Source organism: Nitrosomonas marina, assembly GCF_900110145.1.
GTDB classification, from domain to species: Bacteria; Pseudomonadota; Gammaproteobacteria; order Burkholderiales; family Nitrosomonadaceae; genus Nitrosomonas; species Nitrosomonas marina.
Genome location: NZ_FOCP01000009.1, coordinates 1 through 57,671 on the forward strand (window position 1 = coordinate 1; position 57,671 = coordinate 57,671).

At 44.4% G+C, this 57,671-nt stretch carries 55 protein-coding genes, 1 tRNA gene and 1 pseudogene (1 of these 57 running past the window's edge); 35 read left to right on the forward strand and 22 right to left on the reverse strand.

Annotated features, from left to right (window positions below; translation table 11 throughout):
* From BMX44_RS16795 to BMX44_RS07775, 3 genes are all read left to right on the forward strand, one after another.
* The coding region (locus tag BMX44_RS16795) for a phage major tropism determinant (protein WP_218143933.1) at positions 1 to 633 on the forward strand (633 nt) is incomplete at its 5' end.
* Positions 634 to 637: 4 nt separating this feature from the next.
* Positions 638 to 1,099 carry a DUF4376 domain-containing protein gene (locus tag BMX44_RS07770; protein WP_090630818.1) on the forward strand — a complete coding sequence of 154 codons (462 nt, stop codon included), beginning with the start codon at positions 638 to 640 and terminating at the stop codon, positions 1,097 to 1,099.
* Positions 1,100 to 1,133: 34 nt separating this feature from the next.
* Positions 1,134 to 1,325 (forward strand): hypothetical protein, encoded by a 192-nt coding sequence (locus BMX44_RS07775; RefSeq protein ID WP_090630821.1) that lies wholly within the window; start codon positions 1,134 to 1,136, stop codon positions 1,323 to 1,325.
* 80 nt (positions 1,326 to 1,405) lie between these two features.
* On the opposite strand, the gene BMX44_RS07780 is transcribed toward BMX44_RS07775, so the two are convergent.
* Positions 1,406 to 1,481 (reverse strand) — tRNA-Thr (locus tag BMX44_RS07780).
* Positions 1,482 to 1,657: 176 nt separating this feature from the next.
* Between BMX44_RS07780 and BMX44_RS07785 the strand changes: the two genes are divergently transcribed.
* Positions 1,658 to 2,674, forward strand: a complete 1,017-nt coding sequence (locus BMX44_RS07785) for a metal-dependent hydrolase (protein WP_090630824.1) — start codon at positions 1,658 to 1,660, stop codon at positions 2,672 to 2,674.
* 23 nt (positions 2,675 to 2,697) lie between these two features.
* On the opposite strand, the gene BMX44_RS07790 is transcribed toward BMX44_RS07785, so the two are convergent.
* A complete protein-coding gene (locus BMX44_RS07790) occupies positions 2,698 to 3,399 on the reverse strand; it encodes a type 1 glutamine amidotransferase (RefSeq protein WP_090630827.1) in 702 nt (233 codons plus the stop codon).
* A 193-nt stretch (positions 3,400 to 3,592) separates the two neighbouring features.
* Between BMX44_RS07790 and BMX44_RS07795 the strand changes: the two genes are divergently transcribed.
* From BMX44_RS07795 to BMX44_RS07835, 9 genes are all read left to right on the forward strand, one after another.
* Entirely contained in the window at positions 3,593 to 4,981 is a 1,389-nt protein-coding gene (locus tag BMX44_RS07795; protein ID WP_090630830.1) for a DUF2868 domain-containing protein, read from the forward strand.
* 6 nt (positions 4,982 to 4,987) lie between these two features.
* Positions 4,988 to 6,397 carry a GTPase/DUF3482 domain-containing protein gene (locus BMX44_RS07800; protein ID WP_245738868.1) on the forward strand — a complete coding sequence of 470 codons (1,410 nt, stop codon included), beginning with the start codon at positions 4,988 to 4,990 and terminating at the stop codon, positions 6,395 to 6,397.
* 194 nt (positions 6,398 to 6,591) lie between these two features.
* Positions 6,592 to 7,818 carry a type II secretion system F family protein gene (locus BMX44_RS07805; RefSeq protein ID WP_090630835.1) on the forward strand — a complete coding sequence of 409 codons (1,227 nt, stop codon included), beginning with the start codon at positions 6,592 to 6,594 and terminating at the stop codon, positions 7,816 to 7,818.
* A 118-nt stretch (positions 7,819 to 7,936) separates the two neighbouring features.
* Positions 7,937 to 8,791, forward strand: coding sequence for a prepilin peptidase (locus tag BMX44_RS07810; protein ID WP_090630838.1), 855 nt, complete (start codon positions 7,937 to 7,939; stop codon positions 8,789 to 8,791).
* Positions 8,792 to 8,797: 6 nt separating this feature from the next.
* Positions 8,798 to 9,394: a dephospho-CoA kinase gene (coaE, locus tag BMX44_RS07815; RefSeq protein WP_090630841.1), complete on the forward strand. Its 597-nt coding sequence runs from the start codon at positions 8,798 to 8,800 to the stop codon at positions 9,392 to 9,394.
* A gap of 247 nt (positions 9,395 to 9,641) precedes the next feature.
* Positions 9,642 to 10,055: a septal ring lytic transglycosylase RlpA family protein gene (locus tag BMX44_RS07820; RefSeq protein ID WP_245738869.1), complete on the forward strand. Its 414-nt coding sequence runs from the start codon at positions 9,642 to 9,644 to the stop codon at positions 10,053 to 10,055.
* Between the two features lie 99 nt (positions 10,056 to 10,154).
* Positions 10,155 to 11,318, forward strand: a complete 1,164-nt coding sequence (gene argE / locus BMX44_RS07825) for an acetylornithine deacetylase (RefSeq protein ID WP_090630847.1) — start codon at positions 10,155 to 10,157, stop codon at positions 11,316 to 11,318.
* Between the two features lie 135 nt (positions 11,319 to 11,453).
* Positions 11,454 to 12,998: an AbgT family transporter gene (locus BMX44_RS07830; protein WP_218143934.1), complete on the forward strand. Its 1,545-nt coding sequence runs from the start codon at positions 11,454 to 11,456 to the stop codon at positions 12,996 to 12,998.
* Positions 12,999 to 13,410: 412 nt separating this feature from the next.
* Entirely contained in the window at positions 13,411 to 13,737 is a 327-nt protein-coding gene (locus tag BMX44_RS07835; protein ID WP_090630850.1) for a frataxin family protein, read from the forward strand.
* A gap of 191 nt (positions 13,738 to 13,928) precedes the next feature.
* Here the strand turns inward: BMX44_RS07835 and BMX44_RS07840 are convergent, their stop codons facing one another.
* The 5 genes from BMX44_RS07840 to BMX44_RS07860 all read right to left on the reverse strand — a co-directional run bounded on the left by BMX44_RS07840 (position 13,929) and on the right by BMX44_RS07860 (position 20,072).
* Positions 13,929 to 14,906: a tetratricopeptide repeat protein gene (locus BMX44_RS07840; protein ID WP_090630853.1), complete on the reverse strand. Its 978-nt coding sequence runs from the start codon at positions 14,904 to 14,906 to the stop codon at positions 13,929 to 13,931.
* An 88-nt stretch (positions 14,907 to 14,994) separates the two neighbouring features.
* A complete protein-coding gene (locus BMX44_RS07845; RefSeq protein WP_090630856.1) occupies positions 14,995 to 15,618 on the reverse strand; it encodes a phage tail protein in 624 nt (207 codons plus the stop codon).
* Positions 15,619 to 15,687: 69 nt separating this feature from the next.
* Complete coding sequence (locus BMX44_RS07850) at positions 15,688 to 16,629, reverse strand: hypothetical protein (protein ID WP_090630859.1); 942 nt, start codon at positions 16,627 to 16,629, stop codon at positions 15,688 to 15,690.
* 252 nt (positions 16,630 to 16,881) lie between these two features.
* Entirely contained in the window at positions 16,882 to 19,314 is a 2,433-nt protein-coding gene (locus tag BMX44_RS07855; protein ID WP_090630862.1) for a spermine/spermidine synthase domain-containing protein, read from the reverse strand.
* An 8-nt stretch (positions 19,315 to 19,322) separates the two neighbouring features.
* Positions 19,323 to 20,072, reverse strand: coding sequence for a protein-L-isoaspartate(D-aspartate) O-methyltransferase (locus tag BMX44_RS07860; protein ID WP_090630865.1), 750 nt, complete (start codon positions 20,070 to 20,072; stop codon positions 19,323 to 19,325).
* 407 nt (positions 20,073 to 20,479) lie between these two features.
* On the opposite strand from BMX44_RS07860, the gene BMX44_RS07865 reads away from it, so the two are divergent.
* Together BMX44_RS07865 and BMX44_RS07870 are read left to right on the forward strand one after the other, a co-directional pair.
* A complete protein-coding gene (locus BMX44_RS07865) occupies positions 20,480 to 20,875 on the forward strand; it encodes a surface-adhesin E family protein (protein WP_090630868.1) in 396 nt (131 codons plus the stop codon).
* Between the two features lie 616 nt (positions 20,876 to 21,491).
* Positions 21,492 to 22,355, forward strand: a complete 864-nt coding sequence (locus BMX44_RS07870; protein WP_177167706.1) for an HDOD domain-containing protein — start codon at positions 21,492 to 21,494, stop codon at positions 22,353 to 22,355.
* A gap of 165 nt (positions 22,356 to 22,520) precedes the next feature.
* On the opposite strand, the gene BMX44_RS07875 is transcribed toward BMX44_RS07870, so the two are convergent.
* Positions 22,521 to 23,003, reverse strand: coding sequence for a hypothetical protein (locus tag BMX44_RS07875; protein WP_090630871.1), 483 nt, complete (start codon positions 23,001 to 23,003; stop codon positions 22,521 to 22,523).
* A 333-nt stretch (positions 23,004 to 23,336) separates the two neighbouring features.
* Here BMX44_RS07875 and ggt point away from each other — a divergent pair, with 333 nt between their 5' ends.
* The 5 genes from ggt to folE2 all read left to right on the forward strand — a co-directional run bounded on the left by ggt (position 23,337) and on the right by folE2 (position 29,175).
* On the forward strand, positions 23,337 to 25,019 hold the full coding sequence (gene ggt / locus BMX44_RS07880) for a gamma-glutamyltransferase (protein ID WP_090631096.1): 1,683 nt from the start codon (positions 23,337 to 23,339) through the stop codon (positions 25,017 to 25,019).
* 199 nt (positions 25,020 to 25,218) lie between these two features.
* Entirely contained in the window at positions 25,219 to 25,491 is a 273-nt protein-coding gene (locus tag BMX44_RS07885) for an exodeoxyribonuclease VII small subunit (protein WP_090630873.1), read from the forward strand.
* The gene (locus BMX44_RS07890) at positions 25,481 to 26,374 is read left to right on the forward strand and encodes a polyprenyl synthetase family protein (RefSeq protein ID WP_090630876.1); all 894 of its coding nucleotides are present in this window, start codon (positions 25,481 to 25,483) and stop codon (positions 26,372 to 26,374) included. The genes BMX44_RS07885 and BMX44_RS07890 overlap by 11 nt, the downstream gene beginning before the upstream one ends.
* A gap of 41 nt (positions 26,375 to 26,415) precedes the next feature.
* Positions 26,416 to 28,260 carry a 1-deoxy-D-xylulose-5-phosphate synthase gene (gene dxs, locus BMX44_RS07895; RefSeq protein ID WP_090630879.1) on the forward strand — a complete coding sequence of 615 codons (1,845 nt, stop codon included), beginning with the start codon at positions 26,416 to 26,418 and terminating at the stop codon, positions 28,258 to 28,260.
* 102 nt (positions 28,261 to 28,362) lie between these two features.
* Positions 28,363 to 29,175 (forward strand): GTP cyclohydrolase FolE2, encoded by an 813-nt coding sequence (gene folE2 / locus BMX44_RS07900; RefSeq protein WP_090630882.1) that lies wholly within the window; start codon positions 28,363 to 28,365, stop codon positions 29,173 to 29,175.
* A gap of 4 nt (positions 29,176 to 29,179) precedes the next feature.
* Here folE2 and murJ read toward each other — a convergent pair whose 3' ends face one another.
* A complete protein-coding gene (murJ, locus tag BMX44_RS07905) occupies positions 29,180 to 30,736 on the reverse strand; it encodes a murein biosynthesis integral membrane protein MurJ (protein ID WP_090630885.1) in 1,557 nt (518 codons plus the stop codon).
* A gap of 369 nt (positions 30,737 to 31,105) precedes the next feature.
* On the opposite strand from murJ, the gene BMX44_RS16800 reads away from it, so the two are divergent.
* On the forward strand, positions 31,106 to 31,264 hold the full coding sequence (locus BMX44_RS16800; RefSeq protein WP_177167707.1) for a hypothetical protein: 159 nt from the start codon (positions 31,106 to 31,108) through the stop codon (positions 31,262 to 31,264).
* A 79-nt stretch (positions 31,265 to 31,343) separates the two neighbouring features.
* On the opposite strand, the gene BMX44_RS07910 is transcribed toward BMX44_RS16800, so the two are convergent.
* Positions 31,344 to 32,072, reverse strand: coding sequence for a hypothetical protein (locus tag BMX44_RS07910; protein ID WP_090630887.1), 729 nt, complete (start codon positions 32,070 to 32,072; stop codon positions 31,344 to 31,346).
* A gap of 454 nt (positions 32,073 to 32,526) precedes the next feature.
* Between BMX44_RS07910 and BMX44_RS07915 the strand changes: the two genes are divergently transcribed.
* From BMX44_RS07915 to BMX44_RS07925, 3 genes are read left to right on the forward strand one after another with little or no spacing between them, the layout of a single operon-like run.
* Positions 32,527 to 32,880 (forward strand): HvfA family oxazolone/thioamide-modified RiPP metallophore, encoded by a 354-nt coding sequence (locus BMX44_RS07915; RefSeq protein ID WP_177167708.1) that lies wholly within the window; start codon positions 32,527 to 32,529, stop codon positions 32,878 to 32,880.
* A 23-nt stretch (positions 32,881 to 32,903) separates the two neighbouring features.
* Positions 32,904 to 33,764 (forward strand): HvfB family MNIO-type RiPP peptide maturase, encoded by an 861-nt coding sequence (locus tag BMX44_RS07920; protein WP_090630891.1) that lies wholly within the window; start codon positions 32,904 to 32,906, stop codon positions 33,762 to 33,764.
* The gene (locus BMX44_RS07925; RefSeq protein ID WP_090630898.1) at positions 33,757 to 34,521 is read left to right on the forward strand and encodes an HvfC family RiPP maturation protein; all 765 of its coding nucleotides are present in this window, start codon (positions 33,757 to 33,759) and stop codon (positions 34,519 to 34,521) included. The genes BMX44_RS07920 and BMX44_RS07925 overlap by 8 nt, the downstream gene beginning before the upstream one ends.
* Before the next feature lie 78 nt (positions 34,522 to 34,599).
* On the opposite strand, the gene BMX44_RS07930 is transcribed toward BMX44_RS07925, so the two are convergent.
* Positions 34,600 to 34,944 carry a putative signal transducing protein gene (locus tag BMX44_RS07930; protein ID WP_090631100.1) on the reverse strand — a complete coding sequence of 115 codons (345 nt, stop codon included), beginning with the start codon at positions 34,942 to 34,944 and terminating at the stop codon, positions 34,600 to 34,602.
* Positions 34,945 to 35,136: 192 nt separating this feature from the next.
* Between BMX44_RS07930 and BMX44_RS07935 the strand changes: the two genes are divergently transcribed.
* Positions 35,137 to 36,033 (forward strand): recombination-associated protein RdgC, encoded by an 897-nt coding sequence (locus BMX44_RS07935; RefSeq protein WP_090630901.1) that lies wholly within the window; start codon positions 35,137 to 35,139, stop codon positions 36,031 to 36,033.
* 122 nt (positions 36,034 to 36,155) lie between these two features.
* Here BMX44_RS07935 and BMX44_RS07940 read toward each other — a convergent pair whose 3' ends face one another.
* The 7 genes from BMX44_RS07940 to BMX44_RS07970 form a co-directional block, all read right to left on the reverse strand.
* Positions 36,156 to 36,854, reverse strand: coding sequence for a DUF6781 family protein (locus BMX44_RS07940; protein ID WP_177167709.1), 699 nt, complete (start codon positions 36,852 to 36,854; stop codon positions 36,156 to 36,158).
* Between the two features lie 46 nt (positions 36,855 to 36,900).
* The gene (gene serS / locus BMX44_RS07945; RefSeq protein WP_090630904.1) at positions 36,901 to 38,214 is read right to left on the reverse strand and encodes a serine--tRNA ligase; all 1,314 of its coding nucleotides are present in this window, start codon (positions 38,212 to 38,214) and stop codon (positions 36,901 to 36,903) included.
* Between the two features lie 81 nt (positions 38,215 to 38,295).
* Positions 38,296 to 39,636, reverse strand: coding sequence for a replication-associated recombination protein A (locus BMX44_RS07950; protein WP_090630907.1), 1,341 nt, complete (start codon positions 39,634 to 39,636; stop codon positions 38,296 to 38,298).
* On the reverse strand, positions 39,620 to 40,261 hold the full coding sequence (gene lolA, locus BMX44_RS07955) for an outer membrane lipoprotein periplasmic chaperone LolA (RefSeq protein WP_090630910.1): 642 nt from the start codon (positions 40,259 to 40,261) through the stop codon (positions 39,620 to 39,622). The genes BMX44_RS07950 and lolA overlap by 17 nt, the downstream gene beginning before the upstream one ends.
* A gap of 73 nt (positions 40,262 to 40,334) precedes the next feature.
* Positions 40,335 to 42,635 carry a DNA translocase FtsK gene (locus tag BMX44_RS07960; RefSeq protein ID WP_090630913.1) on the reverse strand — a complete coding sequence of 767 codons (2,301 nt, stop codon included), beginning with the start codon at positions 42,633 to 42,635 and terminating at the stop codon, positions 40,335 to 40,337.
* Between the two features lie 141 nt (positions 42,636 to 42,776).
* Positions 42,777 to 43,715 carry a GGDEF domain-containing protein gene (locus BMX44_RS07965; RefSeq protein WP_090630916.1) on the reverse strand — a complete coding sequence of 313 codons (939 nt, stop codon included), beginning with the start codon at positions 43,713 to 43,715 and terminating at the stop codon, positions 42,777 to 42,779.
* Between the two features lie 519 nt (positions 43,716 to 44,234).
* A complete protein-coding gene (locus tag BMX44_RS07970; protein ID WP_090630919.1) occupies positions 44,235 to 44,645 on the reverse strand; it encodes an RDD family protein in 411 nt (136 codons plus the stop codon).
* 163 nt (positions 44,646 to 44,808) lie between these two features.
* Between BMX44_RS07970 and BMX44_RS07975 the strand changes: the two genes are divergently transcribed.
* Positions 44,809 to 45,444, forward strand: a complete 636-nt coding sequence (locus BMX44_RS07975; protein WP_177167710.1) for a TetR/AcrR family transcriptional regulator — start codon at positions 44,809 to 44,811, stop codon at positions 45,442 to 45,444.
* Between the two features lie 161 nt (positions 45,445 to 45,605).
* Here BMX44_RS07975 and BMX44_RS07980 read toward each other — a convergent pair whose 3' ends face one another.
* The gene (locus BMX44_RS07980) at positions 45,606 to 47,921 is read right to left on the reverse strand and encodes a penicillin-binding protein 1A (RefSeq protein ID WP_090630925.1); all 2,316 of its coding nucleotides are present in this window, start codon (positions 47,919 to 47,921) and stop codon (positions 45,606 to 45,608) included.
* Between the two features lie 213 nt (positions 47,922 to 48,134).
* Here BMX44_RS07980 and BMX44_RS07985 point away from each other — a divergent pair, with 213 nt between their 5' ends.
* The 5 genes from BMX44_RS07985 to BMX44_RS08005 are packed head-to-tail and all read left to right on the forward strand — an operon-like array spanning position 48,135 to position 53,071.
* A complete protein-coding gene (locus BMX44_RS07985) occupies positions 48,135 to 49,238 on the forward strand; it encodes a pilus assembly protein PilM (RefSeq protein WP_090630928.1) in 1,104 nt (367 codons plus the stop codon).
* Positions 49,235 to 49,822, forward strand: a complete 588-nt coding sequence (locus BMX44_RS07990) for a PilN domain-containing protein (protein WP_090630931.1) — start codon at positions 49,235 to 49,237, stop codon at positions 49,820 to 49,822. The genes BMX44_RS07985 and BMX44_RS07990 overlap by 4 nt, the downstream gene beginning before the upstream one ends.
* A gap of 12 nt (positions 49,823 to 49,834) precedes the next feature.
* Entirely contained in the window at positions 49,835 to 50,446 is a 612-nt protein-coding gene (locus BMX44_RS07995) for a type IV pilus inner membrane component PilO (RefSeq protein WP_090631107.1), read from the forward strand.
* Positions 50,443 to 50,955 (forward strand): pilus assembly protein PilP, encoded by a 513-nt coding sequence (locus BMX44_RS08000; RefSeq protein ID WP_245738870.1) that lies wholly within the window; start codon positions 50,443 to 50,445, stop codon positions 50,953 to 50,955. Before BMX44_RS07995 ends, BMX44_RS08000 begins: the two co-directional genes overlap by 4 nt.
* Before the next feature lie 10 nt (positions 50,956 to 50,965).
* A complete protein-coding gene (locus BMX44_RS08005; protein WP_090630937.1) occupies positions 50,966 to 53,071 on the forward strand; it encodes a type IV pilus secretin PilQ in 2,106 nt (701 codons plus the stop codon).
* A gap of 4 nt (positions 53,072 to 53,075) precedes the next feature.
* Here the strand turns inward: BMX44_RS08005 and BMX44_RS08010 are convergent, their stop codons facing one another.
* From BMX44_RS08010 to BMX44_RS17220, 3 genes and pseudogenes are all read right to left on the reverse strand, one after another.
* Complete coding sequence (locus BMX44_RS08010) at positions 53,076 to 53,540, reverse strand: tRNA (cytidine(34)-2'-O)-methyltransferase (protein ID WP_090630940.1); 465 nt, start codon at positions 53,538 to 53,540, stop codon at positions 53,076 to 53,078.
* A 35-nt stretch (positions 53,541 to 53,575) separates the two neighbouring features.
* The gene (locus tag BMX44_RS08015) at positions 53,576 to 54,055 is read right to left on the reverse strand and encodes a ComF family protein (RefSeq protein WP_245738876.1); all 480 of its coding nucleotides are present in this window, start codon (positions 54,053 to 54,055) and stop codon (positions 53,576 to 53,578) included.
* Between the two features lie 126 nt (positions 54,056 to 54,181).
* Positions 54,182 to 54,286: pseudogene (locus BMX44_RS17220) on the reverse strand (hypothetical protein); the annotation flags it as partial.
* Between the two features lie 118 nt (positions 54,287 to 54,404).
* Here BMX44_RS17220 and bioB point away from each other — a divergent pair.
* The 4 genes in view from bioB to bioC are tightly spaced (at most 27 nt apart) and all read left to right on the forward strand, a layout consistent with a single transcriptional unit that may run on beyond the window.
* Positions 54,405 to 55,421 carry a biotin synthase BioB gene (bioB, locus tag BMX44_RS08020; RefSeq protein WP_090630943.1) on the forward strand — a complete coding sequence of 339 codons (1,017 nt, stop codon included), beginning with the start codon at positions 54,405 to 54,407 and terminating at the stop codon, positions 55,419 to 55,421.
* A 25-nt stretch (positions 55,422 to 55,446) separates the two neighbouring features.
* Positions 55,447 to 56,625 carry an 8-amino-7-oxononanoate synthase gene (gene bioF / locus BMX44_RS08025; protein WP_090630946.1) on the forward strand — a complete coding sequence of 393 codons (1,179 nt, stop codon included), beginning with the start codon at positions 55,447 to 55,449 and terminating at the stop codon, positions 56,623 to 56,625.
* A 27-nt stretch (positions 56,626 to 56,652) separates the two neighbouring features.
* Entirely contained in the window at positions 56,653 to 57,429 is a 777-nt protein-coding gene (bioH, locus tag BMX44_RS08030; protein WP_090630948.1) for a pimeloyl-ACP methyl ester esterase BioH, read from the forward strand.
* Positions 57,407 to 57,671, forward strand: the 5' portion of a protein-coding gene (gene bioC / locus BMX44_RS08035) for a malonyl-ACP O-methyltransferase BioC (RefSeq protein WP_090630950.1). The gene runs 614 nt beyond the window's last position; 265 of the gene's 879 nt are visible here — the first part of the coding sequence; it begins with the start codon at positions 57,407 to 57,409; its stop codon lies off the right edge, out of view. Before bioH ends, bioC begins: the two co-directional genes overlap by 23 nt.

The window sequence follows — 57,671 nt, forward strand, 5'->3', positions numbered from 1 at the left end:
GCTGACGAAATCGTGCTTAAAAACGCGATTGGTTCGTCATTCCTGGCTACTGGCGTATCGGAAACGCTTAACCCTGCCACCTCGGGTGTTAACGGACTGGATACCGGCTCGCTGACAACATCAAACTGGTATTACATTTGGGCGATATCCGATGGTGTGGTGAATACAAAGCTATTGCTGTCACTCAGCAATACCAATCCAACTATGCCATCAGGGTACACATACAAGGCGCTGATCGGTTGTTCAAACCGATCAGCGTCAAATTTCCTGAGTTTCGTACAAAGGGGAAATTACATTCGCTGCTACGGTACTGGTTGGGAAATATTTCAGATCGCCGTGGCCAATACGTTAAGTGCCAACCTTCCTGTTCCTCCAGTTATTACCAAGGAATGCGTAATATCGGTCGGTTTTGAAGGCTCTGTAGGTGAGGCCGCTTTGACTGTGACTGGTGATGACGGATCTGTCGTTGCGAAAATCACGTCAATCAATGGTGATAACCAGTCAATCACGAGAAAGGATTCGATAGAGTTTATGTATGTCCCGGTAACGCTTGGTAGTACGTTAGGCTGCTCATTAAGCCACAACACGGCTGGAACAACGTTTGCCGGCAGATTAGCAGGATTCAGGATATAAAGATATGGGATACGCAATTGCAGCAGATGGTATTAACTGGCGTCGTGTTGAATCGGAATCGGATCTACAGGCAGGCGAGACATTCAGTGAATCAATTCCTGAAACGCCTATTGATCATTATAAATTGCAAGCCGTGAGGCGCATTAGCACTGATTTTTTTGCCGAAATTAAGGATGGTTTTGTGACAACACAAACCGGCATCAAGATGGATTGCGACATAGCTGACATCCAGCGTTTCAAATCTGCCTACGATCTCGCTGAATTGAAAGGCCAGACAGAAATGCCGGTAATCGTTGATTACGATAACGTCGTGCATACCGATATTCCACTGACCGATGCGCTGGCAATGATCCTGGAATTGGGCGATCACTATCAAACGCAATACATCAAAAAACAAAATTTACGCGCACAGATTATGGACCCGCTGATAACAACGAAACCGGAAATTGACGCCATAGTCTGGTAGCAAGGTTTGTAAACACAAAGTAAGGAGAAAATGTATGTTTATTATTTTTGCCGTGGTTTTATTCACGTTGCTTGTTTATGGTTGTGGCGAAGCCATCACAAAATCAAAAAAGGATCGGCTTGATGCTGAGTGGGAGGCGGCTGAAGATGATTATCTCGCGCGCACTTTGAAACTAGAGCCCCAGTACGATCAATTGGGTGTGCCATCACCGCAAGATTTTGATTAACATCAATTCCGAATCTTGGTTACGTTTTGGCTACGTTACGCTTTAATTTCTGTCTTGATGTATCGTAAGTTATTGATTTATGGTGCTGTTGAGAGGAGTCGAACCTCCGACCTACTGATTACGAATCAGTTGCTCTACCAACTGAGCTACAACAGCTTTTCTGGCGTGCGTTTTAAATAATCCATTATTATAGTTGTTTGTGGTAGGGCGGGTAAATAGTTGATTTGCTTTTGTGCAGATTTTGCACGTATCTTCGTGTGTTATAACGTATATACTTACATTTTTAAGTCTCAGAATTAGAATTTTGTTATGTATCTACTCATTCATAGACGATGGATTTATTAACACAAGGGTTGCTTGGTGCAGGTATGGCACAGTCGGGAGCGCGGCGTGATGACGTGCGTCTAGCTGCGGGCGTGGGTTTTTTTGCCGGATTAATTGCTGATGCGGATATCTTGATCCGGTCAGAGAACGATCCTTTGCTGAATATCGAGTTTCACCGGCATTTCACGCATTCCATTTTTTTTATTCCATTTGGCGCGTTAATCGCGACTTTGCTGTTATGGCCATTTTTACGCAAGCGTTTGCCGTTTGCGCGTATTTATTTGTTTGCGTTTCTTGGGTACTGTCTAAGTGGGGTGCTTGACGCGTTTACCAGTTATGGTACGCATTTGTTGTGGCCGCTTAGTGATGCGCGCATAGCGCTCAATATGATTTCGGTTATTGATCCGGTGTTTACTTTAATTCTTCTGACTGCGGTTGTGGTCGCTTTCAGGAAATATGCAGTTACTGCGGCGCGTGTCGGATTGTTGCTGGCGGCGGTTTATTTGTCGTTTGGCTGGATGCAGTTGCAGCGTGCAGAAAGCATCGCTGAAAAGCTGGCGGTTGAAAGAGGACATACGATCGAGCGTCTGCTGGTCAAGCCGACTCTGGCAAATCTGGTGCTGTGGCGTTCGATTTATCAGTTCGATGGGCAGTTGTATGTCGATGCGGTGCGCGTTGGACTGTTTTCTGATGTGCGAGTTTATCCTGGAGATTCAATTGAATTGTTTGACTTTTCACGTGATATGCGTGAATTGCCGGTTTCATCCGTTCTGGCTGGCGATATTGAACGGTTCACGCATTTTTCTGATGGTCTGGTGGCTCTCTGGACTGGGCAGCCAGAGCATGCTGAGGTGTTGATTGATGTGCGATATTCCAATCTTCCCATGACGCTGGCGCCACTCTGGGGTATCGAGATAGACATGGCGCAGCCTGAACAACACGCTAAATATACGCTATACCGTGATGCTTCCGGTGAAACGAGGAAAAAATTCATGTCGTTGCTGATGGGACAGGATCTGGACTGAAATCCATATCAGTCTGGTACGTGCTATTTTAAAGCCGTGATCCACTTTGCGTACAGCCGGTCGGCAATATTATTGAGCTTTATTACACGCTCAGTCAGATTTTTTTCCATCTCCGCTGGAGACTGGACAGTCGGCTCATCCATTTGAATGATTTCCTGGAAATTGACATCGCTCCAGTCTTTAACCATGCGCTCGGTCATTTCAACATGGCACTGCATACCCAGGTGAATACCGATGGCAAAGGCCTGGTTTTCGCAGTGTGGGCTGGAAAGAATACAAGTGGCTCCTTCTGGCAAACTGAAGGTTTCACCATGCCAGTGGAAGGTTTCAAATTCTGATATATCATTGAACCACGCACGAGCTACCGGGTTTTGCGCTACCTGGACGTCGCCCCAGCCCATTTCCTTGCGAGCATTCTGTGTAACAACACCGCCAAGGGCCTTGGCTATTAGCTGACCACCCAGACAATGTCCCAGAACGGGTTTCTCCCGTGCCACTGCCTGCCGGATTAAGTTCAGCGTTGGCTCAATCCAGGGTAAATCATCATTGACACTCATCGGGCCGCCCATAAAAACCAATCCGCTGTACGGTTCCGCATCAATCGGCATTTCTGTGCCTGCATCGATTTTTATCAATTCCCACGGAATATGATTGTTGTCGAGAAATGTGGCAAAATAGCCGGGCCCTTCTATGGGCAGATATCTGAAAATGGCAACTGGCTTCATGAAGTGTTCGATAACTATGAGTCTAAAAATTTAGTCCATATGTGTGATGGGTACCGTCATCTTATTTTCTTCTGATAATGTCTGTCAATTTTATGCCGGTTTGCTGATTCCTTGCATTTGTACGGTCGCTAAAATTTATGGTTGATCAATAGTCATAACCGGTTTTTTTATTTGCTGTTATTTTTTTTATTCGATGTCAGTCAAAAAAAATTCATTCGATGATCTGGTGCGTGTTGAACAGATGCGCACCATAGAAGCTGTAAAATCCGAAGAGCTGTCCTACGCTGGTGTGGCGGATATAAGAAGCCAATCTATGGCGGATTTCAAATATGCCGATTTTACGCAAAGGCTGACCACACGTGCAAACACTCTGATTCGTGATAACGAGCTGGGTGAGGCAATCGCAAAACCGCGCCAACAATTCAGACGCGCTGGTCTGGTTTGTCTGATCATTGCTGCGATTCTGGGTTGTCTGGCCGCAGGGAATGCTGTCAGTGCGTCGCAAACATTGAATATCTACTGGTTGCTTTCGGTGCTGCTGGGTTTTCATTTGTTGTCGCTGATTTTGTGGACGACCGGCATTGTATTGAATTTGCAGGGACTGAGCAGTGGTGTTGCAGCGCAACTGGCTGGCTGGTGGCCTTTTCGAAAAAAAGAAAAGGATACTACGGAATCACTGGCAAGGCTTGCCTGGTGGGAGAGCTGCCTGACTGGCATTATTGGAAAGTGGCGTGTCAGTGTACTTACTCATCAATTCTGGCTGACTTATCTGGCTGCAGGACTTGTATTGCTGGTCTTGCTTATGTTGGCCAAGCAATATAATTTTATCTGGGGCACCACGTTGCTACCCGAACACAGCTTGCCCCGACTGACGGAATCATTAGGCAAGCCACTGGTCTTGATAGGTTTTGAGATACCTGACAGCCAACAGATTGCTGCAAGCAGGATGGGAATAGTAGAGCAGGATGCAGAAACACGCAGCGCATGGGCGCGGTTTTTAATTGGCGTGCTGTTGATTTACGGTCTGTTTCCTCGTTTGTTGCTGCTTGTTTTATCAGCATTAATGCTGAAGTGGTCTGAACGCCGGTTCAAATTGGATTTGTATCTGCCATATTACATCGATTTGCGCCAGCGCCTGATGACGCGTAAAGACAGCCCTAAAATTATCGATGCCGATCCGCTGGCGAATAAGAAACCGGCAGAAGTAAACTATGACACGGTTAACAACACAGTCCCGGATCAGCAGGCATTTGCAGTTGGTATTGAACTCGACGAAAAAATTGTCTGGCCTGGTTCGGTGGTTTGCCACCTGAATATTGTTGACCAGCAAACACAAGCGGAAGCGCTTCAACTGGTTAAATCACTGAATGGATCTCTACTCATTGGTGTTGCTGCGCATCGTTTGCCAGACCGGGGCATTCAGCGTATCGTCAATGATTTACTTGCTGCTACCCGATGTAGCCCCTGGCTGGTGCTGCTGAATAAAAATCCGGCTTTACCCGTCGCTCAAAGTCGGGAACAGGCCTGGTTTCGTCTGGCGCAGGCTTGCGGAATTCCTGCCGAGCAGGTTATTACTCAGTAAATGATCATGGAAAACCCCTCACATCGCCTGTTAAATATTGCTGTCGTCGGGCATACCAACACCGGTAAAACATCATTAATTCGCACTATGTTGCGCAGCGCTGAATTCGGCGAGATAGAAGATGCAGCCGGAACCACACGTCATGTGGAACAGGCCACGATTACGGCGGGTGATTTGCCTGTTCTGAACCTGCATGATACGCCTGGACTGGAAGACACACATGCATTGTATGCGCATTTGAAAAAAATGAGTGGTAAGTCCAGATCGGTTGCGCCTGTGAATATTCTCGAGGAATTCGTCACGAATATCTCCATGCACGATCCACTGGAACAGGAAGCAAAAGTCATTCGTCAGGTTCTACGCAGTGATGTTTTACTCTATGTCATTGATGTACGTGAGCCTTTTCTGGAAAAATATCGTGTAGAACTGGAGATACTTACGCGGTCGTCAAAACCGATCATTCCGGTTTTTAACTTCATTGCTGAGCACAGGCAGGAGCTGAATCACTGGCGAGAACAACTAGCCGCCTACAATATCCATACAACACTTGAATTTGATACAGTTGCTTTTACGTTTGAAGCTGAGAAACGTTTATATCAGAAAATTCAAACGCTGGTCGAAACACAATACGACACGCTGCAAAAACTGATCGACTATCGCGCCAAAGTCTGGAAACAGCTTTGCCTGTCTGGCGCAAAACGTATTGCAGAATTGATTGTCAGTGTGGCCAGCTACCGAGAAAGCAAGAATGTCAGGCCGGGCCACATTGCTGAATCGTTGAATGAAGACAGACTGCACGATTACGTCAGGAAATCTGAACAAAACTGTCTTAAAGATTTGCTGTCAATTTTTAATTTTTCAGAAAAAGACGTTGCAATCCAGAAAATTCCGGTTAGCAACGGCCAATGGAAACTGGACATTTTTGCGCCTGGGATCATGAAAGCGTATGGCCTCGATGTCGGTAGTGCGGCAGCAAAGGGTGCGGCAGCGGGTGCAGGTATTGATCTGATGGTCGGTGGTTTAAGCCTGGGTGCTGCAAGTGCACTAGGTGCTCTCGCGGGTGCAGGGTGGTCTACTTTCAAGCGTTATGGCGATGAAATCAAAGCGTCAGTGCGAGGCACGCAATGGCTCTGTGTCGATGAGAATACATTGCAGGTATTGTATCTGCGTCAAAAGCAGTTATTGGAAAAACTGATGCATCGGGGGCATGCCGCTTACGACATGATGCAGGTTGATACGCCGGAAAAAATCAAGCTGCCTGAAGGTTGGTCGAATCTTATCAGTACGCTTCGCCAGAATCCTGCGTGGCATGAGGCTTCAACATCCCGCAATAACAATAAACAATATCTGGAAATAGAGTCCAAATTGATTGCGGGTATTTTACACAATGAAGTGGAGCCGACTGCAAAGCGCTGACGTATTCCGTTTGACCCGGCCGCGCACGATTTTCATAGCAGCGAGACGTACGTATCCAGTGCTGAAGTATTTCCCGGGTCGGTTTATCTCTAAGTTATCGTGGTATCGTGCCGTATATACTGCCATCTATTGAAACGAAAATAGTCAGTTATCCTCAGCTGATTAATTCGAATTCCCAATATTAAGGAGTAAATATGGGCGCTGTTACAGCACGTACAGATAAAAAGGTCAAAGAAGTCAATTTTTCCTGGGAAGGGAAGGACAAAACCGGCAAACAGATCAAAGGTGAAATGCGTGCCGCCGGTTCTGTTGTCGTTACATCGGCATTGCGCCGTCAAGGTATCAAGGTTACAAAAATCAAGAAAGTCAATGAATCGGGTGGAAAAATAACGGACAAGGATATCACCCTATTTACACGGCAGCTAGCGACCATGATGAAATCCGGTGTGCCATTGCTGCAGGCCTTTGATATCGTTGGCAAGGGGCATGATAATCCGGCAATGAGAAAACTACTGCTGGATATTAAAACCGATGTAGAAACCGGAAACAATTTAGCCGATGCATTTCGCAAATATCCGCTGTATTTCGATAATCTGTTTTGTAATCTTGTCGGTGCCGGCGAAGCGGCGGGTATTCTCGATACTTTGCTTGATCGTCTGGCGACATATAAAGAAAAAATCCAAGCCATCAAGGGAAAAATCAAATCCGCACTTTTTTATCCGCTGTCGATTATTGTTGTGGCTTTCATCATTACTGCGATCATGATGATTTTTGTAATTCCGTCATTCAAAGATTTGTTTGATAATTTCGGTGCGGATTTGCCAGGACCAACATTATTTGTTATGACGATCTCAGACTATTTTGTTGAATACTGGTGGGCGATATTCGGTTCAATCGGGGGCAGTATTTATGCATTCTTTTATGCCTGGAAGCGTTCAGCCGCCATGCAACGGGTTATTGACCGATTGATGCTCAGATTGCCCATATTCGGTAATGTTATTCGCAAGGCGACAATTGCCCGGTGGTCACGGACGCTGTCAACCATGTTTGCAGCCGGGGTGCCACTTGTTGAATCGCTCGATTCGGTTGCTGGTGCTGCGGGTAATTATGTCTACTATGAGGCAACTAAGAAAATTCAGGTTGAAGTGAGTATAGGTAATTCCCTGACATCGTCTATGGCGGGTACTGAATTATTTCCTCATATGGTGTTGCAAATGGTCGCTATTGGTGAAGAGGCGGGGTCACTGGATTCCATGTTGAGTAAAATTGCTGATTTTTATGAAGCTGAAGTGGACGATGCTGTTGAAGCGCTATCAAGCCTGATGGAGCCGATGATTATGGTGGTGCTGGGAACATTGATTGGTGGTATGGTTGTTGCTATGTATCTGCCAATCTTTAAAATGGGTATGGCAGTTGGTTAAGTGCTGGAAACCGGTTGTCATACAAGTCACCGCAGATTGGTGCCAGTTTGTGATTAGCGGGTAACTTTTTGTGTTGGATAAACTTTATCGCGCCACCTAACATTCATTTTTATTGCCCATGATCGTACAAATACAGGAGTCCGCTTCATTATTGATCACTCTGACCGCCGTTTTGGGTTTGATGGTCGGCAGTTTTCTGAATGTGGTTATTTATCGTCTGCCCAAGATGATTGAAAGAAGCTGGCAACTACAATGTGCGGAATTCCGGGGAGAGCAGATTGAAGCTGGTCCTGCTTTCAATCTGGCCACCCCTCGTTCGAATTGTCCACATTGCCAGCACAAGCTTGCATTCTGGGAAAATATACCTGTCCTTAGCTATTTATTTTTGCAGGGACGCTGTTCGGAGTGTCGTTCGCCGATATCCATGCGTTATCCCATGATTGAAGTATTCACTGGTGTAATCAGCGGTTTTGTCGCATGGCATTTTGGCTGGGGCTGGCAGATGGTCGCAGCTCTTTTTTTTGTATGGTCGCTTATTGCATTGGCTGCCATTGATATTGACACCCACTTGTTGCCCGACGATATTACATTACCGTTATTGTGGCTGGGTATACTGGTTAATATGCAAAACGGATTTACTAATCTCCAGTCGGCAGTGATAGGTGCGGTTGCAGGATATTTGTCGTTGTGGGTGGTATTCTGGATTTTCAAACTAATCACGGGTAAGGAAGGTATGGGGTTTGGTGACTTCAAACTGCTGGCAGCTATCGGTGCATGGCTTGGTTGGAGCATTTTGCCGCTGGTGATTCTGATTTCATCACTTGTTGGGGCTATTGTAGGTGTTGGTTTAATCATAGCCGCGAAGCTTAACAAAGACGTTATGATTCCTTTTGGTCCATATCTGGCCGGCGGCGCACTTATTGCATTATTCTGGGGACAGGAAATCAATCACGCATATTTTGGTCTATTCTAATTTTTCATGTTTGTCATAGGTTTGACTGGTGGCATTGGTAGTGGTAAATCCACAGCGGGTGAGATTTTCGCAGAGCTGGGTGTTGATGTCATCGATACTGATCAAATTTCACGTCTGCTGACGAAATCCGGCGGCTCTGCTATTCCAGCAATATGCGATTTGTTTGGTGATGCCTATATTACCGAAAATGGTGCACTTGACCGGGAGAAAATGCGCCAGCTGATTTTTTCTGATGGCGCTGACCGTCAAAAACTGGAACAACTGTTGCATCCGCTTATTCTCGCTGAAGTTTCTTCTCATATTCAACGATCCCTCTCGCAATATGTGATTGTTGTTGTTCCCTTGTTATTTGAAACCGGAGACTATGATCACCTGGTTCAGCGCATTCTAGTTATTGACTGCGATGAACAATTACAGGTGACTCGAACCATGGCGCGCAGTCAATTGAGTGCTGCGGATGTCAGGGCTGTTATGGCGACTCAGGTTGAACGCCAGTTCCGTCTAAAAAAAGCGGATGATATTGTTCGTAATAACCGGGATATCGGCCATCTTAGAGCACAGATTGTCCGGCTTCATCATTTTTATCTTACTCTGGCGACATAATTCATCACAGAATTTACTTGATCTTGGGGCGAAACCTGTAGTAAAAGAAGCGCATAACAAACAGTAACTATGTTGATTGATGTGCGGAGAGCATTTCTCAATGAAGATGAACCTAAATCAAATTTTAAATTGTCGAGTGCTGTCATGGCGCCCGGAAAGCAATAATAACCAAAGTTTTTTTTCAATCAGTTTATTGATTCTAATTGCGGTTTTTTTTTCAGGTTGTACGCAACCCTTGAAGGCACCGATGCCGAGAACCACAGCGATCAAAGCGCCTTCTCCAACCAATGCGCCTTATAATCGTTCCTATACTGTCAGAGGCATAACCTATCATCCGATGCGTTCTGCTGTTGGATACAGTGAGCGTGGAATTGCCTCCTGGTATGGATCTGAGTCCGGTAACCGTACCGCAATGGGCGTCCGATTTAATCCTCAGGGATTGACCGCAGCGCATAAAACGCTGCCGCTGCCAACAAAAGTCCGTGTAACCAATTTGAGAAACGGACGATCGGTGGACGTAGTGGTCAATGATCGTGGGCCGTTCAAGAGGAACCGCTTGATTGATTTATCTCATGGCGCGGCAAAAAGAATAGGACTGGATAAACAAGGGCTCGGAAAAGTAAAAGTAGAATACCTGGAAACCCTTGCAAACAATCCCTGACCGCTGTTCTAAGATTGCATTTTTAATTGAGCTGAAATAATCATGAAGGCGTAGTTTCAAGGACAGTGCTTACGGCATAACTGAAAGTCGATAACGATTATGAAAAAAAGCACACCTGATCTTATGACCATGCTGCATCAGCTCATCGCCCTGCCATCCATGAGCAGTGTTAATCCCGCATTTGACACTAGCAATCGCGCAGTGGTCGATTTATTGGCAACCTGGCTCGAAGCCATTGGTTTTACGATAGATGTCATGCCATTGACTGAGCAGCCGCATAAAGCCAATCTTGTGGCAACTATTGGGCCTGTTCAGGGAAAGACGATGCCTCACGGATTGATGCTGGCCGGTCATACCGACACAGTTCCTTGCGAAGAAAAGTTTTGGCGGTTTAACCCCTTTCAGTTGACAGAGCAGGATAATCGTTTGTATGGACTTGGTACGGCCGATATGAAAGGCTTTTTCGCTCTGGTTATCGAGGCATTTAGACAATTTGATGCCACCCGATTTAAACAGCCACTGGTCATTCTGGCAACAGCCGATGAAGAGAGCTCAATGGAAGGGGCTGCCATGCTGGCGCAGAAACCACTGCCGGCGCGTTATGCTGTTATTGGCGAACCTACAGGACTCAGACCGGTCAACGCTCATAAAGGCATGATTATGAACGGTATCCGGCTGATCGGACGTGGTGGACATTCCAGTAATCCGGCACTGGGTTTGAATGCAATGGAACCCATGCATCTGGTACTTGGAGAATTATTGCGCTGGCGAGACGATTTGCAGAGTCGCTATCAGGATAAACGATTCACTATTCCGGTACCGACCTTGAATCTTGGCCATATTCATGGCGGTGATAATCCCAACCGTATCTGTGACCAATGTGAGGTTCATTTCGATATCCGTTTGTTGCCAGATATGGACATTCAATCGGTTCATCATGAGTTGAATTCACGCTTAAAGACCCTGCTCGCGAATACGGAGATACAATGGGAGTTATTTCCGTTAAAACAGGGTACGCCTCCAATGCTGACGCCCAAAGAGTCGCCAATTGTCAAAAGCTGTGAACAGTACACTCATGCTGAATCACATGCTGTTGCATTCTGTACCGAAGGTCCCTACCTGACACAGCTTGGCATTGAAACTGTCATCCTGGGTCCAGGTAATATCGCCCAGGCACATCAGCCCAATGAATATCTTGAATTGTCTAACATCCGGCCATGCGTGGATATTCTGACTGATTTGATTGCAGAGTACTGCCTGTAGCAAACATAAGCTGATTAGTGCCCAGAACTGTCTTGTTTTATTAACAGTTTGTCATATACAAGGTCTGTAGATAAACAACTGGTGGCCTGAACTGTTGGCGAGCCAGAGATTCAAAAATGATAACAAAGGATAGGCATGCCCGAGGATATGCAAAAGAAAAAACTTGGCTTTTCCGTCCGTATGCTTGAAGCCGTCGAACGGGCAGGCAACAGGTTGCCCGATCCGGCAATCCTGTTTGTAGGATTGCTGCTTACTATCTGGCTATTGTCGTGGCTGTTTTCGTACATATCGTTCGATGTCATTGACCCACGTACTGAAGACCCGCTCGTTATCCATAACCAGTTGTCTGGTGCAGCATTAACCGAATTTCTGTCGGTTATGGTGACAAATTTTTCGCACTTTCATCCGGTAGGTGTGGTGCTTGTGGCAATGATGGGAATTGGTGTTGCTGAACACACTGGTTTCATCAATTCTGCATTACGGGCTTTGTTAAGCGTTACATCCAAACGTTTTCTGACCCCCATGGTCATTTGCGCTGGCATCATCAGTCATTCCGCTGTCGATGCAGGCTACGTGCTAGTCATACCGCTGGGCGGTGTCATATTTTATGCTGCAGGAAGGCACCCGTTGACCGGGATAGCTGCTGCCTTTGCAGGCGTTTCAGGTGGTTTTTCAGCAAATTTCTTACCTTCATCGCTTGATCCGTTATTGCAGGGTCTGTCGCAGGCAGGAGCCCGGATTCTTGATCCCGATGTTGTGTTGAATCCGCTCAACAATTATTTTTTTACATCTGCTTCTTCCGTTTTGATTGTCGGGCTTGGATGGTATGTGACTGAGAAGATCGTTGAGCCACGCCTGCGGCATATCGAATATGCCGGCGATTCTGGCGGGCTTACCGATATGCGGGCACTGCAACCTGCAGAACACAAAGGTTTGCGTGCAGCCGGATTAATTTTTCTGTTGAGCATTGCTGTCTTTATCGCTACAGCCTGGCCGTCCGATTCGTCATGGCGGGATGCCTCGGGCGATCTTACATCCGGCTCTGCCCCGATCATGCGTTCCATTGTTTCATTGATTTTCCTGATGTTTGTTATACCGGGTTGTGTTTATGGAATTGTGGCTGGTACGGTGAAGAGCGCCAAAGATATCATTGATGGAATGACAAAAGCCATGCATCAGATGGCTTATTATCTTGTCATCATGTTTTTTATAGCCCAGTTTGTATATGCATTTGGACAGTCGAATCTTGGTGTTCTGCTTGCTTTGCAAGGTGGGGCAGTATTAAAAGCCTTGGCATTGCCGTCGACGATTACCATTATCGGCGTAGTTCTGATTACTGGATTCATCAATCTGTTTGTAGGTTCATCCAGTGCAAAATGGGGATTGCTTGCACCGATTTTTGTGCCGATGATGATGCAACTCGGTATTTCGCCTGATTTGACACAAGCTGCGTACCGTATCGGTGATTCAAGCACCAATATCATTACGCCGTTGCTGCCGTATTTCCCACTCGTGGTTGTGTACTGCCAACGCTACGTTAAACACGCAGGAATTGGAACAGTAACAGCGATGATGCTTCCATATTCAATAGCTTTTCTTGTAATGTGGACGCTATTTTTGTTGTTGTATGCGTTTGTGGGCCTGCCGCTTGGTGTTCAAGCAAGTTATGTTTATCCTTAGCAGTGTCCGCTCGTCTTATCCGTTATTTTATCTATTATGGTCCAAGATATTAAACCGTTTACACTTTTTTAAGGATTTGGAGGGTAGGTATGAGTATTGACTAGTTTCAAAGCTTAGAAAGCTGTCCTGGTTTGTATGGGGGTGCTTTTAAAGATTATCGTATAAAAAATGGCGGTGTTGAGTAGTCCGGATTTTTAATTTGGTACAAAGCAACGACGATGATCGGACATCACATTGTGAATTTACTGAAATAAAAATTGGACTGAAATAAAAAGTGGATGTTAAGATGAAAATGTAATGTGTGCTGAGTGAATTTATGTCTGTTTCGGACAAGCAGTTGTGGTTATATCGTTCTTTAAATGTGCTGGCACACGTTGTGACAATTCTTAACAAAGGATGAGGAGGAACGAGTATGAAAAGAGTATTTTGGATACTGTTGTTTGTTACTTTAGCTTTCTTTATGGTGGGCTGTGCTGATCAGGACTCAGCGGAAAGTATGGGCGAGTCGATTGATCAGACCATTGAAGATACTAAAGAAGCCTTGAGTGACGCCACTGACGAGGTTGACAGCAAACTGGACACTGCTGCTGAAGATACAAAAGAGGCCATGGATAGCGCCATGGAGGGGGCAGACGAGACAATGGAAGAGCTGGGAGATGCGCTCGAAGACGCCGGTGATGAAGTTGAAGATGCCAGTGATGACATCGAGGAAAAAGCAAGATCCAGCGGTGGATATTAAGAAGTCAATTCAAACGGCTTGCGTTATTCCAAATTGGCGGACAGCGTAAGCTTCAGTTGTCTCAGTTTAAGCCGGTAATCGCTCCGACATTGCCTTTACGGCGTGGAACCGTTACCGGTTTAAACGGTTAACAGGCTAGCTATCGAAAATGCACCATCGTCTGAGAGGCTGTCTTATCAACAGAAATGTTCTTATGGATGAAACGTTGCGAGATGCTGGTTAAGTTTCTGATCGAGATCAATTTTCCAGCTTTCCGGCATGATCCGTACGACTTTTTTGAGCATTTTTCCTGCATTTTTTAATTCAGTCCGGTTTTTCGATACCTGAATAGTTGCTGACAGCCATAAATAGGCTTTTGCCAGATTCTCTGCGACTGGCATTTGTGTCTTTTCAGATACTGGTGCATTGAAATAAAGTCGGGCGGTTGGAAAATAGGCGGTTATGTATCCCCGGCCTGCTGCAGTTTCAAACCATTTCAACGCAGTTGCATGATCCTTTGAGTAATTCAGAAAGACATTACCAAGATAGTAAAAGGCTTCCAGGGACCCTCTCTCAGCTGCGTAATTGAACCAGACAATGGCTTGCTTCGGATCGTGAACTGCTGCGTTACCAGATAAATAAATCTGTCCCATTTTTAGTTGCGCAGGAATAGAGCCCGCCAACGCAACTTGTCTGCACTGTTCCAAAGCGTGTTGAGGATTCTTTGTTTTGTCCTTTCCCTGCATCATTAATTCTGCGGCAGAGCACAAGGAAATATGATGGCCAAGTTCAGCCGCTTTCAAATACCAACGCAAGGCAGCGGCATAATCAACGGGCTGGTGCACTCCATTTTGCAGACATTCCGCCATAAAGTGGCTGGCTGTCGGAATCTCGCCTTTTGCCGCTTTTTCATACCAGTAACAGGCAATTCTGGGATCAGCTTCTACGCTCCAGCCGTTTTGATGGAATAGGCCCAGGGAAAATTGAGCCAGTGGGTTGTTTTGATGTTGTGCGTGGTAAAAGAATGATTGGTACGCTGATTCGTACTCGCCTCTTGCCAGTTGCTGTTGCGCTTCAGCCAGTACTGTGGCCGGGGACTGCTGGGCAAACAGACCTGAAGTCCAGATTAGTCCGATACAAATTTTAAAGATAGAGATAAAAATATTCGATGTTTTTAACACCTGGGACATTAAATACCGGTTATATGTATATATATATCAATCACAGGAACTGCCGGTTTTAGAACCGGCAGCTGCGTTTTATTGTACAGTTGTCATTTTAGTTGCGGGAAGGGTAAAAGCCCTGCAAGGCTATGATCCAATTCATCGCGATATATGGCGATCTGTTTTCATGGCTTTCATCACCGCCAAAAGAATTGATTGTGACGGCCCCAGGATTCATGGCGACATCGGGCGCAGTATTTGAATAGAGGTTCTGGCGACCATCCGTTGCCCAGACATTATTAACTGGGGAGCCAGTGCTGACGTTACCACTTTGTGCGTGAACAGTAGCGGTAGGTGTAATAACCGGAAGCTGTGACTGGGTTAATGTAACGGACTCAGCGCCACCTTTTTCTCCAAGTGTGTAATTAGACAGTCCCGTTCCATGTCCTGCACCGATGATTGTGCGCCCTCGAGTATCCGGTAGCGCAAATGTTGTGCGTCCGTCACCTCCATATGTTGTTCCCAATATTGAAAAAAGTGCCTGATTCTCGGAGATGGGCATTATCTGTCCATTTGCCAGAGCCCATCCGCGAGGTGCGAAATTTCCAGCAAAAACACACATACTTCCAAGCATGGGATCGCTGCTGCATGCTTGTGCTTTGTTACTGGCCAGAATACCCAGCAACAGTGAAATAGAAAAAGCAATTAACAGTGCTGAACGAAAGATATGCGATACCATGAAATACTCCTTTCTAGTTTTATAAAAAAGTGTTCATTCATTGCCAGTCAACTTAATTGACCACGATTATTATTTGATCCTGCGTTTACAAATGAAGCCAAGCAGACCTGTACTAAGTAATAATAATAGGGTTGGTTCCGAAATCGGTGTAGGCGGTGGACTTGTATTATTTGCCGAAGAGAATGAAACGGTGGCATCCATTGAGGCGGAATAACTGGAACCGGCTGCGGAGGCACTACCTTCAATCAAATGAAAGAGATGAAAATCGAAAATATCGCCCGGGTTAAGCGTTACAGTATGCTGAAAAATGTCAGCATCATTAAGCAGACCACCAAAATCGCCCGTGCGGTTGCCACTATTAAACCGATTACCAAAAACAGTATCTGATTCAATATCCGAGAAAAACAATTCGTTTGTGGCAATGGAGGGGCCGTCATAAAGTATGATTTCCGACGCAGCAAAGGCATCTGCTCCGCTGGTGTTTACGCGGTTATCAAAATCCAGCGAAATGGTGACTTGCATAATATCTGTGGCTGACAAATTTTCCAGGCCAAAGAAAAGGTCGTATATGTTTTCGGGTGTTTCCGCGCTGGTGCCAGAAAAACTTCCATTAACGTTTGAATGTATTTCCCAACTATCGTTTGTGTCTGTGAGTATGCCTTCAAGCGGATTTACACCTGACAAAATGGAGATGTCGTCAATCGCTGTTATGACGGAAGTTCCTCCAATTGTCTGTACCAGGCTGCCGCTGTGAGTAGCGTTACCAATGGTTGCATCTGAATTGGTTTCATCAAAACTGAGTCCATTGGCAAAAGCGTTTGTATTCAGTGCATTTGTGCGGGTTGAAATTCGTAAATCTGATGATATTGGCGCGGCAGTTGCCGTATTAATACAGTATGTGAACACCAGTAAACAGACAGCAATAGTTAGAACCAGGTGCCGCTTAGATAAAAATAATCGGTGTCTTTGCAGTTGCAGATTTAGATCAGAGGAACCGAATTTGGCCAGCATAACTGAACTCCCTTTTAAAAATTTTGGCGTATAGTGTTAGCTTAACAAAATCCTATATTTAGCAAACGGGACGGCTCGATTATAGTGATTCGATGTAAGCAGTGCAAACTTCATAAAATAGAGCGCTTGTAAAAAACAATCCTGTCGTTTTTTGCTGTGAACTGAGTAAGTATTTATGTCAGAAGACTTATAGAATAATCTGGCATGTTGAGTGGATTAGTATTTAGTCAAATATCAATAGAGGAACTGCGCCTAACTGCGTTGTATCGGAAAACTCGCCCAAGCCAGGCTATATAGCACTAAAGCGAGTACAATCACCGCATTAAACCCAATTGAAATTGCCAGCAAAGTTGCCAGCACGGCGCTCACAACTGAAGCACACCCGTTGATTCCCCATGCCCAGGGAATCATTTCCGGGGCGATGTCGCCTAGCTTTGCCAGAGCCAGTGGAAATGGCATTCCCATCAAAAAAGCAAGCGGTGCGACCAAACTGACAGTCAGAATAATCTTGTGTAGCATGGTTAATGACTGGTAGGTTGAGAAAATCGATTGTAAAAAAGCCATGTATAGAAAGCCAAGTACAACAATGCCAATTACTGCCAAGGTGATTGCAGATTGATAAAGACCGGACTGGATTAATCGCTGGGAAAATCCGCTACCCAATCCGGCAAACATCAGAAAAGCTGTCAGTATGATCGCTACGGCATACAGTGGATGATGCAGAAACAGAATAAATTTTTGAATAAAAGCGATTTCAATAAATAAGAATGCCAGTCCGATGGCTGAAAAATATATGATTACGCGGTTTCTGCTGATTGCAGTAGTGACTGGCGATGCTGTCATGATTGTTTTTTTTAAAAAAAACAGGGGCAGCAATATCAAAATAGTGCTGGCAACGAGCGCTTGAGAAAGTGTTGCAATCAGTACCAGATACCCACCCTCAAGGAGGGGCAGTCCACCGCTGTTGCGCAGCGAGATAATTTCAGTCAATACGGACCATTTGAAAAAGTGAAAGAAATAAGGGCGATCATCAGTTGCTGGTTCCAGTGCAAACTTGTAGCGTTCGAAAAAATCCTTGCGTTCATTGCTAATGATTGCATTTGCAGCCTGAAAAAAATAGGATTCCGCCAGCTGATTAAACTGGTTGGTTTCGTTGGGGGTGATGCCGGGATACCAGTCAAGATCAAAAGAGCGCGCATTGCAAAACGTTTTTAGTGCCTCAATTTCTTCAAATGTGAACGGGCGGTTTTTGATCAGTAAAGTACCGGTTTGCCAACTGCGAAGAAATACTAATTGGTTGCCAGGGTTCATTGCACCTGAATTAACCAGAGCATCAACAGCGGTCGCTAGCAGCTTAAGGTTGTCACGAGGCGGCAGCTTTATCCAGCGTGTGATTGCCAGATAACCGTCGGGCTGCAATCTTTTTAACATATCTTGCAGCGACTCGACGGTATAAAGATAGCTTTCATTTAATGCATACAAACCCGCCGAAGAAGCCGCAAACGAATCCAGTAATGCAATTTCGATCAGGTCATAATGTTTTTGTGTTTCACTGATAAATCCGCGCGCCTCTCCTTGATAAAGCTGTACTGTGTCGCCACTCAGCAAGTGGCCGGTAAATTCGGCATAATCTTCATGCATCAGTCGGATAAGTTGCGGATTTAATTCCACAGCATCAATTTGCTGTGCGTGGTGATACCGTGCCTGTAAAATGCTGCTGCCACCGCCAGCACCCAGAATCAGCACTTTGTCCAGCTGTGCAAGGTGGTAGGGTGCAGCCGATGTTGTCTGGTCTAAATAAGCATAATCGGCAGGATTTCCAGTCTCGCGTGTTATGGCAGTCAAGCCGCCTCCATCGGTAAAAACACCGATTTGCTCGGGTGGTTCGGTTTTTGCATTCAGGCTTAATCCTGGCGCATGTCGCAACGGAATGATGTCGTTTTGCACGATTGAAAGCAGGCCCAGCGGGCTGGAGTGCTCACTGATGATTTCGGTACCCTGGATGCGTTGCATTTGGACCAGTTCTTTGTAGGGAGACAACCGCAATTCGCTGTTATGGTGCATGATTATTATTGTGATACCTATCATTAACGATACAGTATAAACTGTGTTTCGTTGCTGAAATCCTAGCTCCCATGCGGCCAGAACCAGTGCTCCCAGTCCAATGCAGCCAATAATAAAAAGCGCTTGCAACGGCGTGGCTACGAACAGTAATAACACAATTCCCAGACTGCCCAGTCCTGCGCCCATTAAATCAAATGCATAAAGACTTGCAATGCGCCAATGAAAGCAGGTTAATGCCAGTGCAATTGCATTGGCGGCAAAGAAAAAAGGAAGAGCGAGTAACAGGTAGATACCAAGCAGCCGAAGCGGTTGCCAATGGTCCCAAAGAATTTCGTCAGGATTGAAAGGTATTGACTGCGCCAGCAAAAAACAGCTGATGCTGCTAAGGACGAACAGCATGATATTAATAAGAAAAACATGGGAAAACTTTTTGCTGAAAGAGCCCTGAAAAATCGAGATAAACGTGCCGCTTGCGCCAAACCCCAGTAATGCCAGGCTGATGATCATGTAGGCAAAATGATGCCACTGAATAATAGAAAACAGCCGCATCAGCAGAATCTCATATCCGAGTATGGCGGATGACAGCAGCGCTATTGTAAGAAACGGTGGCCGGATTTTCATCGAATAAATCAATGTTTACCTGTTAACGGTACAAAAGCAACAGGCAATAATTGCTGCGTGCGGACTTTGCCTTCTTTCGATTTTTCTACCAGTAACAGTTCTTGAACCATAAACCGTGAGCCTACTGGAATCAGCATGCGACCACCGGGTTTCAACTGTTTGATCAGTGGAGGTGGTATGTGGCTGGCGGCAGCTGTGACGATTATTGCATCAAACGGAGCATGTTCTTCCCAGCCGTAGTACCCGTCGCCGATTTTAAGCGTGATATTGTCGTAACCAAGTCTCTGTAGACGCGCCTGCGCCTCTTTGCCCAATGGCTCAATAATTTCTATACTGTATGCTTTGCTGACCAATTCAGCAAGTACCGCAATCTGGTAACCTGAACCGGTGCCGATTTCAAGGATACTGTCATTTTTACCAACATGCAGTAAATTAGTCATTATGGCCACAATGTAGGGCTGTGAGATAGTTTGTCCGTGACCAATCGGCAATGGCCGGTTGTCGTATGCGCTGTGCTGCAATTTTTTTGGTACAAATTCGTGGCGAGGCACCGTATTGAGTGCCCTAATGACATTCTCATCAAGCTTTTTTTTTGCCAGATTACCATATCCGGTCCGGACTTCCGCTTCGATGATTTCTATCATTTTTGCTCTTTTAACTGCAAAAGGATCTTTGGCGAAGACATCGCGTGAGGCCAAGATAGAAAGGAAAAGTGTCAGCCAAAGTAGAAAAAACTGTTTGAGATTAAGGTAATTCATAAATCAAATCCCTCATGAAAAGATGTGGTAATTTGTTGTATGGGACGCGGGATGCTTTATACAATCCACAACAGCAGGAGCTGTTAGTAGTTTTTTTGCATGCTGTTACATGATCTTCAGTACAATAAAAACAATTGATGCTTGCTTTAAACATGTAAGAATGACCGAATATTTTCTCCTGCCCTGTTTAATAGAATATCAATAAAAATATATTTTTATCAGTTTGTTGTTGTGGTTTTGTTGAAAAAAAACGTTTTCTGGAAAATGCATAATGCGCTGATAATTTGCGTTAGCGTAGTGATAATGTAAGAATCTCTATATGGACGGATAGTTTAATCTGATAAAACCAGTAGATTAGACTCCTGTTCAAGTCGAAGATTTAGGTGTGTTCCAAACATATACCGGCTATGAAAAAAATATTAATAATTTTGATGCTTGCACTGATAGCCTCACCTGTATGGGCAGAGTGGACTCAGATTGCAGAAAGCAATGATAAGGGCGCTTTTGTTGTATATGCAGATTTAACCTCGGCCCAGAGAGCTGGAGGAAGAGTCAAAATGTGGGTTTTGTATGACTATGAATCTGAACAAAGGGCATCCGGCACCAATTTTTTATCTAAAAAAATACGTCGAGACTATAATTGCAGAGAAGCTGGCATAAGAACGCTTGCTTTTTCATTATTCAGCTGGAATATGGAGAAAGGAGAATTGCTACGCTCCTATAATCAGCCCCAGCAGTGGAAACGTGTGCAGCCGGATAGTATGAAAGAAGTTGAATGGACTGTTGCTTGCGCCGAACCATAATTTATATGTGACAAAGCTACTGAATTGTGCTGTTCTGGCGGTAGAAAATTTTCGGTTAGATTCGTAGCTGCGAAAAAACAGCTGTTAACAAATTTAAAGAACCATATTTTCATTGGCGATATCTGTTTTTTCAGTGTCAATATATTTGGTTCTTACAGTTGATGTGCCACTTAATTGCCTTGTAAAAACGAACAAATAATGGTTTGTGCATTTTGATCGTGTAAATTTCTAGCAATAACGGCAATACTGGTGTATTAGTTATTCAGGTGCTGGTATTCAAATTGGAAGCCGACAGGCTGCTGCAATAATCTGTTCCCCTCCGTTTTAAACAGCAGGTAAGACCTCGGTTTTATTAAACAATAATACCTGCTTTTACTCTGTACATTCTATGGTTACCATCTGAGCGCTAAACGCAGCATGCAAAATTGGCTTTGTCATATTGCGCTCGGGATATATTGTTAACAGCATGCTAAAGATTGAGCCGGGATTTACGATAAAAAAACAATACGGATTTCATGGTTTTGACAGATCTAAATTGTTCAGAATTTAAATTTATATCTGAAAGCTTAGGAGAACATAGGGGAAGGTGAAAGTTTTGAATGTACATAATAGACAGGTGCTCAATGAAAATCTACGCGAGACACTGCAGCAAACAGAATTAATTCCCCCACTTCCGGAAACGGCCAGTAAAATTCTAATGCTTCGTAATAAACCGGATGCACACTTGGATGAGTTGGTCGGTGTAATCGAAAGCGACCCTTCTCTAGCGGCTTTTGTCATGAAATATGCACGGATGGCTATATTTGGGTACGGTGATCGAATAACTTCTGTAACGCATGCTATCTCCCTGGTGCTTGGTTATACAACGACATTAAACGTGACCTTAAGTGTTGCCGCGTCTGGCTCGCTCAAAATGCCGAATTACGGGCCGCTCGGTCGTGTTTGCCTCTGGAGAGACGCGCTTTTGTGTGCTCAATTATGTCGTCAAATAGCAAGGGTTATTGATAAAAAACATTGTATAAATTCTGAACTTGCTTATCTGGGTGGATTGCTTCATAACTTTGGCTACCTGATGTTTGCGCATTTTTGTCCTAAAGAGTTTGCGAGTCTTAATGAGTTGATAGGACAAAACCCAAATCAGGATATCAGGCCGCTTGAAATTCAGCATTTTGGCATCACACATGACCTCATCGGTCTTTATCTGCTAAAGGCCTGGTGTCTGCCTGAGGAGGTAATTATGATGGCGGCCAAACATCATTATCCGGACAGTGTTGGCAAGCATGTAAACTACGTAAAACTTGTTGCCACGACTAATAGGCTGTTACACAAAGATGGTGTGCCTGATGCCTGCGAGCATATTGAAACGTCAGCAATGTTGGATGAACTAGGTATCAACGAAGCTGATGCAGAAATGGAACTTGAAAAAGTTGTGGAATGCCGTTCCGAACTGGAAGAACTGGCTCGTGGCCTTATGGCTTGAACTTCTGAACATCCATTCAATACAACAACGATCTGTTTCGCACCCGGTTAAGTGGCGTATTATAATATTAAAAACGATTGATATCCGGTCACAAGGATATTCATTTACAAACAGAACCACAGAAATTTTTAAAATCGAATGCGCAGGTCTTCATTCAGACATCCGTTAATTCCTGGTAAATTCAAGTAAGTCAGAAACAAGTTTATGAAATACTTTTTTCGGATCATTTTCATCAGCTGAAGTGGTCTTCCCGGCTCCTGAAGAAGTGTTTGTAGATTGCTCGGATGCGGCACAGGTCTCATCTGTAATGGTACGGCAAAAGTCGCAATATTTATTCCAGGCTGTGTTATAGCTGAGCAGTTGTTTCTGCGGAATAAAAACTCTTAATACCTCGAAATTATGCTGCATTTCGGGCAAACGGGAACATAAATACTGATTGACATTTTCCGGCCAGCGAATATGTTTGGGGTACATAGTTGCCAATTCGGTCTCAATAGTATTACGGAAATTTTCAATTGCTTCCTCGCGGCGTTTGCGGTTGACTATTTCAACAGCTATGGCAACCAAACCAACGAAACCAAATAAGAAAAACGGCCATAGTGGTACGGTTTCAAAATATTTGGAAATTTGATCAATAAAATCTTCCAAGGTAACCCCTTCATTTAGATAAAATTAATAGGCTGCTGTATTGTCGGTTTTTTCGACACGCTAGTAGTTGTATTGATTTCATTATTGCAAACTCGTGTCGGTGGATACTGGAAAATCCACAACACAGTGTGGCCGCTTAAATGTTAAGAACAAGTATTGCTTATTAGCTAAGTATTTGCCTGTTTAATGTCTGCAATATTTTCTTCAATCATGCATTGAAAAAAAATCCTGTGAATCTTGCCATAGACAAATCATTGTATCAATATGATAACAGTCATAAGAGTGGAATATTTACTTTTGTTGGAAGCAAGAAATTTTATTTATTTATTGATTATGCAGTCATATTTGAAAAAAAGCGGCCATGCTTTGTCCATTTTGAGTTTTATTCTATGGATCGGTTTTATCTGTCAGGCTTATGCAGGTACACCTGCTGCTGTTGTGTCGGCTCATCGTTTGGCGACTGCTGCCGGTTATGAAATTCTGGACAAAGGCGGTAATGCATTTGATGCCGCTGTTGCTGTGAGTGCTGCGCTGGCTGTTGTTGAGCCTTATGCCTCAGGTCTGGGAGGAGGAGGGTTCTGGTTATTGCATGAAGCGAATGTGGATCGAAACATTATGATCGACGGACGTGAAATTGCACCCCTGGAGGCTTCTAAAACCATGTATCTGGATGATAACAATCAGCCTGTTCCGGGTAAATCTTTGAATGGCCCTTTAGCAGCTGGAATCCCCGGTACTCCTGCGGCACTTGCTTACATATCACAGCGATACGGCCGGTTGGACTTGGCGCAAAGTCTGGCTCCGGCGATTCGGCTGGCACGGGAGGGCTTCAGAGTTGACCATAGATTTGCTCAAACACTCGAGTTTCATAAGAAAAAGCTTGCGAAATACACAGATACCGCGAAGATATTTTTGCCTGGCGGAAAACCGCCTGAACCTGGCCAGATTTTTCGCCAGTCGCAGCTTGCTGCGACATTAAGTGCGATTGCGCGGTCGGGCAGTAAAGGCTTTTATGAAGGTTCGGTAGCATATGAATTGATTCGTTCAGTTAGAAACTCGGGGGGAATATGGCATGAGCAGGATCTGGCCCGTTATCGCGTCATTGAACGAAAACCCATGCAGTTCAGGTATAAAAATGCACTTATCACTTCTGCGCCACTGCCGTCAGCAGGAGGTTTGACCCTTGTTCAGGCATTAAACACACTTAAATGGTTGAATTTTGAAGAAAGCAACGTATTCGAGCGTGTGCATCTGGTCGTTGAAGCACTGCGGCTCAGTTATAAAAATCGTGCCGAATTACTCGGGGATAGTGATTTTGTGCAGGTCCCGGTCGAACTGCTGACAAGCAAAGCCTATGCACAGCAACAAGCGGCCTTAATAAATCTAAAACGAGCCGGGGTGAGTATGCCATCACAGCCTGTCAAGAATGAAGGCAAGGAAACCACACATTTTTCAATCCTTGATAAAGATGGAAACCGTGTTGCTGCTACGATGAGTATCAATACATTTTTTGGTTCTGGATTTGTTGCAGGGGATACCGGAATTTTATTAAATAATGAAATGGACGACTTCGCAATGGGTACGGATATTCCGAATGTCTTCGGTTTGTACGGCTCGCAGGCAAATGCCATTGCGCCGGGTAAGCGTCCCTTATCGAGTATGTCTCCCACATTTGTGGAAAATGATGAAAACATTCTGGTTTTTGGAACACCTGGCGGATCACGTATCATCAGTATGGTTTTACTGGTGATTCTTGATTTTGTGAATAATAATCAGACAGATCCTCAAAAATTAGTAGCTGGACCGCGTTTTCATCATCAATATCTACCTGATTTTATTCAGATTGAACCCGAAACATTTAATTCCGATTGGGTAGAAGCATTGCAATACAAAGGACATGAAGTTCGTGCAATGCAGCGCAAATGGGGAAATATGCAAATGATACTTATCGATAAACGAAACCGCCAGTCGCTTGTCGCGAGTGATCCGAGAGGAATATTGGATATACGTTACTGACTAATAATATAAAAAACAATGGTGTGACAACAAGGCATTACGGGTATTCCTATAAATAACCGAATTTGAAAGCATTGATCAAACGATCAGGCTGTCATGGTAAAATAAAATTGACCAATGGTTGTTAATTACGTTATTTTCAACGATTACAAACTAAACACATATTCTTGGCTTACAATTATTTCTGTCACACAGCATTATGGCAAAAACAACAAAAGTATCCACTTCATCTCAGGTATCCGCTTCCTCGCAGCCAGAAAGTTTTGAAGCAGCGTCGGCAGAACTCGAGAATATTGTTGCGGCAATGGAAGCAGGGCAGATGTCTTTGGAAGCTTCGTTAACTGCATACAAACGTGGTGCCGAATTACTGCAATATTGTCAGAAGCAACTGCAGGATGCTCAACAACAAGTACGTATTCTTGAGGCTGATCTGTTAAAAAACTATACAATACCCGAAGTCCATGACCGCTGATTTCCAGAGCTGGGCGAGTCATTGTCAGGCATCTATTGAAAATTTTTTAGATTCACGTTTACCTTCAGTAGATTGCGTGCCAGTACGTTTGCATCAAGCGATGCGGTATGCAGTACTCGGCGGTGGAAAACGAGTGCGCCCGCTGTTGTCATTTGCTGCTGGTGAGTTGGGGCAGGCAAATGCTGCAAGTGTAACGGTAGTAGCCGCGGCTGTTGAGTTAATTCATGCATACTCACTTGTGCATGACGATATGCCATGCATGGATAATGATGTACTCAGACGCGGCAAACCAACTTGCCACGTCGAGTTCGATGAAGCAACTGCGTTATTGACAGGGGACAGCTTGCAGACACTCGCGTTTGAATTGCTTGCAGAAAAACAACTGACTAATGATGCAAAGACACAGCTAAGCATGATCAAACAGCTTGCAAATGCTTCCGGTTCCAGGGGTATGGCCGGTGGTCAGGCATTTGATCTGGACAACGTGGGGAAAACATTGACATTGCCAGAGCTGGAATTCATGCATATTCACAAAACCGGTGCATTGATACGAGCTGCTGTAATGCTGGGTGCACACTGCAGCAATCAATTAAATGACGAGCAACTGAAAAAATTGGATCATTTTGCTAAATGTGTCGGTCTTGCATTTCAAGTCGTCGATGATCTGCTTGATGCAGAGGCCACCACTGCAACACTTGGAAAAACTGCTGGCAAGGATGCCGAAAATAATAAACCAACTTATGTCAGTATCATGGGTATTCGCGAAGCGAAAGAGAGAGCAGAAAAACTGCAACAGGAAGCTGACCGGATATTACGCGAATTTGGTGACGCTGCTCTAAGGCTTCGCCAGGTCACTGATTTTATTATAAAACGCGAATTCTAATTGTTTTCATATCATAAAGTTAATAAATTCTCAGAATCTGAATGTACTCACTGCTAGATCGTATCAATTCTCCAGCTCAACTACGCGAACTTGAACTTAAAGATTTATTTGAGTATGCCAAGGAATTGCGTAGTTTTCTAATAAACTCAGTTTCTAAAACCGGCGGTCACTTGTCTTCCAACCTGGGAACCGTTGAGTTAACAGTAGCACTGCATTATGTGTTTAATACACCGCATGATCAGCTGGTCTGGGATGTGGGCCATCAAACTTATGCGCACAAAATACTCACAGGCAGACGAGAAGCAATGGGTAGATTACGCATGCAGGGTGGTATCTCCGGATTTCCAAAGCGGGATGAAAGTGAATATGATGCATTTGGAACCGCGCACTCAAGCACATCTATCAGTGCTGCCCTCGGTATGGCCGTTGCAACCCAGTTGGAAAAAAGTGATCGACGCGCAGTCGCAATCATTGGTGATGGCGCCATGAGTGCAGGTATGGCATTTGAAGGACTGAATAATGCGGGTGTGATGGATGCCAATCTGCTGGTTATATTGAATGATAATGATATGTCCATATCGAAGCCGGTTGGCGCGCTGAATAATTATTTTGCAAAGCTGATGTCAGGTCGATTCTATGCGACTGCACGCCGGGCGGGTGAAAGAATGCTTGGTGTAGTGCCACCTATGCTCGAGCTGGCCAAGCGTGCAGAAGAACATATGAAAGGGATGGTGACGCCAGAAGGCACGCTTTTTGAGGAGTTTGGATTTAATTATATCGGCCCCATAGATGGTCACGACCTCAAAGTGCTAACTACTACGCTGAAGAACATCAAATATCTTGAAGGGCCGCAATTCTTACATGTGGTTACCCGGAAAGGCGCAGGGTATAAGGTTGCTGAGGAAGATCCGATTCTGTATCATGGTGTTAGTAAGTTTGATCCGAAAGAAGGTATTGTTGCCAAGCCGTCTAGCAAACCAACCTACACCCAGATTTTTGGTGAATGGTTATGTGATATGGCAGCCAGTGATACGCGTCTGATAGGCATTACGCCGGCGATGCGGGAAGGGTCTGGGCTGGTTAGGTTTTCTCAGGAATTCCCCGATCAGTATTTTGATGTTGGTATAGCAGAACAGCATGCGGTGACATTTGCCGCGGGTGCAGCTTGTAATGGATTGAAACCAGTTGTAGCCATTTATTCAACGTTTCTACAGCGGGCTTATGATCAGTTGATACATGACGTGGCTATTCAAAATTTGCCGGTTCTTTTTGCGATAGACCGGGCGGGACTGGTCGGCGCTGATGGCCCGACACACGCAGGAAGCTTTGACTTGTCGTATTTGCGCTGTATTCCCAATATGACTGTCATGACGCCATCTGATGAGAATGAGTGCAGGCAAATGTTATATACTGCTTTCAATCTTGATACGCCGTCTGCGGTCAGATATCCACGCGGAACGGGACCAGGCATCGAAGCTCAAAAAAATATGGTTGAGTTACCTATCGGTCGTGGTGTGGTTCGCCGAAAAGGTGAAAAAATCGCTTTTCTTGCCTTTGGCAGCATGCTCGCACCGTCCCTGTTAGCTGCTGATGAGTTGAATGCTACTGTTGCCGATATGCGTTTTGTAAAGCCGTTAGATAATGAATTGATTGCAACTTTGGCGGGCGATCACGATCTACTAGTCACAGTTGAGGAAAACACTATCATGGGAGGCGCTGGGAGTGCGGTAGTCGAATCCTTGAATAGACAGAAGCTAAATGTTAGAACGCTGCAATTGGGCCTTCCTGACGTTTTTCTTGAGCAGGGGGATCATGCTAATATGTTGGCGGACTGTGGATTGGACAAGAGCGGCATTGTTCGGTCCGTGCGTGAATATCTGTCCTGATTGGTTGTGAGTCACACAAGCCAGATCATTTAAATGGTTTTTAAGTCTGTTTGTATTTAGTAACAACATAATTAACGATCTCTAAAATAGGATGGGGTAGACATGAATAAAGAAATAGATTTGCCCATCGCTGATGTACAGAGTACACACGATACACGACGTATAGCAATTGACCGAGTCGGCATCAAAGCAATTCGTCATCCGGTTGTGGTTGCGGATAAAGATGATGGCGTACAGCATACTGTTGCCATGTTTAACATGTATGTAAATTTGCCGCATAAGTTTAAGGGTACGCATATGTCCCGGTTTGTTGAAATTCTCAATAGCCATGAACGGGAAATATCAGTGGAATCGTTTAAAACCATCTTGCAGGAGATGGTAGAAAGGCTGGAGAGTGATTCCGGCCATATTGAAATGACTTTTCCTTATTTTGTTGATAAAGCAGCGCCCGTCTCCGGTGTCAGAAGCCTGCTGGATTATGAAGTTACATTTATAGGCGAAATCAAGAACAACGCATATGCTTTTACGATCAAAGTTGTTGTGCCGATAACCAGTTTATGTCCTTGTTCAAAGAAAATATCCGACTATGGCGCACACAACCAGCGTTCGCATGTAACGATTTCTGCACGCACCAACAGTTTCGTATGGATTGAAGATCTGATTAAAATCGCTGAAGATAACGCATCATGTGAGCTTTACGGGTTGCTTAAACGCCCTGACGAAAAATATGTAACAGAAAAAGCCTATGACAATCCTAAATTTGTTGAGGATATTGTCAGAGATATAGCTGACACCCTGAATAAGGATAAACGAATTGATGCTTACATAGTTGAATCAGAAAATTTTGAATCAATACATAATCATTCGGCTTATGCATTGATCGATCATGATAAAAAAACAGCAGTTCATATTTAATCACTCAGGTGTCTTCAGGTCTGTTTTCAAACTGGTTTTTAGAAAAATCTTTTAACCTGACTCCAAGTAACCATAGGGCGGCAAAATAGCTGCATGCACCTGTTAGGATAATTATAGCAAGACGACCCGCACGCGTAACTGCTGTATCAGTAAGCCACGATGCATCCGTTCCAGAAGTGAACCATAGTGCGATACTCATGACTAGTAGAGCTGTAGCTACCCTGACTAGAAAAATGGCCCACCCGGGTTGTGGCTGATAAATCTTTTGAATGCGCAGATTGTAATATAACAAACCGGCATTAAGGCAGGCACCAAGGCCAATCGCAAGCGCGAGTCCGGCGTGTTTGAGTGGAATAATAAAAGCAAGATTCATTAATTGGGTTGCAATCAAGGTGATGACTGCAATTTTAACCGGAGTTTTGATATTTTGCCGTGCATAAAATCCGGGTGCCAGTACTTTAACCAGAATAAGACCGATCAAACCCAAACTGTAAGCCACAAGAGCATCTCGGGTCATGAACACATCATTATCGGTAAAAGCGCCATAGTGAAACAATGTTGTGATCAGCGGTGTCGATAGCAACGCTAGTGCCAGTGCGGCTGGTAATGTCAGCAATACTGTCAGGCGCAATCCCCAGTCTAATAATTTCGAATATGCTTCTGTGCTGTTACTGCTGTAGTGTTTTGCAAGTGATGGTAATAATATCGTCCCCAGTGCTACACCCAAGAGACCGGCCGGGAATTCCATCAGGCGATCAGCATAGTAAAGCCATGAAACACTGCCAGTTATGAGTAATGATGCAAATATCGTATTAATCAGCATACTGATTTGGCCAACTGATACCCCAAATACAGCGGGCCCCATTAATTTAAGAATACGCCAGGTTCCAGTATCATTTGTTTTAAAACGAATTCTTGGCATTAACTTAAGACGCGTCAAATATGGAATCTGAAAACACAACTGTAACGCTCCGCCTATGAATACAGCCCATGCCAGTGCCAGCACGGGAGGGTCGAAGTAAGGGGTTAGCCAAAGTGCGCTTGTAATAAAAGAAAGATTCAATAATGCCGGTGTCAGTGCAGGCACATAAAATTTTCCATAGGTATTAAGAATGCCACCTGCAAGAGATACCAGAGAAATAAACAGAATATATGGAAATGTAATTCGCAGTAACTCAACGGTTAAATTGAATTTCTCGGTATTGGTGGCAAAACCGGGTGCGCTGGCATAGATGATCATAGGTGCGCCCATCACGCCAATCAGCGTAACAATGAAAAGTGCCAGAGCCAGCAGTGTTGCAACATGATCAATCAGTAAACGAGTCTCTTCACTTGTACGTTTGTTTTTATATTCCGCCAATATTGGAACGAATGCTTGAGAAAAGGCACCTTCAGCAAATAGACGCCTCAGGAGATTTGGAATGCGAAATGCTACAAAAAATGCATCTGCAGCCATTCCTGCTCCAAAAATACGCGCAATAATAACATCACGTATAAAACCAAGAATCCTGGAGATAAGGGTCATACTGCTGACAGCAGCCAGAGCACGCAATAAATTCAAGATAAGTAATCGACTACTGTAAGGGTTGTACCAAAATTTGCACTGATTTTAAACGATTTCATTGTTCAATCGATAAAATTAATACAACGATGAACTTGATGCAGCTTCATAATTTAAATTTACTATTTTTGTTTAAAATTTCATGCTATTTTTATCTCGCAGCAGGTTTTGCTGCTGGAAACAGGAAAGCTGAATCTTAGTTTCGAATCAGTATGCTCAACACAAATATCAGTATCTTTTAACACTGAAGATAGTTGATGCAGAATCAACCAAGTGCAGATATGGGTTTGTTGATTTTACGGCGACAACTGACAGGTCCTTTATTGTGTTTTGCTGATATGTCATGACTTATGATGAAGCATTTTGTGGATGCAGCTGGGTACGGATCAGAAGAAAAGTTCACATGCTGTAATTAACTTCTGGAAACATTTAATCAGTTCCAGCGAGCCAGTCAATGAACCCGGTATGGGCGCTACTCAGCATAAACCCCGCCTGAAATCGATTGTCAGTGTGAAGCGTGAATTGTAGTTGGTAAAAAGATACATAACAAGTATTTGAATTCGGGTAGGGAAATTGCATTTGATGCGATTTCCCTCCGGCAATACCGTCAGCTCAGATAGCAGCCAATTTTCCTAATAATGTTAGCTTCAGGCCATTTCCATTCCAGAAGGTATTCTGCACCAATCCTGGGTTCTTTAATTTCTGTTTCTATCCTGGTTTCGCCAGTGATTACGGGTGGCAACAGCGCTTCTTTATTGCCATTGTATAAACAGTATGCTTGGGCAGAAGAAATGGGGCGCCCTTTGGGCAGTTCAACAATAAGTTTGAGATGATCGGTTTCATCCTCTACAACATGGGAGAGTGAGCAGTCAGTATGGCTGTATGCACCCGTACATGTGTACGACAACGTTGTATCCAACCCATTTGTTGATTTCGGATTTGCAGGTAATGCCATGCAGACCTGGTATTTGTTATTTGTATCTTTTGTTTGTTCGATAGGTGACTGGTTATTAATGCGGAAACCGCTGACTGATCCTGTCGGACTTATATTCTTAAACCAGAAGACAGTATTGTCAACATGACAGGGGGTGGTTTTTTGTTTTTGCACCAACTCAGCTTTGTTACCGCATGTGTCTTTAACCGTCAGAATTTTTTCCAGTCCTGAAATACTGAAGGCACCCTTGTTTTGCTGCAATTGTTCGTAAATCAATAAAGCAGCACTGATTATAAACAAAAAACCTATTATCATGAAATCACTCATCACGATTAGCGTGATTCCAAATATTATAATCAGGATATTGACATAAAAAATTAGCTGGTTGCGTTTGTCAAACATTCATTGCTCCTCAAATCTGGCGTCAAATTATTGCGTTAATTATTATATTCATAATATGGGCATTTTTTCTGTAATAGCATGTAATATTTTGTATTATTCCGCTATTTACTGATTAGATTCACTGCGTGTATTTGCGAAAAGTGTGTTATCTCTCTCTTTTGAGTTTGGCAGAACACAAACATTTTCAGCAGCGTCTTTGCAGGGCTGAGTGTATCAGAGAGCAGCTTGCAAAAAAAGCAAGAATGTGTAATGTTGTTTATTTAAAAAAAAGATACTATGCGTATAGTGGTTATTTATATAGTCAGAGTTCTTCAGGACTTTACATGCATTAGTTGGCACATGTAATAAAATAACCATAACCGGGCGAACATCAGCCAATGATTAATTACACGGTGTTGTAATTACATCTTGTTGAATGATTCAGCCATTTTTCAAATGCTATATGGAGAAAATAATGTCCAAAAAATCATTAAAACCAGTTTCCCTTGCTGTTGGTACGGCTTTTGTTGCTACCCTGGCCGCTGGTAATGTCTCATCTGAGGTTTCTTCTGCTGATAACCCATTCGCCATGAACGAATTATCCGGCGGCTATATGCAGCTTGCCTATGGTGGCGGTGGAGATAAATCAGAGAAAAAAGACAAATATGGTGAAGGCAAATGTGGCGGTAAGAAAGCCAAGGAAGAGGGGAAATGCGGCGAAGGTAAATGCGGCGATGATATGAAAAAAAATATGGAAGGTAATTGCGGCGGCAAGAAAGCCGAGGAAGAAGGCAAATGCGGCGAAGGCAAGTGTGGTAGTAGTAAGTAGCCTGCGCCCTGGTATTTTTTTTCATGAGCACAATTGAATATCCTGTTCATGGTGCGGGACTTGGTCTGCGGCGGGCGATGATGCGTTCGCTGACAGACCAGACTGCCTGTTCGGTTGATTTCTGGGAAATTGCTCCAGAAAACTGGATAGGTGTTGGCGGTCACTATGGTAAGAAGCTGCACACGCTTACAGAACGATATCCGTTTATATGTCATGGTTTATCGCTATCGATAGGTGGTCCTTCGCCATTGGATGAAGCGTTTTTGCGACGACTCAAACACTTTTTGAGAGAACATCAAATACGTTGCTACAGTGAACACCTGAGCTATTGCAGTGATGATGGCCATCTTTACGATTTAATGCCAATTCCATTCACAAACGAGGCGGTTCATTACGTTGCAAAACGGATAAAACGGGTTCAAGATTTTCTTGAACAGCGTATAGCAATAGAAAATGTATCGTATTATGCAGCGCCGGGACAGCAAATGACGGAGATAGATTTTCTGAATGCAGTGCTTGAAGAAGCCGACTGTGACTTGCTGCTCGATATCAACAATATCTATGTCAACAGTGTCAACCACTGCTACAAAGCAGAGGAATTTTTAAGGCAGATACCTGCCGAACGAATTCGTTATATCCATATTGCAGGTCATTACAATGAGGCAGAAGACCTGATTGTAGATACGCACGGTGCTGAAGTGATTGAGCCGGTCTGGCTGTTACTTGAGAAAGCGTACCAACAATTTGGAGTCATTCCAACGTTGCTGGAAAGAGATTTTAATATCCCGGACTTGCATGAACTGGTTTGCGAAGTGGACCATATTCGAGAGCTACAGTCACACTGGCAACATCGTGCCGAAATCGAGTATAACCGGCATGCCTGAACGACTTGTGTTCATGCAGCAGCAATATGATTTTGCTGCATATATCCGGGACCCCGGTGGTCATACGCGTCCACACGATATAGAGGAGCGGCGCATGAAAATTTATTGCGATCTGTTCTATAACAATGTCGAAGGGTTTATGGCCAATACGTATCCGGTTTTGCGAAGTATTCTGCGAGATGAGCACTGGCACGCTATAATCCGCGATTATTTCGCGAACCATAAATCTCACACACCTCTTTTTCCTGAAATGCCGCGAGAATTCCTGAAGTATTTACAGAACGAGCGTAGTTTTAACTCGGAAGATCCGCCTTTTATGCTGGAGCTTGCGCATTATGAGTGGGTTGAGCTTGCGTTATCGACACTTGAGGAGAAAATAGGCCTGAAACAAATCGACGCGCAAGGCAATGTACTGTCTGGAATTCCGGTAGTTTCTCCCCTGGCATGGTTACTGTGTTATCAGTTTCCGGTACATAAAATCAGACCCGAATTCCAACCGCGAACCCCGGATGAAATGGTAACAAACCTGATTGTATACCGTGACAAAGACGATGAAATTCATTTCATTGAGGCCAATCCGGTTACGGCACGCTTGCTCAAACTGATGATTGACAATGAATGTGACAACGGCCATGCACTTCTGGCACGAATTGCTGCAGACCTGCAACATCCTAAACCTGACCTTGTTATCCAGCATGGCCATGAAATCATGCAGGATTTTTTGAATCGGGGTATTTTATTAGGGGTACGCCACTGATACGCTTCAGCACATTGGTCTGAGAACGTATTCGTTGTAAGGTGCACTGAATTTAAAGTGACAATTTTGTCATGACGATTACTGTGGATTTTTATTAGATAGATGGGGTTCGGCGGTTTCGAGTCCGCAGCCGCAATGCCAGCATAGCTGGAAATTGGAGGGATTTTCTTCGCCGCATGCGGAACATTGGATGGTTGTTTCGGACTGCGGAATCGACTCATAATGTTGAACAATTTTACGACCCCGTTCATAATCCGCGTCCCGTACTACCCAAACTTCTGGGTAAGCATGTGTAAACGGTATATCACCTGTACCGCCTTGTGCATGTTGGTTAAACAATTGAGCCGGAATAAGAGCGTGCTCCAGCATATCCAGAACAATTTGAGCCTCCATAATACTATTTGCTGAATAAATTTTTTTCATGTTGTCTTTTTTCTGATTATTGCTACGTATGCAGCAGGTAATAATTATCAACAGGCTGATTCATGGAAATTTTATTATAGCTTGGTTGGTTTTCAACAATCCGGAGATTATTCTATATATTGTTCGAATGCATAGAAAACGGTTGTATTCTATTCGTAATGTTATTTTTTCTTTACTGGTCGATACAGAAGCATGTGGTTTAAAAATTTACTGATTTACCGAATAACAGATGGAAAAATTGATCCCCAGCAACTGAATGAGGCATTGGGGAAGTCAGTCCTGCAGGATTGCCTGCAAATGGAAATGCAAAGCCGGGGGTGGGTGCACCCAAAAGATGGAACAGATCAGTTTGTTCATACCTGCAATCAGCATTTGCTGATAGCGCTGGGCATCGAAAAAAAGTTGTTGCCAAGTGCAGTTATCAATCAATATGCTGAAGAGCGGATAGCAGTGATGGAACAACATCAAGGCCATAAAGCGGGCAAGCGTCAGATAAAAGACATTAAAGAGGCCGTATTGATCGAGTTGATGCCCCGTGCATTTATTCAGCGTCAAATAACGTATGCCTGGATTGATTTGAACGAGGAGTTGCTAGTGATTGACGTTGCCAATCTGAAAAGAGCAGAAGAACTTGTTGATCTGTTGTTAAAAACAATGACAGGTATTCGATTAGCCCCACTTGCAACAAATATTTCCCCTTCAACCCTGATGACCCGCTGGCTGTCGGGAGATGAGCCACCAGCAGTTATTACGATTGATCGCGACTGCGAGTTACAGGGCGTGGATAGTGAAAAATCAAAAATTCGATATACGCATCATGTGCTGGATATGGACGAGACAATCAGACATATTTCTGCGGGTAAACGGGTAATTCGTTTAGCCTTGACCTGGAGGGACAGGGTTTCTTTTGTACTTCACGACAATTTACAGATCAGGCGCATCGAACCACTTGATATTATTACAGAATCATCGGAGGCTTCAGATTCGGATGATCAGTTTGACAGCGATTTTGCACTGATGACCGGTGAGTTAAACCGGTTCTTGCCTGATCTTATACATGCGCTGGGAGGCGAGAACCGGGCAGGTTAAAAGCGATAAAGCACCAAAGTACTGTTTTTATATGAGCAGCCTGTCCGTTAACCTGACTTGTCGGTTATTCTGGAAAGCTGACTGTGGTCAGTCATGGCTTGGTCGACCAATATAAACGAGTGCTAATGCTTGTGTTTCGAATGATCCTTGATACCTGACAGAAGCCCGGTAGCAATTTTATGGACAAAGCCTGCTGTTGTTTGAGTAAGCTGCGCTCCGGCTTCTATTTGTGCATGTCCGACTGAAGCGGCCTGTTGGGCAAAGGTGGCAAGGGTCTCTTTCAACTGTTCTCCGACAATAGTACCGTTGTTTTTGGCATGTTTGGTGATGTCTTGCAGTATATCTGAGATTGTTCCTTTTGCCGCTGAAGCTGTGTTTTGTAACGTGTCCAGAAAGAGGCTTTCCAGGCTTTCAAGATCGGAACGTGTATGGACCAGTTCTTTTTCGGAAAATTTTTGTGCCCGGTCAGCTGCCTCGAGCACTGCAAGTTTGGATGCTTCTGCTAATCTTGCAAGTGCCGAATCCAACCCGGAAATAGCGGCAGTAATCTGTAATTTTGCGGTTTGAGTCTGATTATTCGCCGCAAGGAATTTTTGCTGAGCGCCTTCCTGAATGCCATTCGTCACTGCTGTGACTATACGTCGGATAGAGTCGATATCCAGTCGGTCAGCTTTCATAGCCTTCAGTGTTAAACGATGTACGGTCTCCTGAACATTGACACCTTCTACAAGTGCGTCATGAATATCCCGTTCCAATTTGCTTAAATCATCGTTAATATCTGCCGTGTTGTTTTGGTGCATTTCGCCGTTATCTGTTTGCATAGTCACTTCCCTGTCAACATATAATTAATTAAAGTTTCAATTATTTTCATTGTCCTCCTGCAGTACACAATTGGTCAAGACCATTCATATAGGGACGCAGTATTTCAGGAATAGTAACGCTGCCGTCAGCGTTCTGATAGTTCTCTAAAATAGCGACCAGCGTTCTGCCGACAGCCAGACCAGAACCGTTTAGGGTATGTAAAAGCGATGTTTTTCCATTTTCGTTGCGAAAGCGCGCTTGCATGCGTCTGGCCTGGAACGATTCACAATTGCTGCAGGAAGAGATTTCCCGGTAGGTATTTTGTGCGGGCAGCCACACTTCAATATCATAAGTTTTTGCTGCAGAGAAACCCATGTCGCCCGTACACAGTGCAACAACTCGATATGGCAGCTCCAGTTTCTGCAGTATGGTTTCAGCATGTCCAACAAGTTCCTCTATCGCAGCGTAGGATGATTCGGGATGAACAATATGCACCAGCTCAACTTTATCAAACTGGTGTTGGCGAATCAAACCGCGAGTGTCTCTGCCATAACTGCCGGCTTCTGAGCGAAAGCAAGGCGTATGTGCGACGAATTTCAGTGGTAAGGACTGCAACGGTACAATCTCATCGCGCACAATGTTGGTCAATGAAACTTCGGCAGTGGGTATCAGATACAGTCCGGATGAATGCTCATTCTCAACGGCGTTTCCACCGGCCTTGACTGCGAATAAATCTTCCTCGAATTTTGGCAGCTGGCCAGTGCCATGCAGACTCTCATGATTGACTAGATAAGGAGTATAGGTTTCGACATAACCGTGTTCCTGTATATGCGTATCCAGCATAAATTGCGTCAAGGCGCGATGTAATCGAGCAAGGTTTCCTTTCATTATGCTAAAACGTGCGCCGCTCAGCTTCGTGGCCGCTTCAAAATCAAGCAATTTCAGCCCTTCTCCGATGCTGACATGGTCCTTTATTTCAAAGTCAAACGATGGAATAGCACCCCAGCGGCGAATTTCTTGATTGTCGGTCTCTCCATCACCTTTCGGAACGCTGTCATGCGGCAGGTTTGGTACATCGAACAAAATCTTTTGCAATTCGGTTTGTATCTGTTCCAATCGGGTAACGGATTGTTTCAATGCATCCCCTAGATTTGAAACCTGGGCAAGAATTGCAGTGGTGTCTTCGCCTTTACTTTTGGCCAGACCGACCTGTTTTGATATGGTATTGCGTTTGGCCTGTAATTCCTGAGTATGAGTCTGAATTTTTTTTCGTTCAGCCTCTAGTTGATTAAATCGATCAACCGGGAAAGAGAAATTTCTACTGCTTAGTTTTTCGATAACGTAATTGAGGTTAGTGCGTAATAATTGGATATCTAGCATGGAAACTCCGGGTGACAGATAATTGAGCGATTGTATTTTTGTCTGAATTTATGCGTAGTCTGTGGCTATACCGGAAACCGTTTAACGTTTTTTTCCAAAAGACTTGCGTTCTTTGGCCTTTTGATCCAGATTATGCAAATAATTCAGTTTTTCCTGTATCTTGTTTTCCAGACCGTTGCCTGTTGGTTGATAAAATTGTATATCTGGCATTTCTTCAGGAAAGTAACTTTCACCGGCTACGTAAGCTTCGGGATAGTCATGCGCGTACCGGTACTCATCTCCATACCCCATTTCCTTCATCAACCGCGTGGGGGCATTGCGTAAATGCATTGGCACTGGTCTGGATTCGTCTTTAGCAACGTAGGCCCGCGCTTTTTTATAGGCCAGATATGCTGCATTGCTTTTGGGTGCGCAGGATAAATACAGTACGGCCTGCGCCAGCGCCAGCTCGCCTTCAGGGCTGCCAAGTCGTTCATAGGTTTCGCAGGCATTTATAGTCACTTGTAAGCTGCGAGGGTCTGCCATGCCAATGTCTTCGGTGGCCATGCGTATCAGACGCCGTCCGATATACAAAGGATCGGCACCACCATCCAGCATGCGGCAAAACCAGTAAATCGCTGCGTCCGGTGATGACCCGCGTACCGATTTATGCAATGCAGAGATCTGATCGTAAAATGCGTCGCCACTTTTATCAAATCGGCGCCTGCTGCGGGATAATGCATTTTGCACCGCTGATGTGTCTATTTCATCGGTTTTGCTGTTTTCGGAAGCAATAATCATCTGTTCCAGCATATTAAGCATACGTCTTGCGTCGCCGTCTGCATAAGCGATAATTAACTGACGCGCTTCACTAGTAAACGTCTGCCGGAATGACATTGAATTTAACGCCCGGTTAAAAATTACCGTCATATCGTCATCGGTCAGCGCTGATAATGTATAAACCTGTGCGCGTGATAGCAGCGCATTGTTCACTTCGAATGACGGGTTTTCCGTAGTTGCGCCGATAAATGTAAACAGCCCCTGTTCGACATGCGGCAGAAAGGCATCCTGCTGGGATTTATTGAAACGATGTACCTCATCGACAAAAAGAATTGTATGCCGACCATTTTGCTGCAAAACTGCCTGTGCTTTTTCAATGGCGTTGCGAATATCCTTGATGCCTGATAATACAGCTGATAGCGCAATAAATTCCGCATTAAATACACGAGACATTAATCGTGCCAATGTTGTTTTTCCGGTACCTGGCGGGCCCCATAAAATCATGGAATGCGGTTTGCCGGAATCAATTGCGAGGCGTAATGGTTTGCCTTCACCAAGCAAATGCTGTTGTCCGATTATATCGTCAATAGTTTGGGGGCGAAGCTGCTCCGCGAGCGGAGCAGCGGGTGAATGTAAATCCAGGAAATCACTCACTGATGACATCGGCACCGTCCGGTGGCGCAAATTCAAAATGGTTGTCGGGCAGCACGGGGTTTTTAATCAGTTCTGAAAATGTTAGATAAGTGGTTTGTCCGAAATTGTCTCTTAATGCCATGTATTGCAAAACGCCATCGTGAGAAAAGCCCAATTGAATAAATTCGAAAGCGCTGTCCCTGTTTTTTGGAATTGCTTCCATCCACTCAATTTCATCCTGAATACCGAGATCGATTAATTCAAAATTATCTTCAATTGTGCTGTTGCCAGCCAGGAGCGCAGCCGGACTGCTGCCAATGGCAATATTGAATTCGCGGACCGTAACCTGGTTTAAATCATGATCGTAAAACCAAACCTTTCTGCCGTCACCAACGATAGATTGTTCGTAAGGTGTCTGATAGATCCAGCGAAATTTGTCCGGCCGTTCAAATTCAAGCGTTCCGCTGGATTTCTGAACGTTGCGGGCGTTTTTATCAAGCAATGTCTGGGAGAAATGGGCGCGTACAGTTTGCGTTTCTCGAATAAAGGTTCTTAATTGATCAACTGCAGCGGCGATAACTTCGCCGGGTGACCAGATTAGCAGAGCTAGAGAAAGAATCCATGGCGAGTATTTGCGATTGGCTGTTTGAAACATAAATTGTTTATTATCCGTGGCGATTCACGCAGTGATGATTGCAATCGAAGTGCAATAAATGATTTAACCGGTGCTACTCATTGCGCGCAGGTACGAGAACCTCGCGGTTGCCGTTACTTTGCATGGCGGATACCAGGCCGGCGCGCTCCATTTCCTCGACCAGGCGAGCTGCACGATTATAGCCAATTCGCAAGTTTCTTTGTACCAGGGAAATAGAAGCTCGGCGAGTCTTGACTACAATCTGAACGGCTTCATCGTAGAGCGGGTCCTGCTCTCCACCAGCCTGCTTTTTTGAGTCGTCTGCAGCATTTCCCGTATTATCTTCCTCTGTTGTATGCAGGATTTCTTCGACATAACAGGGTTCGCCATGCTCTTTAAGGTAATCGACAACCTTGTGGACTTCATGATCTGCAACATAAGCACCATGGACGCGCTGGGGATAACCGCTACCTGGTGGCAAATACAGCATATCACCCTGGCCAAGCAGTGTTTCTGCACCCATTTGGTCAAGAATGGTTCTGGAATCTATTTTGCTTGACACTTGAAAAGCTATTCGGGTTGGAATATTTGCTTTAATCAGACCGGTTATGACGTCAACGGAAGGGCGCTGAGTGGCCAACAGCAAATGAATACCAGCTGCTCGTGCTTTTTGCGCCAATCTGGCGATCAGGTGCTCGACTTTTTTTCCTGCAACCATCATTAAATCGGCTAATTCATCAATTACTACGACTATCAATGGCAATTCTCCAAGCTGTTCCGGCGCATCCTCTGGAGCCATCGGATTCATGATAGGCTCTTCTTTTTTGGCGGCTTCACGTATTTTATGGTTGTAGCCGTTCAGATTGCGCACACCCAGAGACGACATCAATTTATAGCGACGCTCCATTTCAGATACGGACCACCGCAGGGCATTTGCCGCTTCGCCCATATCCGTCACAACCGGTGTTAGCAAGTGGGGTATACCTTCATATACCGACAATTCCAGCATTTTCGGATCGACCAGTATCAGGCGGATTTGTTCGGGTGTGCTTTTATAAACCAGGCTTAAAATAATGGCGTTAATAGCTACTGATTTACCCGATCCCGTCGTTCCCGCCACCAGTGCATGCGGCATTTTTGCCAGATCGGAGACAACTGGCCGCCCGCTGATATCTTTTCCAAGTGCGATCGTCAATGGTGAGGCCGTATCTGCATACGGCTGCGAACTGAGAATTTCAATTAGACGTACAACCTGTCGCTTGGGATTGGGAATTTCCAGTCCCATCGTGGTTTTTCCCGGAATAGTCTCAACAACACGTATGCGAACAACCGACAGTGCACGTGCCAGATCTTTGATCAGGTTGATAATCTGATTACCTTTAACACCTACTGCTGGCTCGATTTCATACCGAGTGATGACGGGACCGGGGTAGGCTGAGACAACTTTGACAATAACACCAAATTCTTTCAATTTATTCTCGATCAACCGCGATGTTGATTCAAGAACATCTTTGGACAACACCTCGATGTTCTTGTCGGGTTCATCCAGTAAATGCAGCGGAGGCAAGGTCGATTCCGATAAGCTGGGAAACAAAGATTTCTGTTTTTCTTTTATTGCGCGTTCTGACTTTTCTATAGTAGTTGCCGGTAATTCAATGTGAATTGAACGCGTGTCGCGTGCAGGTTTTTTTTCCGTTGCAGATAGTTTAACGGGCTCATATTCGGCGTTAATCCACTGTGTTTGTTGACTGCGTCTGCTGTACCATTGTTCCTGAAGCCAGAAAATGCTGTTTTCAATGATTTCGCCAATTTTCTCGACAAAGCGCACCCACGATAGCCCGGTGAACTGGCTAAAACCTATCGCAATCAGTATTAAAAGTGTCATGGTTGCGCCGGTAAAACCGAGTAACTGTGATAGATAATAACTGATAGCTTCCCCAGAGATACCGCCGGATCCATATGGCAGGTTAATGTCCGCAGAATGAAAACGCAGTGACTCTAATCCGCTACTTGCGACTAGCAATAATAAAAAGCCACTGATTGACAGGAAAATTGAATGGCGGTCAAATATGCCGGCAACATCAATACGACGGTAGCTCCAGGAAACGGCAGCAAGACAAAATGCGACCCACCACCATGCCGATGCACCAAACAGGTAGAGTAAAAAATCTGACAGCCAAGCACCAATATGCCCGCCTGCATTTTTAATATGATCGTTGTCGCCGCTGTGCGTCCATCCCGGGTCTCCGCGATCGTAGCTATAAAAGATTAGAATGAGATAGAGTGCACCACCTACAAGCACCAGCCAGCCGGACTCGCGCAGCAATCGGGATACGCGCGGCGGAAGGGTGCGGCCGGTTGATTTGCTGGCCATTGATTTATTGATCAAACTCATGGATATTTCAAAGCAGTAAAGCTTTATACAATCTGATGAGTCTGGAATTATATAAGAAAATTGTACAAAAACGTCGATTGCCTGGACAAGGCTTTTCTCATTAAGGGGTTGTTTATCTCCAATGCCATGATTTTCAGAGGATCAACCTGATCTGGGCCGACACAAAATAGCAGGGATGTGAGATTTGTCCGACCGGTATGTTTCCGGTAATGTCGCTACATGGTTTTTACCATTTTGTTTTGCTTTGGCTAACGCATCTTCGGCGCGATTGTAAAATTTCCAAATATGATCTTTATCATTGAGCATGGTAATACCGACATTAACAGACAGTTCATGGTGAGTATCCTGCTGACTCATCTGAGATAAATTTTTGCATAGCGCCTCCGTTGCATCTTTGGCTTTACCGATGTCCGTTTCAACGTATACGACCGCAAATCGATTTAGGTCGATTCGATATAATTGATCAGAACTCCGAATGGATTTTCTAATTTCGTCGGCAAGTGTCTTGATATATTCATTGTGAATGTGAATTGTCGTATCTTCAGTTGTATTTGTAGCGATTGCATCAGATATATCAAAAATGGCCAGCGATAAATTCCGTTTGTATCGCTTACTTCGTTTTATTTCTGTTTTGGCTTCTTCTTCAAAAGCGCGGCTGTTTTTGCACTGAGTCAGTGCGTCGACATTGGTGTCTATCATGAGCATGTCGAGTTCATAATTCATTCTTTTGATTTTAAGCACCATATAAGCGGTAATGGTAATGATCAGTAATGCCAACAATCGATTTGTTACAACGACATCCATCGGCGCAACAATATAAGGCGAGAGAAAAAGCCCTGTCAGGATTAGGAAGAAGCCTATGGCAGTTGTAACATAGGTGCTCCAGTTATCTTTAAACCATATGCTTGCGAACACGATCAGTGCGTAGGGAGTGCCGGCCGCCACACCAAGCGGTGTTAGTAGGTCAAACAAAAAAATGCTGATTGAGGACAGAAAGAGAAACAACCAGTAGATATGATTGGCATATTGATTTTCAGGTAATTTGAAACGATTAATTTTAGGAAAAATTAGCGAACGCATATGGCCATCCTCACATCAAAATGTTAAGACATCAATTACAAACTACTTCTACGTCATAATTTTGACTTTATTAATTGTTAATTGGAATTTCAGGTATCCACATAAACAATAAATCAATTCTAACATATCAACCTTACTATACCCTGTTTCTTGCTATACTATACTATCCTAACTTAAATGCCTCAGTATAAATAAGACAAGTAATTTGGTTGTTTGTTTTTTTAAAGGTGAAAAATGAAGGAGAATCAAAAAACTGATGAGTGGCTTACATCAGTATGTTGATACCATTCTGCGTTAAATATCTGTAAAAATTTGCGGTGGATTTTTTTGGTCGCAACCAACAAAGACGCAGAACAGTAACAATAAGACAGGAGAGAAAACGCTTAGTATATGCATAAACAGAATGGATAATAACAGCCTTGTTGCTTTTGAGTTGAGGATAGATTTGTTTGGGTATTTATTCTCTTGATATGGTTAGTAATCATGTAGTGTACGAGTGATTGTTGCTTGGTTTTAAGTTTAGGCATTGACGAGGCGGGTACCTGCCAGTCTGTCATGGAGATACTGGTGGTCCCGGTCAAAAAGAGCCCAGAACATTCCCACACCAAATAACAATACACCGATCACAGCGAGCAAGTATCGGGTAATCGCTGCTCGTTTGTCCAAGTTGTCGCCATTCGCAGTTACCACGCGTATTTTCCAAGTTTGCATTGCCAATGTTTGTCCGCCATGCGTCCAAAACCAAATGAAGTAATAGCCCATGATAATCAATAGATAGAATTGATATAACGGAATAAAGTAATAGGCATTTGCATCACGAAAAATAAGGTGAAAAATAAAACTGGCAATAAAAATAACTGCCAGCAAAATTAGAAACTCGTAAAACAGGCTAACTAACCGCCGCCAGAAACCAGGGTAAGAGAATTTCATAATTTGGTTTTGTTTGAGTTGTATTGAATATATTAGCAGCTGATTATAACGCAGCCACTCGTCAGCTTTTCGAGATTGTATTAAGGTTTATCATTTCCATGCATGTATCAATAGCCGGCAAATGATGACTTATCTGAATAATGGTTTTTTTAATTATAGTCGTATGGAAACAAGTAAAAAGTTAATAAATAAACAGCAGAATAACATGCCCAAGAAAGGAAGACCGCTGGGATATGATCCGGAAGAAATGCTTGAGACATCAATGTTGCTTTTCTGGGCAAATGGTTTCGATGCAACATCCCTGGATGATATTCTGAGTGCTGCAAAGATTTCAAAGAGCAGTTTTTATCACATGTTCGGTAGTAAACAGCAATTGTTTGAGCGCTGTCTTTGTCGATATTGTGATTCACAGTTGGCTCAAATTGAGGAAAAGTTACAGCAATCAACTACGGGCCGCGATTTTATCGAATCGTATTTGAACGATTTGGTCGCTGCTGCCAGTCATGATGAAGATCGATATAAAGGTTGTTTCGTTGTCAATACTATTTATGAATTTGTGGGCTGTGATGTCAGTATTTCAAAGCTGATATCGAACATGATTGAGCGATTGAATCAATTGTTACAAGTCGCCATACAAAAAGGACAAGCAGAAGGTGTGATTACTACAGATAAAACCTCATCAGCGCTGGCTTGCTTTTTAATGAGCAGCATAGCAGGAATCAGAACTATGATTTATGCCAAGGTGGAAACCGACCAGCTCGAAGATGTTGTAGATGTCACATTGGCAGCTCTTGATTGAGTGTATTCTGTACACTATCAACTGTGCAAGAGGGAATTGGTGTGTGCCGGTTTTGGCTATGAGTTGCAACTTCAATAACGAATTGAATTGAGGAAGCTCGACGGTTTTTTAATTGGGATACCCATTCTGGTGCGATACCAGTTATTCTGATCCTAATTAGATCAGAATAACTGATCTTTCAGGTTTTGTGGCGCATGCTCGGGTTCATACAGCTGTTCCGTGGATATGGGCGGTAATTGTTCCCGAAAGAAATACTCTGTAGTACCATTTGAAAGAACCCTCAGCCCAGTTTCCGGATTGATTCTTTCAGCCACGATTCCATTCGGCGGGGAGTACTTGGCTTCAGGTTCATTTCTCAAAGCAGTCTCCATGTACTGTATCCACATTGGCAGCGCAGTCCGTCCTCCTGTCTCATTTTTTCCTAGAGACTGAGGTTCATCATAGCCAATCCATGCAACTGCTGCGAGGTTTTTCTGGAAGCCGCAAAACCACGCATCAACAAAATTACTGGTCGTGCCAGTTTTTCCGGCCAGGTCCGTCCGTTTAAGCTGTTTTGCTCTGGTAGCTGTGCCATAATTGATTACATCCTGCATCATGCTGGTCATAATAAATGCGTTACGAGGGTCAATCACGCGTTCTGTCTCTTTTAGCGCTGTGTTTCTCGTTTGCTCAAGGATGTTGCCATGATTATCTTCTATGCGGCTGATGAAATACGGTTTAATCCGGAATCCTCCGTTTGCAAATACAGCATACCCGGCAGCAATTTGTAGTGGTGTTACTGACCCTGAACCCAGAGCCATGGGTAAATAGGGGGGATGTTTGTCCGCTTCAAAACCAAATCGAGTGATGTAATCCTGAGCATATTGAAGATCAATCGCTTGCAAAATACGGATGGATGCCAGGTTTTTGGATTTGGCCAATGCCTCGCGCATGCGTATTGGTCCGCTATACTTGCCGTCAAAATTTCTTGGTTCCCATAACTTGCTGCCTGTCTGTGCTGCGCTAAAGGAAAGTGGGGCGTCATTGATAATTGTTGCTGGTGTGAATCCTTTTTCCAGCGAGGCAGAGTAAATAAATGGTTTAAAGCTTGAGCCGGGTTGTCGCCAGGCTTGTGTGACATGATTGAACTGGTTCAGATGAAAATCGAATCCGCCAATAAGTGCCCGGATTGCCCCATCGTTTGGATCAATGGATACAAGGGCAGCTTCGACCTTGGGCAATTGCACAACATGCCAGTTTTTCTCATGGTCTTGTTTGATATGGATGATTGCACCCTGGCTGATATGTTTTTTATCAACAGACTTTTGAGCACTCAGGTGCTTTCCAACAAAACTCAATCCTTCCGATTTTATGACAATACGTTCTCCACCCTTTTTGTATACCTGAATTTCATTTTTATTAACGCTCAATACGACGGCAGGAACAATGTCGTCACTCTCATCGATATCGTCAAATGCCGCTTCCAGCACTTTTTCCTGATCAGTACCATGCTTTGAAAGGTCAACATGCCCGACTGGACCACGGTAACCTCTGCGTCTGTCATATTCGAGTACGTTTGAACGCAGTGCCTGGTATGCTGCTTGCTGATCGGAAAGACGAATGGTTGTATAGACTTTGATGCCTCTGCTATAGGCTTCTTCCTTCAGCCGATCGTAAATAATCTGCCTGACCATTTCTGCAACGTAGTCGGCTGGCATTGCAAATTCCCTGGTCTGCTTGACAATTGGAACAGGCTGATTTTCAAGTTGTTTGAATTCTTGATCAGAAATATGATTGAGTTTGTGAAGACGGGATAGGACATAACGCTGCCTGGCTTTTGCACGTTTAGGATTGACTACAGGATTGAAACTGGAAGGCGCTTTTGGCAAACCGGCCAGCATCGCCGCTTCAGCCAGATTAATCTCCTGTAGCGTTTTGCCAAAATAGGTCTGCGCAGCTGCAGCAAAACCGTAACTGCGCTGTCCCAGATATATCTGATTGATATACAGTTCCAGAATTTTATCTTTGCTTAAGCTGTGCTCGATTTTAAATGCGAGCAGCGCCTCACTGAATTTTCGTGTCAGCGTTTTTTCTCTGGTCAGAAAAAAATTTCGCGCTACCTGCATGGTTATCGTACTGGCACCCTGACGCACACCACCTGCAGTGAAGTTAGAATAGGCTGCCCGCAACACACCCAGATAATCAACCCCGCTGTGCTCATAAAAGCGGTCATCCTCTGCAGAGAGGATGGCCTGTTTTAGATGGGCTGGCACCGCATCGATTCTGACGAGATCGCGGCGTTCGGTTCCAAACTCACCAATCAATAAACCTTCTTCACTATAAATCCGTAAAGGTATCTTGGGTTGATAGTCCGTTAATGTATTTAGCGATGGCAGCGATGAAAAAGTTACAAGTGCTGCAAAAATAAGCAGCAAAACACTGATCAGGCCTAATGCAAAAAAAGTAATGAACGAGTAATAAAGCCAGCGAGTAATCATGAAAATGAATCAAAGCACGTGAACAAAGTCAGGTTAAAACAGTTTTGGAGGGTATATCTCCCTTTTTTCCACAAATCCTTTTTTTTAGAGTCTGTCAGAATGTAGTCATATTGCAGGTTGTTCGGGATTAACAGACTATTTTTCAGGACATCAACTTAACTCTTGGAAAATTTGAAAATTAACTAACATGTGAGTATTACCTCAAATAACGCAATGTTCAAGGGAAAATTTGATTTTAATCTAGACTTTCTGAAAATGAAGTCACCCTCATTAATCGGTGTAGACATCAGTTCATCATCGATAAAAATGGTTGAATTATCGAAAGTCGGTAAAACGAGTGACAGTTATCGTGTTGAACGATATGTGATCGAGCCATTGCAGGCGGACTCGGTTCAGGACGGTGCAATCGTAAATATGGAAACTGTCAGCGAAGGTATACAGCGCGGTTGGAAACGACTGGGTTCACGCTGTAAAAAAATTGCATTGGCTTTGCCGGCTTCTGACGTTATTACCAAAAAAATTATTGTGCCTGCCGGGCAACGGGAGGAAGATCTTGAATTTCAGGTTGAAAATGAAGCCAGTCAATATATTCCATTCCCATTAGATGAAATTAATCTTGATTTTCAAATTATAAGGCCTTTACCCAACAATCCAGATGAAGTTGAAGTTCTGATTGCGGCATCACGCAAAGAGAAGGTCGAAGATCGTGTGGCAGCCTCGTTAACAGCCGGTCTGAAAGCAGTCGTGATGGATGTGGAACCATATGCTGCTCAAACAGTATATGAGTTGATTCAGAATCAATTTCCTGACAGCAGCGATGATCCAGTGATTGCTTTAGTGGATATTGGCGCTACTGTCATGAAAACTAATGTTCTGCATAAGGGTGAGTCCGTATATCTGCGGGATCAACCATTTGGTGGCGACCAGCTAACTCAGGAAATTCATAATCAGTTCAATTTATCGCTTGAAGAATCAGAAAAAGCCAAGCGAAATGGTGGACTGCCGGAAAACTACAAAACCGATGTGTTGCAGCCATTTTGTGAAACGCTCGCAATTGAAGTGATGCGGGCTATTCAGTTTTTTTATACATCTACGCAATATACAGAAATTGATTACATTTTGATAGCTGGCGGTTGCGCTGCGATACCCGACCTCGACAAGATTATCGCGGAACGGACGCAAGTTGGCACGTTTGTTGTGAACCCATTTTTGAATATGGAATTTTCCAGTCGAATTATTCCCAGGCAAATCAAAAATGATGCGCCTTCTCTTTTAATTGCTTGTGGTTTAGCTATGCGAAGTTTTGACTCGTTATGATACAAATTAATCTTCTTCCCCATCGAGAAATAAAACGTAAGGCACAGCAGCAGCAGTTCGCAGTTTCTGCCGGCATTATCTTTGTGGCTGGTCTGCTTACAGTCTGGGGTGTGCACTACATAATCAACGAAAAAATCGAGTTTCAAAGAGAACGGAACCAATACCTTAACAACCATATCGCAATTCTTGATAAACAGATCGAAGAAATCAGAGAAATCAAAAATCAAACCCAGGAATTGCTTGCAAGAAAGGGTGTTGTCGAAACGTTACAGGGTAATCGCTCCGAAGTCGTTCACTTGCTAGATCAGTTAGTAAGGTTGCTTCCTGATGGTGTCTATCTAAAAAGTATCAAGCAAGAAGACCGTACAATCAATCTGTCCGGTTTTGCGCAATCAAATGCATGGGTTTCAACACTTATGCGCAATCTTGAGTCTTCGCCATGGCTGGAATCACCAGCATTGATTGAAATCAAAGCAGTGACAGTCAATAACATGCGACAAAATGAATTCAACTTGAATATCAAGTTGAAACCAGTCGCAGATAGTGATGGTGAATTCGCTGTCGCCGGTTCTAATATTTTATGAGATTCGTGCATGATGAATATGCTTGAAGAATTACGTCATTTAGATCCAAACGATCCTGGAAGATGGCCGGCTTCGGTAAGAACGATGGCCTTGCTGGCCTTAATGGTGATCATTCTTGCCGCTGGTTATTATTTTGTCTGGCATGATCAATTGAACAATCTCGATAACGTTCGAGCAGAAGAACAGACTTTGAAGGACACTTATATTGTCAAAAAACGAAGTGCAGTTAACTTGCCTGCACTCAAACAACAGTTAGTCGATATAGAGCGTTCTCTAAGCGCGCTTCTCAAGCAACTTCCCAATAAATCAGAAATGGAGGCATTGCTGGTTGACATTAATCAGGCAGGGCTTGGTCGAGGGCTTCAGTTTGAGCTATTCAAACCTGCTGAAAGTGAGATTATTCGCGAGTTTTATGCAGAATTGCCCGTTACCATCAGGGTGACCGGTGGCTATCATGATATTGGGTCTTTTGCCAGTGATATAGCCCAACTTTCACGGATTGTAACCTTAAATAATATCACTATTGTTCCGAGTGCTGACAACGCGTTAACGCTGGATGCTGTTGCCAAAACATTCCGATATCTCGACGAAAATGAAATGTTTAATCAGGGAGCACAACAGTGAAGAAATTAAGAATCATGGTGATTTTAGTTGCTGCGTCATTGTTGACGGCTTGCGAATCCGGAGATCTTGCCGATCTTGATACGTTTATCAGCAACGCAGGCAAAGGACTTCGTGGCCAGGTTGATCCATTACCGGAAGTCAAAACCTTTGAACTATTTGCTTATGATGCTTTTGATATTCCGAGTCCTTTTGAACCGAGAAAAAAAGAACAGGCGCAAAGTGCCGGTAATGGTATACAGCCTGATTTGACACGCAGAAAGGAATATCTTGAGAGTTTCCCGTTGGAGAGTCTGGAGATGGTTGGTTCGCTGGAACAGAATGGAATTATATACGCAGTGGTGAAAACTCCGGAAAAAAGCCTGCTTCGCGTTGGTATTGGAAATTATTTGGGTCAGGATTTTGGCAAAATTAACCAGATTTCAGAATCAGAAATTGAATTAAGGGAATTAGTGCAAGATGGTGTCAATGAATGGTCAGAGCGTATCAGCACGCTTATGCTCAAAAATTAGGAGTCTAGCAATGAAACTATCCAGCAGCAAAGTTAAATTTTTCAGATCATGGTTTGTCGCGTTGTTCTTGCTAGTATCATATTCCGTCCATGCTGATACCTTGCATGAGAAAACAATAAATCGGCTTAATTCACTTGATATTTCCACGATTGAAGATGGCAGGGTGGTTGTCAAATTTGCGCTTGATCAACCACTTTCAAGCCCTCCGATTGGCGTCTCTCTCAGTAATCCACACCGGGTTTATTTTGACTTTCATGGTGTTTCGAATGGGTTGGGAAGAAATTTTCAGGAAGTTGAAGAAGGTGACTTGCAAAACATCAATATTGTACAGGTCGGGGATCGCACGCGAATCGTCTTTAATCTGCATGGCCTGATGCATCATGAAACATTTATTCAGGAAAATATTTTATTAGTCAGTCTGAAATCCATCGATGAACACCAGAATGCAGGACCGGTTGCGCGGTTTTCTAACGATGGCCCGGAAAAGGAACTAAATAGCGTACTTGATATAGATTTTCGGCGTGGAGAAAGTGGCGAGGGTCGCATTATTGTCGATTTAACGCATGCCGGGGCGGGCATTGATGTTCACCAGCAGGGAGAAAAACTCGTTGTTGAGTTTATCGATACCTATCTACCCAGTAATCTGGAGCGGAAACTGGATGTAACAGATTTCGCCACGCCTATAAATATCGTTGACACGGTTATGCTGGGTGACAATGTACGTTTGGTGATCGAATCATCCGGGCGCTGGGAACATACGGCGCGACAGGCCGACACGCAATTTGTACTGGAAGTGCGTGCATTGGCCGAGAATGAAGATGAACTCGCGGAACGAAGACGTGCAAATGGTGGTTATATTGGCGAAAAACTGTCGCTAAACTTTCAGGATGTAGAGGTTCGAGCTGTTTTGCAGGTGATTGCGGATTTTACAAACCTGAATATTATTGCCAGTGATTCAGTTGGCGGCAATCTGACGTTACGGTTAAGAGATGTCCCTTGGGATCAGGCACTGGATATCGTTTTGCAAGCCAATGGCTTGGCAAAACGTCAGACCGGAAATGTGATTTACGTTGCGCCGAGCAAGGAGATGGCTGACAGAGAATTGCTGGAGCTGGAGGCGAAACAACAGGTCGCGGAAATGGAACCGCTTGTTACAGAAACGTTCCAGTTGAATCATCGCAGAGTTGATTCAATTTCATTTGAGGGTATGCTGAGCGATCGTGGCACGATAAACCTTGATGAAATCAGCAATACCATGACTGTGACCGATATTCCATTAAGAATCGCCGAGGTCAGAAAACGTATCAAGCGTCTGGATGTATTTGAAAGACAGGTTATGATAGAAGCCCGGATAGTCGAAGCGACGGAAACCTTCAGCCGCGACCTGGGTGCCCGGTTTGGCGTGAAAAATGTTTCCAAAGTAGGTAACAATCGTCTGGGTGTATCTGGCAATGTGACCGATTCAAGTAATCTGGCGATCGGTGAGGAAGTTCCTGCAGGAGATAACCTGAACGTAAATCTTCCGGCCGCAGCAGGGGCGGGGTTGTTGGGAGGACCAGCTGCCTTGGGCTTGAGCTTGTTGAAAATCAATAACTCTCGACTTATCAATCTGGAGCTGTCAGCGCTGGAAACGGACACTAAAGGGCGTATCATTGCCAGCCCACGGGTCGTAACTGCACATGGTGTGGAGGCGATTATCGAGCAAGGCGACCGTGTGCCTTTCCAACAGGCGACAAGCAGTGGTGCAACGAGTGTGCGCTTTGTCAATGCGGTACTGAGTCTCAAGGTGAAACCATTGATTACGTTTGATAATCAAATAGACATGGAACTTACCGTCAATCAGGACAAGATCGGTGAAAGTGTCAGTGCATTTTTACCACCCGCAATTAACACAAAGCAAGTGACTACCAAAGTTCTGGTAGAGAATGGCGGGACAGTGGTTATCGGTGGTATTTTCGAGCGCACAGAAAATAATATTGTAAACAAGGTTCCACTGCTGGGCGACATTCCTTACATTGGGTATCTTTTTAGAAATACGTCCAAACGTGACGATAAACGGGAACTGTTGGTTTTTGTAACCCCGCGTATTTTGAATGAAAGACTGAATTTACAGTAACAATCTAAACACCGGACTGAAAACCGGACTGTCGCCATGCTTCGTATGCGATGATGGCGGCAGTATTCGACAAATTCAAACTACGACTGCCGTAAACCATGGGTACGCGCAGGTGCATGTGATTCGAGATGTTGTGCAATACATCGACAGGCAGTCCTTTCGTTTCTGAGCCAAATAAAAAAGAGTCGTCGTGGCAAAATTTGATTGTGTCATATCGAATTTTACCTTTGGTAGTAATAGCAAACAGCCGACTGGAATCAATTTGGTCCAGACAGTCATTCCAGTTGTCGTGAATTTTGATCTTAGCGAACTCGTGATAGTCAAGGCCGGCCCGTAGCAGTTGTTTATTGCGTAACATAAATCCAAGTGGTTTAATCAGATGCAGTTGCGTACCTGTATTAGCACATAATCGAATTATGTTACCTGTATTTTGCGGAATTTCCGGTTGAAAAAGAATAATGTTAAACATGTATAGTTTGTTTCAACTGTATACTTCCATTGTATTTAAAAAAAATAGTCGGATTGCATCCAGAAGTGCTCTTTCTGTGCTCTGGTTACAATCCAATTCGTAATTTTGCATGCACCCTGCTTGCGTAATTGATTTGCTAGTTCATTTAATGTTGCGCCTGTTGTCATGACATCATCGACGATTGCAACGTGCATACCTGATAGATTTTGATTGCAGATAAAGGCTTTCTTTACATTATTGCGACGCATTTTCCACGGCAGTTCGACTTGCGGGAGTGTATTCTTGATGCGCTTGCAGCTATCGTGACAGAATTGAATACTCAACCGGTGTGACAGATGACGACCAATTTCTATCGCCTGGTTAAATCCTCTTTCTTGGAGTCTTTTGGGGTGCAAAGGCATAGGAATAACCAAATCCGGTTGTTCAGTTGCTTGCTGGTGCTGAATTGTTTCTAACAGTAATTCTGCCAGAACAGGTGCAATAGCAAGTTGCTGTCGGTATTTTAGTGCGTGCACAAGCATGTCTGCCGGGAAAGTATAAATTAAGGCTGCGATGGTTGATGAAAATGCAGGCGGACTGGCCAGACAGCTGCCGCAGATGCTGGTTGTGCCAGTGAGAGGGGTTTTTGCGCATATTTTGCAAACATTGGTGGCAAGTCTGGGCAGACTTTTAGAACACCCGTCACAGAAATTGTGACTGGAAACCGCACCACAGAGTATGCAGTTTTTATAAATCAGCAATTTCACATTGTTCCTCTAAAAAACAGCTGCTCAAATTGACAATACTGTTCGAATCCGTAATCATCCTGCCAATTATAAATTGAAATCGGAAAAAGCAGTTCCAATCTATTCGAGGGAAACAGATATGCAATGTAATTCACTCCAGTCAGGCATGGCTGATAACCAAAATGATCATGAAAACAGGGGATTGGAAAATAGTGAATCGCCCAAATGGTGTGCTGAATCGGTACAGACGCTGCTAGATATGCCTTTTAATGATTTAATTTTTAAGGCGCAAGAGGCGCATCGCCAGTATCATGATGCAAATACGGTACAGTTGTCGACGCTTATATCCGTCAAAACAGGCGGGTGTCCTGAAGATTGCGGCTATTGTCCGCAAGCTGCGAGATATCATACCGGTGTAGAAAATCAGGCGATGCTTTCTGTAGAGAATGTAGTGACCGCAGCCGCTGCAGCCAAGGAGCAGGGTGCTACGCGTTTCTGCATGGGGGCAGCCTGGAGAGGTCCTAAACAACGGGATATTGAAAAAGTAACGGAAATGATCAGTGCGGTAAAAGCACTTGGAATGGAAACATGTGCTACTTTGGGTATGTTGAAACCCGGCCAGGCCAAGCAGCTGGGCGATGCCGGTCTGGATTACTATAACCACAACCTGGACACCTCTCCCGACTACTACGATGCCATCATCTCCACGCGTGAATATCAACATCGCCTGGATACATTACAACAAGTACGTGAAGCAGGCATCAATGTGTGCTGTGGGGGTATAGTAGGAATGGGAGAGACCCGTGAAACACGAGCAGGTCTGATTGCTCAACTGGCCAATCTGGATCCATATCCTGAATCTGTGCCGATCAATCACCTTGTACAGGTTGAAGGCACGCCTCTGTATGGCACGGCCAAACTGGATCCATTGGAATTCGTCAGAACCATAGCGGCAGCACGAATCACCATGCCAAAAGCAATGGTGCGGTTATCGGCTGGGCGGCGGGAAATGTCTGAGGCAGTACAGTCTCTGTGTTTTCTGGCAGGCGCCAATTCGATATTTTATGGTGATAAATTACTGACAACGGGGAATCCAGAAGTTGAACAGGATCAGGCATTGCTCAACAAGTTAGGTATACAATCTTTGGCAGTTTGATTTGAAATGATGAATCAGGTCATGCATGTATTCTGATCTGGCTGAGCAACTATCGATTCGTGAACAACAGGGGTTAAAACGTTATCGATCAATTCTTGATAGCCCTCAGTCAAGGTCTATCAACATTGATGGGTGTGAATATTTATCCTTTGGCAGTAACGATTATCTGGGACTGTCCAGTCATCCAGAGTTAGTCCAGTCAGCATGTCAGGGCGCGCGGCGATACGGCGTAGGCGCCGGGGCATCGCATTTGCTATATGGACACAGCAGCGCGCACCATGAGCTCGAAGAGGCAGTAGCACGGTTTACAGGCTTCCCTCGTGCATTGCTGTTTTCCACAGGCTATATGGCCAATATCGGAGTGGTGACCGCACTTGTCGGGCGTCATGGTGCGGTTTTCGCTGATAAACTAAACCATGCGTCGCTGAATGACGCGGCGATATTGTCCAGGGCGCAATTGGTTCGCTATCCTCATCTTGATTTGTCAGTCCTTGAACAGCAGTTGAAAAAATCAAAGGCCAAACGCAAACTGGTTGTTTCAGACGCAGTTTTCAGCATGGATGGCGATATTGCACCCATTCCGGATCTGGTAGTCATGTGTGAACGTTACAATGCGATGCTGTTATTGGATGATGCACATGGGTTTGGCGTACTTGGTAGGGATGGCCGCGGAACATTATTTACCGAGAACAGCAAACCGGTGCACAACCGAAGCGTTCTACATTCGCCGAATATTATTTATATGGCGACACTTGGAAAAGCCGCTGGTGTTTTCGGTGCATTTGTCGCTGCCTGTCCGGTTGTTATCGAAACGCTGATACAAACCGCCAGGAGTTACATATATACAACCGCGGGCCCACCACTGTTGTCGCATGTGTTGCTGCAAAGCTTGAGATTAATTGAGCAAGAGAGCTGGCGACGCGTACATTTGTTTCATTTGATCAATCGGTTGCGACAGGAACTGGACATGTCCGGTTGGCGGATATTGCCATCTAAAACACCAATTCAGCCAGTACTTGTTGGTAGTACACGGGAGGTTTTACACATTAGCAACAGTTTGAAGGCGCAGGGTATTCTGGTACCGGCAATTCGTCCGCCAACGGTGCCGCAAAACACGGCCAGGCTGCGTGTATCATTATCAGCTTCGCATCAGGAAACGGATATTGTACGTCTGGCAACAGTGCTAAGGCATCTTTCGCAATAAACTGTTTATCCCGATTTTACTTTTATTATGTCAAGTACGGCAATTCATATCGAAACATATGGTAGCGGAACCGACCTGGTTTTGATTCATGGCTGGGCGATGCACGGCGGTATCTGGCAAAATATCCGTGATCAATTGTCCGGGCAGTTCCGTTTGCATATTCTCGATTTGCCTGGACACGGATTCAGTTCCCACAGTGAGCCAGGTGATTTCGGACATATAGTTCGTTCTGTTCAGGAGAAACTGCCTGAAAACTGTATTGTATGTGGCTGGTCGCTTGGCGGTCAGGTGGCGATGGAGCTGGCGCTGCGGGATACCGCACAAGTCAATGGTCTTGTTCTCGTGTCAACCACGCCCTGTTTTGTGAAGCAACATGACTGGCCCTGGGGTGTGGAAAGTAAATTTCTGCAGTTTTTTATGGAAAATCTGCATCAAAATTATCGTACCACGATCAATCGTTTCTTAACCCTCCAGACCAGGGGTGAACGCGAGATGTCCGGTACACTGGCGCAATTGCGCCAATATTTTTTTGAGCGTGACCAACCGGATTACAATGCGCTACTGAAGGGGCTGCTGATTTTGCAAACGAATGATATGCGTCAAAAGTTATCTCAAATCAAACAACCAGTATTGCTGCTGCATGGTGAAAATGACATGATTACACATGCATCAGCTGCACGTTGGATGGATGCGCAGCTGAGGCATTCGAAACTGGTTATGTTTCAACAGTGCGGACATGCTCCGTTTCTGGCTGATCCCGATAAATTTATTTCCTGTGTTAATGAATCATACTATTCTGAATAAACGTTTGCTACGCCATTCGTTTGAACGCGCAGCACAGAGTTATGATCACGCTGCCGTGTTACAACGCGAGGTTGGAGATAGGATGTTTGCACGTCTGGACTATATTAACTATGTTCCAAATACAGTCCTTGATGCCGGGTGTGGGACCGGGTACTGTACACGGAAACTCGGTGAGCGTTATACACACAGCCGTTTAATGGCTGTGGATATTGCACAGGCTATGCTGCTGCAGGCTCGGCCTG

Excerpts from the sequence above, each read along its gene's own strand:
- BMX44_RS07770 (WP_090630818.1), top strand. The coding sequence starts at position 638 with ATGGGATACGCAATTGCAGCAGATGGTATTAACTGGCGTCGTGTTGAA.
- BMX44_RS07775 (WP_090630821.1), top strand. The coding sequence starts at position 1,134 with ATGTTTATTATTTTTGCCGTGGTTTTATTCACGTTGCTTGTTTATGGT.
- BMX44_RS07785 (WP_090630824.1), top strand. The coding sequence starts at position 1,658 with ATGGATTTATTAACACAAGGGTTGCTTGGTGCAGGTATGGCACAGTCG.
- BMX44_RS07790 (WP_090630827.1), bottom strand. The coding sequence starts at position 3,399 with ATGAAGCCAGTTGCCATTTTCAGATATCTGCCCATAGAAGGGCCCGGC.
- BMX44_RS07795 (WP_090630830.1), top strand. The coding sequence starts at position 3,593 with ATGTCAGTCAAAAAAAATTCATTCGATGATCTGGTGCGTGTTGAACAG.
- BMX44_RS07800 (WP_245738868.1), top strand. The coding sequence starts at position 4,988 with ATGGAAAACCCCTCACATCGCCTGTTAAATATTGCTGTCGTCGGGCAT.
- BMX44_RS07805 (WP_090630835.1), top strand. The coding sequence starts at position 6,592 with ATGGGCGCTGTTACAGCACGTACAGATAAAAAGGTCAAAGAAGTCAAT.
- BMX44_RS07810 (WP_090630838.1), top strand. The coding sequence starts at position 7,937 with ATGATCGTACAAATACAGGAGTCCGCTTCATTATTGATCACTCTGACC.
- coaE (WP_090630841.1), top strand. The coding sequence starts at position 8,798 with ATGTTTGTCATAGGTTTGACTGGTGGCATTGGTAGTGGTAAATCCACA.
- BMX44_RS07820 (WP_245738869.1), top strand. The coding sequence starts at position 9,642 with ATGCCGAGAACCACAGCGATCAAAGCGCCTTCTCCAACCAATGCGCCT.
- argE (WP_090630847.1), top strand. The coding sequence starts at position 10,155 with ATGAAAAAAAGCACACCTGATCTTATGACCATGCTGCATCAGCTCATC.
- BMX44_RS07830 (WP_218143934.1), top strand. The coding sequence starts at position 11,454 with ATGCCCGAGGATATGCAAAAGAAAAAACTTGGCTTTTCCGTCCGTATG.
- BMX44_RS07835 (WP_090630850.1), top strand. The coding sequence starts at position 13,411 with ATGAAAAGAGTATTTTGGATACTGTTGTTTGTTACTTTAGCTTTCTTT.
- BMX44_RS07840 (WP_090630853.1), bottom strand. The coding sequence starts at position 14,906 with ATGTCCCAGGTGTTAAAAACATCGAATATTTTTATCTCTATCTTTAAA.
- BMX44_RS07845 (WP_090630856.1), bottom strand. The coding sequence starts at position 15,618 with ATGGTATCGCATATCTTTCGTTCAGCACTGTTAATTGCTTTTTCTATT.
- BMX44_RS07850 (WP_090630859.1), bottom strand. The coding sequence starts at position 16,629 with ATGCTGGCCAAATTCGGTTCCTCTGATCTAAATCTGCAACTGCAAAGA.
- BMX44_RS07855 (WP_090630862.1), bottom strand. The coding sequence starts at position 19,314 with ATGAAAATCCGGCCACCGTTTCTTACAATAGCGCTGCTGTCATCCGCC.
- BMX44_RS07860 (WP_090630865.1), bottom strand. The coding sequence starts at position 20,072 with ATGAATTACCTTAATCTCAAACAGTTTTTTCTACTTTGGCTGACACTT.
- BMX44_RS07865 (WP_090630868.1), top strand. The coding sequence starts at position 20,480 with ATGAAAAAAATATTAATAATTTTGATGCTTGCACTGATAGCCTCACCT.
- ggt (WP_090631096.1), top strand. The coding sequence starts at position 23,337 with ATGCAGTCATATTTGAAAAAAAGCGGCCATGCTTTGTCCATTTTGAGT.
- BMX44_RS07885 (WP_090630873.1), top strand. The coding sequence starts at position 25,219 with ATGGCAAAAACAACAAAAGTATCCACTTCATCTCAGGTATCCGCTTCC.
- BMX44_RS07890 (WP_090630876.1), top strand. The coding sequence starts at position 25,481 with ATGACCGCTGATTTCCAGAGCTGGGCGAGTCATTGTCAGGCATCTATT.
- dxs (WP_090630879.1), top strand. The coding sequence starts at position 26,416 with ATGTACTCACTGCTAGATCGTATCAATTCTCCAGCTCAACTACGCGAA.
- folE2 (WP_090630882.1), top strand. The coding sequence starts at position 28,363 with ATGAATAAAGAAATAGATTTGCCCATCGCTGATGTACAGAGTACACAC.
- BMX44_RS16800 (WP_177167707.1), top strand. The coding sequence starts at position 31,106 with ATGCAGCTGGGTACGGATCAGAAGAAAAGTTCACATGCTGTAATTAAC.
- BMX44_RS07910 (WP_090630887.1), bottom strand. The coding sequence starts at position 32,072 with ATGTTTGACAAACGCAACCAGCTAATTTTTTATGTCAATATCCTGATT.
- BMX44_RS07915 (WP_177167708.1), top strand. The coding sequence starts at position 32,527 with ATGTCCAAAAAATCATTAAAACCAGTTTCCCTTGCTGTTGGTACGGCT.
- BMX44_RS07920 (WP_090630891.1), top strand. The coding sequence starts at position 32,904 with ATGAGCACAATTGAATATCCTGTTCATGGTGCGGGACTTGGTCTGCGG.
- BMX44_RS07925 (WP_090630898.1), top strand. The coding sequence starts at position 33,757 with ATGCCTGAACGACTTGTGTTCATGCAGCAGCAATATGATTTTGCTGCA.
- BMX44_RS07930 (WP_090631100.1), bottom strand. The coding sequence starts at position 34,944 with ATGAAAAAAATTTATTCAGCAAATAGTATTATGGAGGCTCAAATTGTT.
- BMX44_RS07935 (WP_090630901.1), top strand. The coding sequence starts at position 35,137 with ATGTGGTTTAAAAATTTACTGATTTACCGAATAACAGATGGAAAAATT.
- BMX44_RS07940 (WP_177167709.1), bottom strand. The coding sequence starts at position 36,854 with ATGCAAACAGATAACGGCGAAATGCACCAAAACAACACGGCAGATATT.
- serS (WP_090630904.1), bottom strand. The coding sequence starts at position 38,214 with ATGCTAGATATCCAATTATTACGCACTAACCTCAATTACGTTATCGAA.
- BMX44_RS07950 (WP_090630907.1), bottom strand. The coding sequence starts at position 39,636 with ATGTCATCAGTGAGTGATTTCCTGGATTTACATTCACCCGCTGCTCCG.
- lolA (WP_090630910.1), bottom strand. The coding sequence starts at position 40,261 with ATGTTTCAAACAGCCAATCGCAAATACTCGCCATGGATTCTTTCTCTA.
- BMX44_RS07960 (WP_090630913.1), bottom strand. The coding sequence starts at position 42,635 with ATGAGTTTGATCAATAAATCAATGGCCAGCAAATCAACCGGCCGCACC.
- BMX44_RS07965 (WP_090630916.1), bottom strand. The coding sequence starts at position 43,715 with ATGCGTTCGCTAATTTTTCCTAAAATTAATCGTTTCAAATTACCTGAA.
- BMX44_RS07970 (WP_090630919.1), bottom strand. The coding sequence starts at position 44,645 with ATGAAATTCTCTTACCCTGGTTTCTGGCGGCGGTTAGTTAGCCTGTTT.
- BMX44_RS07975 (WP_177167710.1), top strand. The coding sequence starts at position 44,809 with ATGGAAACAAGTAAAAAGTTAATAAATAAACAGCAGAATAACATGCCC.
- BMX44_RS07980 (WP_090630925.1), bottom strand. The coding sequence starts at position 47,921 with ATGATTACTCGCTGGCTTTATTACTCGTTCATTACTTTTTTTGCATTA.
- BMX44_RS07985 (WP_090630928.1), top strand. The coding sequence starts at position 48,135 with ATGTTCAAGGGAAAATTTGATTTTAATCTAGACTTTCTGAAAATGAAG.
- BMX44_RS07990 (WP_090630931.1), top strand. The coding sequence starts at position 49,235 with ATGATACAAATTAATCTTCTTCCCCATCGAGAAATAAAACGTAAGGCA.
- BMX44_RS07995 (WP_090631107.1), top strand. The coding sequence starts at position 49,835 with ATGAATATGCTTGAAGAATTACGTCATTTAGATCCAAACGATCCTGGA.
- BMX44_RS08005 (WP_090630937.1), top strand. The coding sequence starts at position 50,966 with ATGAAACTATCCAGCAGCAAAGTTAAATTTTTCAGATCATGGTTTGTC.
- BMX44_RS08010 (WP_090630940.1), bottom strand. The coding sequence starts at position 53,540 with ATGTTTAACATTATTCTTTTTCAACCGGAAATTCCGCAAAATACAGGT.
- bioB (WP_090630943.1), top strand. The coding sequence starts at position 54,405 with ATGCAATGTAATTCACTCCAGTCAGGCATGGCTGATAACCAAAATGAT.
- bioF (WP_090630946.1), top strand. The coding sequence starts at position 55,447 with ATGTATTCTGATCTGGCTGAGCAACTATCGATTCGTGAACAACAGGGG.
- bioH (WP_090630948.1), top strand. The coding sequence starts at position 56,653 with ATGTCAAGTACGGCAATTCATATCGAAACATATGGTAGCGGAACCGAC.